Source organism: Phenylobacterium sp. (genome assembly GCF_041916435.1).
Taxonomy (GTDB): domain Bacteria; phylum Pseudomonadota; class Alphaproteobacteria; order Caulobacterales; family Caulobacteraceae; genus Phenylobacterium.
Window position 1 is genome coordinate 160,078 of the sequence record NZ_JAYRZM010000003.1, and the last position, 51,004, is coordinate 211,081.

The 51,004-nt window shown below is 69.6% G+C and carries 67 protein-coding genes (1 of these 67 cut by a window edge); 29 read left to right on the forward strand and 38 right to left on the reverse strand.

The window, feature by feature from the left end:
• Nucleotides 1-41 precede the first annotated feature (41 nt).
• From ACE3TA_RS09100 to ACE3TA_RS09200, 21 genes are all read right to left on the reverse strand, one after another.
• On the reverse strand, nucleotides 42-245 hold the full coding sequence (locus ACE3TA_RS09100) for a hypothetical protein (RefSeq protein ID WP_374572774.1): 204 nt from the start codon (nucleotides 243-245) through the stop codon (nucleotides 42-44).
• Nucleotides 246-334: 89 nt separating this feature from the next.
• The gene (locus ACE3TA_RS09105; protein WP_374572776.1) at nucleotides 335-1,009 is read right to left on the reverse strand and encodes a hypothetical protein; all 675 of its coding nucleotides are present in this window, start codon (nucleotides 1,007-1,009) and stop codon (nucleotides 335-337) included.
• Nucleotides 1,006-1,293 (reverse strand): hypothetical protein, encoded by a 288-nt coding sequence (locus tag ACE3TA_RS09110; protein ID WP_374572777.1) that lies wholly within the window; start codon nucleotides 1,291-1,293, stop codon nucleotides 1,006-1,008. Before ACE3TA_RS09110 ends, ACE3TA_RS09105 begins: the two co-directional genes overlap by 4 nt.
• A 356-nt stretch (nucleotides 1,294-1,649) precedes the next feature.
• Nucleotides 1,650-2,120: a hypothetical protein gene (locus tag ACE3TA_RS09115; RefSeq protein WP_374572779.1), complete on the reverse strand. Its 471-nt coding sequence runs from the start codon at nucleotides 2,118-2,120 to the stop codon at nucleotides 1,650-1,652.
• A 52-nt stretch (nucleotides 2,121-2,172) separates the two neighbouring features.
• Nucleotides 2,173-2,667: a hypothetical protein gene (locus tag ACE3TA_RS09120; RefSeq protein ID WP_374572781.1), complete on the reverse strand. Its 495-nt coding sequence runs from the start codon at nucleotides 2,665-2,667 to the stop codon at nucleotides 2,173-2,175.
• Nucleotides 2,668-2,908: 241 nt separating this feature from the next.
• Nucleotides 2,909-3,844, reverse strand: a complete 936-nt coding sequence (locus tag ACE3TA_RS09125; protein ID WP_374572783.1) for a hypothetical protein — start codon at nucleotides 3,842-3,844, stop codon at nucleotides 2,909-2,911.
• Entirely contained in the window at nucleotides 3,841-5,691 is a 1,851-nt protein-coding gene (locus ACE3TA_RS09130) for a hypothetical protein (protein ID WP_374572785.1), read from the reverse strand. Before ACE3TA_RS09130 ends, ACE3TA_RS09125 begins: the two co-directional genes overlap by 4 nt.
• Complete coding sequence (locus tag ACE3TA_RS09135) at nucleotides 5,688-5,852, reverse strand: hypothetical protein (RefSeq protein ID WP_374572787.1); 165 nt, start codon at nucleotides 5,850-5,852, stop codon at nucleotides 5,688-5,690. Before ACE3TA_RS09135 ends, ACE3TA_RS09130 begins: the two co-directional genes overlap by 4 nt.
• A gap of 11 nt (nucleotides 5,853-5,863) precedes the next feature.
• Nucleotides 5,864-6,280, reverse strand: a complete 417-nt coding sequence (locus ACE3TA_RS09140; RefSeq protein ID WP_374572789.1) for a phage tail assembly chaperone — start codon at nucleotides 6,278-6,280, stop codon at nucleotides 5,864-5,866.
• Nucleotides 6,267-6,533 (reverse strand): hypothetical protein, encoded by a 267-nt coding sequence (locus tag ACE3TA_RS09145; RefSeq protein WP_374572791.1) that lies wholly within the window; start codon nucleotides 6,531-6,533, stop codon nucleotides 6,267-6,269. Before ACE3TA_RS09145 ends, ACE3TA_RS09140 begins: the two co-directional genes overlap by 14 nt.
• The gene (locus tag ACE3TA_RS09150; RefSeq protein ID WP_374572793.1) at nucleotides 6,517-6,786 is read right to left on the reverse strand and encodes a hypothetical protein; all 270 of its coding nucleotides are present in this window, start codon (nucleotides 6,784-6,786) and stop codon (nucleotides 6,517-6,519) included. The genes ACE3TA_RS09145 and ACE3TA_RS09150 overlap by 17 nt, the downstream gene beginning before the upstream one ends.
• Nucleotides 6,783-7,226, reverse strand: coding sequence for a hypothetical protein (locus tag ACE3TA_RS09155; protein ID WP_374572795.1), 444 nt, complete (start codon nucleotides 7,224-7,226; stop codon nucleotides 6,783-6,785). Before ACE3TA_RS09155 ends, ACE3TA_RS09150 begins: the two co-directional genes overlap by 4 nt.
• A 281-nt stretch (nucleotides 7,227-7,507) precedes the next feature.
• Entirely contained in the window at nucleotides 7,508-8,260 is a 753-nt protein-coding gene (locus ACE3TA_RS09160) for a hypothetical protein (protein ID WP_374572797.1), read from the reverse strand.
• Nucleotides 8,260-8,667, reverse strand: a complete 408-nt coding sequence (locus tag ACE3TA_RS09165; protein ID WP_374572799.1) for a hypothetical protein — start codon at nucleotides 8,665-8,667, stop codon at nucleotides 8,260-8,262. Before ACE3TA_RS09165 ends, ACE3TA_RS09160 begins: the two co-directional genes overlap by 1 nt.
• A gap of 1 nt (nucleotide 8,668) precedes the next feature.
• Nucleotides 8,669-9,229, reverse strand: coding sequence for a hypothetical protein (locus ACE3TA_RS09170; RefSeq protein ID WP_374572801.1), 561 nt, complete (start codon nucleotides 9,227-9,229; stop codon nucleotides 8,669-8,671).
• A gap of 154 nt (nucleotides 9,230-9,383) precedes the next feature.
• Nucleotides 9,384-10,148: a helix-turn-helix domain-containing protein gene (locus ACE3TA_RS09175; protein ID WP_374572803.1), complete on the reverse strand. Its 765-nt coding sequence runs from the start codon at nucleotides 10,146-10,148 to the stop codon at nucleotides 9,384-9,386.
• Nucleotides 10,149-10,288: 140 nt separating this feature from the next.
• Nucleotides 10,289-10,618, reverse strand: coding sequence for a hypothetical protein (locus ACE3TA_RS09180; protein WP_374572805.1), 330 nt, complete (start codon nucleotides 10,616-10,618; stop codon nucleotides 10,289-10,291).
• A 2-nt stretch (nucleotides 10,619-10,620) separates the two neighbouring features.
• Complete coding sequence (locus ACE3TA_RS09185; protein WP_374572808.1) at nucleotides 10,621-10,851, reverse strand: helix-turn-helix domain-containing protein; 231 nt, start codon at nucleotides 10,849-10,851, stop codon at nucleotides 10,621-10,623.
• A 129-nt stretch (nucleotides 10,852-10,980) separates the two neighbouring features.
• Nucleotides 10,981-11,580, reverse strand: coding sequence for a hypothetical protein (locus ACE3TA_RS09190; protein WP_374572810.1), 600 nt, complete (start codon nucleotides 11,578-11,580; stop codon nucleotides 10,981-10,983).
• The gene (locus ACE3TA_RS09195; protein ID WP_374572812.1) at nucleotides 11,577-12,884 is read right to left on the reverse strand and encodes a tyrosine-type recombinase/integrase; all 1,308 of its coding nucleotides are present in this window, start codon (nucleotides 12,882-12,884) and stop codon (nucleotides 11,577-11,579) included. Before ACE3TA_RS09195 ends, ACE3TA_RS09190 begins: the two co-directional genes overlap by 4 nt.
• Before the next feature lie 140 nt (nucleotides 12,885-13,024).
• On the reverse strand, nucleotides 13,025-13,585 hold the full coding sequence (locus ACE3TA_RS09200) for an HNH endonuclease (protein WP_374572814.1): 561 nt from the start codon (nucleotides 13,583-13,585) through the stop codon (nucleotides 13,025-13,027).
• Nucleotides 13,586-14,519: 934 nt separating this feature from the next.
• Here ACE3TA_RS09200 and ACE3TA_RS09205 point away from each other — a divergent pair.
• Genes ACE3TA_RS09205 through ACE3TA_RS09215 form a run of 3 tightly spaced genes read left to right on the forward strand, consistent with a single transcriptional unit; the run spans nucleotide 14,520 to nucleotide 16,906 of the window.
• Nucleotides 14,520-15,149: a TetR/AcrR family transcriptional regulator gene (locus ACE3TA_RS09205; protein ID WP_374572816.1), complete on the forward strand. Its 630-nt coding sequence runs from the start codon at nucleotides 14,520-14,522 to the stop codon at nucleotides 15,147-15,149.
• Between the two features lie 10 nt (nucleotides 15,150-15,159).
• Complete coding sequence (gene gluQRS / locus ACE3TA_RS09210) at nucleotides 15,160-16,014, forward strand: tRNA glutamyl-Q(34) synthetase GluQRS (RefSeq protein ID WP_374572818.1); 855 nt, start codon at nucleotides 15,160-15,162, stop codon at nucleotides 16,012-16,014.
• A complete protein-coding gene (locus ACE3TA_RS09215; RefSeq protein WP_374572820.1) occupies nucleotides 16,007-16,906 on the forward strand; it encodes a DMT family transporter in 900 nt (299 codons plus the stop codon). Before gluQRS ends, ACE3TA_RS09215 begins: the two co-directional genes overlap by 8 nt.
• Here the strand turns inward: ACE3TA_RS09215 and ACE3TA_RS09220 are convergent.
• The 7 genes from ACE3TA_RS09220 to ACE3TA_RS09250 all read right to left on the reverse strand — a co-directional run bounded on the left by ACE3TA_RS09220 (nucleotide 16,894) and on the right by ACE3TA_RS09250 (nucleotide 24,580).
• Complete coding sequence (locus tag ACE3TA_RS09220; protein ID WP_374572822.1) at nucleotides 16,894-18,312, reverse strand: protein adenylyltransferase SelO; 1,419 nt, start codon at nucleotides 18,310-18,312, stop codon at nucleotides 16,894-16,896. The genes ACE3TA_RS09215 and ACE3TA_RS09220 overlap by 13 nt on opposite strands.
• A 69-nt stretch (nucleotides 18,313-18,381) precedes the next feature.
• Nucleotides 18,382-18,669 carry a YciI family protein gene (locus ACE3TA_RS09225; RefSeq protein WP_374572824.1) on the reverse strand — a complete coding sequence of 96 codons (288 nt, stop codon included), beginning with the start codon at nucleotides 18,667-18,669 and terminating at the stop codon, nucleotides 18,382-18,384.
• A gap of 38 nt (nucleotides 18,670-18,707) precedes the next feature.
• The gene (locus tag ACE3TA_RS09230) at nucleotides 18,708-19,283 is read right to left on the reverse strand and encodes a TetR/AcrR family transcriptional regulator (RefSeq protein WP_374572826.1); all 576 of its coding nucleotides are present in this window, start codon (nucleotides 19,281-19,283) and stop codon (nucleotides 18,708-18,710) included.
• 134 nt (nucleotides 19,284-19,417) lie between these two features.
• Nucleotides 19,418-20,353 carry an alpha/beta hydrolase gene (locus tag ACE3TA_RS09235; RefSeq protein ID WP_374572828.1) on the reverse strand — a complete coding sequence of 312 codons (936 nt, stop codon included), beginning with the start codon at nucleotides 20,351-20,353 and terminating at the stop codon, nucleotides 19,418-19,420.
• A gap of 30 nt (nucleotides 20,354-20,383) precedes the next feature.
• Nucleotides 20,384-21,943, reverse strand: coding sequence for a long-chain-fatty-acid--CoA ligase (locus ACE3TA_RS09240; RefSeq protein WP_374572830.1), 1,560 nt, complete (start codon nucleotides 21,941-21,943; stop codon nucleotides 20,384-20,386).
• Between the two features lie 150 nt (nucleotides 21,944-22,093).
• Nucleotides 22,094-23,530 (reverse strand): aldehyde dehydrogenase family protein, encoded by a 1,437-nt coding sequence (locus ACE3TA_RS09245; protein WP_374572832.1) that lies wholly within the window; start codon nucleotides 23,528-23,530, stop codon nucleotides 22,094-22,096.
• Nucleotides 23,531-23,647: 117 nt separating this feature from the next.
• Complete coding sequence (locus ACE3TA_RS09250; protein WP_374572834.1) at nucleotides 23,648-24,580, reverse strand: SMP-30/gluconolactonase/LRE family protein; 933 nt, start codon at nucleotides 24,578-24,580, stop codon at nucleotides 23,648-23,650.
• A 75-nt stretch (nucleotides 24,581-24,655) separates the two neighbouring features.
• On the opposite strand from ACE3TA_RS09250, the gene ACE3TA_RS09255 reads away from it, so the two are divergent.
• The 5 genes from ACE3TA_RS09255 (at nucleotide 24,656) to ACE3TA_RS09275 (ending at nucleotide 27,083) form a co-directional block, all read left to right on the forward strand.
• Nucleotides 24,656-24,793, forward strand: a complete 138-nt coding sequence (locus tag ACE3TA_RS09255; protein ID WP_374572836.1) for a hypothetical protein — start codon at nucleotides 24,656-24,658, stop codon at nucleotides 24,791-24,793.
• Nucleotides 24,794-24,834: 41 nt separating this feature from the next.
• Nucleotides 24,835-25,578: an SDR family oxidoreductase gene (locus ACE3TA_RS09260; protein ID WP_374572838.1), complete on the forward strand. Its 744-nt coding sequence runs from the start codon at nucleotides 24,835-24,837 to the stop codon at nucleotides 25,576-25,578.
• A gap of 52 nt (nucleotides 25,579-25,630) precedes the next feature.
• On the forward strand, nucleotides 25,631-26,182 hold the full coding sequence (locus ACE3TA_RS09265) for a 6-pyruvoyl tetrahydropterin synthase family protein (protein ID WP_374572840.1): 552 nt from the start codon (nucleotides 25,631-25,633) through the stop codon (nucleotides 26,180-26,182).
• A 59-nt stretch (nucleotides 26,183-26,241) separates the two neighbouring features.
• Entirely contained in the window at nucleotides 26,242-26,589 is a 348-nt protein-coding gene (gene folB, locus ACE3TA_RS09270; protein WP_374573667.1) for a dihydroneopterin aldolase, read from the forward strand.
• A gap of 83 nt (nucleotides 26,590-26,672) precedes the next feature.
• Nucleotides 26,673-27,083: a DUF4870 family protein gene (locus ACE3TA_RS09275; RefSeq protein WP_374572842.1), complete on the forward strand. Its 411-nt coding sequence runs from the start codon at nucleotides 26,673-26,675 to the stop codon at nucleotides 27,081-27,083.
• An 80-nt stretch (nucleotides 27,084-27,163) separates the two neighbouring features.
• Here the strand turns inward: ACE3TA_RS09275 and ACE3TA_RS09280 are convergent, their stop codons facing one another.
• Complete coding sequence (locus ACE3TA_RS09280) at nucleotides 27,164-28,051, reverse strand: branched-chain amino acid aminotransferase (protein ID WP_374572844.1); 888 nt, start codon at nucleotides 28,049-28,051, stop codon at nucleotides 27,164-27,166.
• 77 nt (nucleotides 28,052-28,128) lie between these two features.
• Between ACE3TA_RS09280 and ACE3TA_RS09285 the strand changes: the two genes are divergently transcribed.
• The 4 genes from ACE3TA_RS09285 to ACE3TA_RS09300 are packed head-to-tail and all read left to right on the forward strand — an operon-like array spanning nucleotide 28,129 to nucleotide 31,109.
• A complete protein-coding gene (locus ACE3TA_RS09285; RefSeq protein WP_374572846.1) occupies nucleotides 28,129-28,605 on the forward strand; it encodes a MarR family winged helix-turn-helix transcriptional regulator in 477 nt (158 codons plus the stop codon).
• Between the two features lie 4 nt (nucleotides 28,606-28,609).
• Nucleotides 28,610-29,311 (forward strand): response regulator, encoded by a 702-nt coding sequence (locus tag ACE3TA_RS09290; protein ID WP_374572848.1) that lies wholly within the window; start codon nucleotides 28,610-28,612, stop codon nucleotides 29,309-29,311.
• Nucleotides 29,311-30,657, forward strand: a complete 1,347-nt coding sequence (locus ACE3TA_RS09295) for an ATP-binding protein (RefSeq protein WP_374572850.1) — start codon at nucleotides 29,311-29,313, stop codon at nucleotides 30,655-30,657. Before ACE3TA_RS09290 ends, ACE3TA_RS09295 begins: the two co-directional genes overlap by 1 nt.
• Before the next feature lie 23 nt (nucleotides 30,658-30,680).
• On the forward strand, nucleotides 30,681-31,109 hold the full coding sequence (locus tag ACE3TA_RS09300) for a DUF2147 domain-containing protein (protein ID WP_374572852.1): 429 nt from the start codon (nucleotides 30,681-30,683) through the stop codon (nucleotides 31,107-31,109).
• A gap of 4 nt (nucleotides 31,110-31,113) precedes the next feature.
• On the opposite strand, the gene proC is transcribed toward ACE3TA_RS09300, so the two are convergent.
• The 3 genes from proC to ACE3TA_RS09315 form a co-directional block, all read right to left on the reverse strand.
• The gene (gene proC / locus ACE3TA_RS09305) at nucleotides 31,114-31,908 is read right to left on the reverse strand and encodes a pyrroline-5-carboxylate reductase (RefSeq protein ID WP_374572854.1); all 795 of its coding nucleotides are present in this window, start codon (nucleotides 31,906-31,908) and stop codon (nucleotides 31,114-31,116) included.
• A gap of 7 nt (nucleotides 31,909-31,915) precedes the next feature.
• The gene (locus ACE3TA_RS09310; RefSeq protein ID WP_374572856.1) at nucleotides 31,916-32,419 is read right to left on the reverse strand and encodes a YbjN domain-containing protein; all 504 of its coding nucleotides are present in this window, start codon (nucleotides 32,417-32,419) and stop codon (nucleotides 31,916-31,918) included.
• A 146-nt stretch (nucleotides 32,420-32,565) separates the two neighbouring features.
• Nucleotides 32,566-32,799, reverse strand: coding sequence for an accessory factor UbiK family protein (locus tag ACE3TA_RS09315; protein ID WP_374572858.1), 234 nt, complete (start codon nucleotides 32,797-32,799; stop codon nucleotides 32,566-32,568).
• Between the two features lie 118 nt (nucleotides 32,800-32,917).
• Here ACE3TA_RS09315 and lgt point away from each other — a divergent pair, with 118 nt between their 5' ends.
• The 11 genes from lgt to ACE3TA_RS09370 all read left to right on the forward strand — a co-directional run bounded on the left by lgt (nucleotide 32,918) and on the right by ACE3TA_RS09370 (nucleotide 42,623).
• Nucleotides 32,918-33,802 (forward strand): prolipoprotein diacylglyceryl transferase, encoded by an 885-nt coding sequence (lgt, locus tag ACE3TA_RS09320; RefSeq protein ID WP_374572860.1) that lies wholly within the window; start codon nucleotides 32,918-32,920, stop codon nucleotides 33,800-33,802.
• Nucleotides 33,789-34,877, forward strand: a complete 1,089-nt coding sequence (locus ACE3TA_RS09325; RefSeq protein WP_374572862.1) for a class I SAM-dependent methyltransferase — start codon at nucleotides 33,789-33,791, stop codon at nucleotides 34,875-34,877. Before lgt ends, ACE3TA_RS09325 begins: the two co-directional genes overlap by 14 nt.
• Complete coding sequence (gene pgeF, locus ACE3TA_RS09330; protein WP_374572864.1) at nucleotides 34,874-35,644, forward strand: peptidoglycan editing factor PgeF; 771 nt, start codon at nucleotides 34,874-34,876, stop codon at nucleotides 35,642-35,644. The genes ACE3TA_RS09325 and pgeF overlap by 4 nt, the downstream gene beginning before the upstream one ends.
• Before the next feature lie 96 nt (nucleotides 35,645-35,740).
• The gene (locus ACE3TA_RS09335) at nucleotides 35,741-36,676 is read left to right on the forward strand and encodes a ribose-phosphate pyrophosphokinase (protein WP_374572866.1); all 936 of its coding nucleotides are present in this window, start codon (nucleotides 35,741-35,743) and stop codon (nucleotides 36,674-36,676) included.
• A gap of 141 nt (nucleotides 36,677-36,817) precedes the next feature.
• A complete protein-coding gene (locus tag ACE3TA_RS09340) occupies nucleotides 36,818-37,840 on the forward strand; it encodes a hypothetical protein (protein ID WP_374572868.1) in 1,023 nt (340 codons plus the stop codon).
• Nucleotides 37,841-38,013: 173 nt separating this feature from the next.
• A complete protein-coding gene (locus tag ACE3TA_RS09345) occupies nucleotides 38,014-38,625 on the forward strand; it encodes a 50S ribosomal protein L25/general stress protein Ctc (RefSeq protein ID WP_374572870.1) in 612 nt (203 codons plus the stop codon).
• Nucleotides 38,626-38,660: 35 nt separating this feature from the next.
• A complete protein-coding gene (gene pth, locus ACE3TA_RS09350; RefSeq protein WP_374572872.1) occupies nucleotides 38,661-39,281 on the forward strand; it encodes an aminoacyl-tRNA hydrolase in 621 nt (206 codons plus the stop codon).
• 48 nt (nucleotides 39,282-39,329) lie between these two features.
• Nucleotides 39,330-40,064: a hypothetical protein gene (locus ACE3TA_RS09355; RefSeq protein WP_374572874.1), complete on the forward strand. Its 735-nt coding sequence runs from the start codon at nucleotides 39,330-39,332 to the stop codon at nucleotides 40,062-40,064.
• Between the two features lie 72 nt (nucleotides 40,065-40,136).
• A complete protein-coding gene (gene ychF / locus ACE3TA_RS09360) occupies nucleotides 40,137-41,234 on the forward strand; it encodes a redox-regulated ATPase YchF (RefSeq protein ID WP_374572876.1) in 1,098 nt (365 codons plus the stop codon).
• A 30-nt stretch (nucleotides 41,235-41,264) separates the two neighbouring features.
• Nucleotides 41,265-41,933 carry a dienelactone hydrolase family protein gene (locus ACE3TA_RS09365; RefSeq protein WP_374572878.1) on the forward strand — a complete coding sequence of 223 codons (669 nt, stop codon included), beginning with the start codon at nucleotides 41,265-41,267 and terminating at the stop codon, nucleotides 41,931-41,933.
• A 3-nt stretch (nucleotides 41,934-41,936) separates the two neighbouring features.
• A complete protein-coding gene (locus ACE3TA_RS09370; RefSeq protein WP_374572880.1) occupies nucleotides 41,937-42,623 on the forward strand; it encodes a dienelactone hydrolase family protein in 687 nt (228 codons plus the stop codon).
• 6 nt (nucleotides 42,624-42,629) lie between these two features.
• Here ACE3TA_RS09370 and ACE3TA_RS09375 read toward each other — a convergent pair whose 3' ends face one another.
• Complete coding sequence (locus ACE3TA_RS09375) at nucleotides 42,630-43,103, reverse strand: hypothetical protein (protein ID WP_374572882.1); 474 nt, start codon at nucleotides 43,101-43,103, stop codon at nucleotides 42,630-42,632.
• A gap of 41 nt (nucleotides 43,104-43,144) precedes the next feature.
• Nucleotides 43,145-43,672 carry an adenine phosphoribosyltransferase gene (locus ACE3TA_RS09380; RefSeq protein ID WP_374572885.1) on the reverse strand — a complete coding sequence of 176 codons (528 nt, stop codon included), beginning with the start codon at nucleotides 43,670-43,672 and terminating at the stop codon, nucleotides 43,145-43,147.
• Nucleotides 43,673-43,792: 120 nt separating this feature from the next.
• Between ACE3TA_RS09380 and ACE3TA_RS09385 the strand changes: the two genes are divergently transcribed.
• Nucleotides 43,793-44,587, forward strand: a complete 795-nt coding sequence (locus ACE3TA_RS09385; RefSeq protein ID WP_374572888.1) for a hypothetical protein — start codon at nucleotides 43,793-43,795, stop codon at nucleotides 44,585-44,587.
• On the opposite strand, the gene ACE3TA_RS09390 is transcribed toward ACE3TA_RS09385, so the two are convergent.
• From ACE3TA_RS09390 to petA, 4 genes are all read right to left on the reverse strand, one after another.
• Complete coding sequence (locus tag ACE3TA_RS09390) at nucleotides 44,584-45,501, reverse strand: CPBP family intramembrane glutamic endopeptidase (RefSeq protein ID WP_374572890.1); 918 nt, start codon at nucleotides 45,499-45,501, stop codon at nucleotides 44,584-44,586. The genes ACE3TA_RS09385 and ACE3TA_RS09390 overlap by 4 nt on opposite strands.
• Nucleotides 45,502-45,653: 152 nt before the next feature.
• Entirely contained in the window at nucleotides 45,654-46,499 is an 846-nt protein-coding gene (locus tag ACE3TA_RS09395) for a cytochrome c1 (protein WP_374572892.1), read from the reverse strand.
• 7 nt (nucleotides 46,500-46,506) lie between these two features.
• Nucleotides 46,507-47,826: a cytochrome bc complex cytochrome b subunit gene (locus ACE3TA_RS09400; protein WP_374572894.1), complete on the reverse strand. Its 1,320-nt coding sequence runs from the start codon at nucleotides 47,824-47,826 to the stop codon at nucleotides 46,507-46,509.
• Nucleotides 47,827-47,831: 5 nt separating this feature from the next.
• On the reverse strand, nucleotides 47,832-48,386 hold the full coding sequence (gene petA / locus ACE3TA_RS09405) for a ubiquinol-cytochrome c reductase iron-sulfur subunit (RefSeq protein WP_374572896.1): 555 nt from the start codon (nucleotides 48,384-48,386) through the stop codon (nucleotides 47,832-47,834).
• Nucleotides 48,387-48,619: 233 nt separating this feature from the next.
• On the opposite strand from petA, the gene ACE3TA_RS09410 reads away from it, so the two are divergent.
• The 5 genes from ACE3TA_RS09410 to ACE3TA_RS09430 all read left to right on the forward strand — a co-directional run.
• Complete coding sequence (locus ACE3TA_RS09410) at nucleotides 48,620-49,090, forward strand: tRNA (cytidine(34)-2'-O)-methyltransferase (protein ID WP_374572898.1); 471 nt, start codon at nucleotides 48,620-48,622, stop codon at nucleotides 49,088-49,090.
• Nucleotides 49,087-49,959, forward strand: coding sequence for an oxygen-dependent coproporphyrinogen oxidase (gene hemF / locus ACE3TA_RS09415; protein ID WP_374572900.1), 873 nt, complete (start codon nucleotides 49,087-49,089; stop codon nucleotides 49,957-49,959). Before ACE3TA_RS09410 ends, hemF begins: the two co-directional genes overlap by 4 nt.
• Nucleotides 49,960-50,124: 165 nt before the next feature.
• Nucleotides 50,125-50,355: an AbrB/MazE/SpoVT family DNA-binding domain-containing protein gene (locus ACE3TA_RS09420; RefSeq protein ID WP_374572902.1), complete on the forward strand. Its 231-nt coding sequence runs from the start codon at nucleotides 50,125-50,127 to the stop codon at nucleotides 50,353-50,355.
• Entirely contained in the window at nucleotides 50,345-50,752 is a 408-nt protein-coding gene (locus ACE3TA_RS09425; RefSeq protein WP_374572904.1) for a PIN domain-containing protein, read from the forward strand. The genes ACE3TA_RS09420 and ACE3TA_RS09425 overlap by 11 nt, the downstream gene beginning before the upstream one ends.
• A gap of 206 nt (nucleotides 50,753-50,958) precedes the next feature.
• Nucleotides 50,959-51,004 carry the 5' portion of a phosphotransferase family protein gene (locus tag ACE3TA_RS09430; RefSeq protein ID WP_374572906.1) on the forward strand. Its footprint extends 944 nt past the window's final position, so the window shows 46 of its 990 coding nt (coding positions 1-46); the start codon lies at nucleotides 50,959-50,961; its stop codon lies off the right edge, out of view.

Sequence of the window (51,004 nt, forward strand, 5' to 3'; positions counted from 1 at the left end):
GCCGCGACCATCGCGGCGCCAGCATTCGCCCCTAGCCGCCATCACCTGGTGCCAGCCACATCCTCTGCATAGCGGCGGGCCGCCGCATCAAGCTTGAACATCGTCTTGGTCCAGCGGTTCAGCGCCGCGGCGAGGGCCGGGGTATCGCGCGCCGCGTGGTGCGCCTCTACCGCCGCCTTGGCCCTAGCGTAGGCGACCGCCGCCGCCTCCAATTTCGACACCGGCCGCTTCGTCCTATCGCTCATGTCATGCTCCCCGCAGCGCCTTCGGCCGGTGATACTACGCCGCCGGCCGAAGGCGCTGCGGCACCGTTCTGGTTCTGCCGGCAGCGACCTCAGGCCGAAGCCGCCGCCCTCTCCATGTCGTCGAGCAACGACCGCAGCGACATGGAGGCGTGCGAGTCCGCGTCGTCGAGGTTGTAGCGCCGGACGAGCGAGGCCTTGAAGGCCAGGCCAGCGGGGGTCGTGGCCCGCATCACGAACGCCCTGCGCTCGAGCGCGTCTTCTTCCTCGACCAGAACGTCCAGGCGCGCCGTGAGCGCCGTGACGCCCGCTGCCCGCCTGGCGGCCTCGGCAGCGGCTTCCCAGCGGTCCCGGGCGGCGATGACCTCCTCGATTCGCGCCGCGAGCTGCCGACGGCGAGCCTCGGTCATGCCGAGCTGGTACACCCCTCGGATCGCCTCGAGCCGCGCGATCGCGTCCGTCGACATCACCGCGCCAATCTTCTCACGGCTCGGGCTGCGGAAGTAGTCGTCGGCGCGCCAGCGCAGGGCGTCAGGCGCGGGCGGCTCAGCCACGCACGCCATGGCGCTCAGCCACTTCGCGTCGAGATCCTCGATCTCGCCCCTCAAAGCCGCCAGGCGGTCACGTAGGACCAGAAGGGGGCCGTCTGCGTCGGTCCTTGTGGTCGCGGACGCTGCGAGCGCCGGCGCGGTCAGGGCGGCGAAGGCTGGGGTTGCGCCGAGCACGTGCCGGCGGGACGGGCGCATGGGGGACACGAACCTGCTCATCGCGCGCTCTCCTGCATCGGATAGTGCTGGACCAGGTGCAGCGGGACACGGCTTGCCTCGTCGACGTCCGGCTCGGTGTCGCTGTCCCAACCCTCGTCGTCGCATTGGCCTCCCTCGTCCTCACAGACGGCCTCGAGGTCGGGATCGCCGGCGAGGAGGTCCCAGGCGTCCAGATCGGCCACGACGGCCTCCACGGCCGCCAGGAGCCGCTCCAGGGCGGCCTCCAGGTGCTTGCGCTGCTGTTGGGTGGTCTGCCGGCGCCGGCGGCGCTCTACGGCAGGCATAGGTGTGCTATTGCGGGCGACAGCCTGCATCGCGATCTCCTCAGTAGATCGTGGTCGGTTAGGCCCGGCGCGGGAGCTGCAACCTTCCCGCCGGGCCGTATTGGTGATATCACCATCGCATGAACGCCGCAAGTCGCGATATCACGAAACGGAAGAGGGCGCCGGCGACCGGCACACCTGTCCTAGTCCGCCTTCAGGCCGATCAGCTTGCGCTTCTGGATCGGTGGATCGCTGGCCAGAGCGAGCCGATCAGCCGCCCCGAGGCGCTCCGCCAGTTGATGATCCGCGGGTTGCAGGTCGAAGGCGTCGGCTGACGCCGACGACGCCTTGATCCCTATCGGCCGTCTGACGGCGCTCTACTTCCTGGGACGGGGCCGCCCCTTCCCAGCCCCCGATTCGCGGCGCCACTCATCGCGGACCTGCTCCAAGGCGATCGCGCCCTCGAACAACTCCGTGCCGCCGGCGCGCTCCTGCGTCAGCTGGCCGGCCAGATTGGACGCCGCCTTCTGAAGGGCGCCCCGCACCATCTGCTTGACGGCCAGGTGCTCCCTCAGGTTCCGGCCGTTGAGCCCTCTGATCACGTCCCGATCCTCCTCGAGTTCGAGCATCCCGCTGAACTCCGCCGTCGGGGGAAGGCCCGTCACGCCCTGGAACGCGCTGATGGCCAGCTGCAGCTCGTCGAGCTGATCGGCTAGCTCCGCCGGCTTCCCGGCGCCCCGAACGATCCGCAGGATGTTGGCCGCCACGGCACGAAGGGCGCGCCGCAGTTCCTGCCTGGCCCGCCCGGCGGCCAGGTCCGCGTCCGAGTTGTCACTGACCAGCCGCATGGCCCACTCCTGTCCCGCCCGGCGGCCATAGCAGCGCAATCAGAAGCCCACGTCACTCCTTCGGCGCGACCACATAGGTGATCGCGTTCCTCATCTGCCCGGTGTCGGTCAGGGGCTTCTCGCTGGTTCGGCCACGGGCCCGGCGCTTCGCGATCGTAGCCGGCGCCAGAGGGGCGAAGGCGCCGTCCGTGATCTTGGCCTTGATCGAATTCGCCGCGGCCATGCCGACGGCGTGGAGGCCCCGGTCCGCGGCATCAGGTGCGCCGGCGAGCACCGCCTTCGCCGTGGCCTTCATCCGACCGGCGATCTCCTCCTTGGCATCCTCAATCCCGGGCCGCATGAACGGTCGGGCCGGAATGTTGGCCGCGGGCGAGCCGTTGTCGTGGATGTAGGCCAAGGCCGCGTTCGTGATGGGCTCTGGGGCGTCAGGATCCGGCTGACGCTCCGTGGTGTCGGCCGGCACGCCGACCAGGACCCGCTTCCGGACCAACTCCTCCAGACCGCGCTTGAACGCCGCCATCCCGTCCTTGGTGACCTTCACTGACATGCATTCCTCATGAGCTGGTCGAAGACCTGCACGCCGGGCCGAGGCGCGTCGTGCAGGCCCCCGAAGAGGTCGCCAGGCCATGCTCAAACCTGGCGATGTGCCGGCCGCGGAGACATTGGAGTTCGCTCCCGCCGGCTGTCGGTGTTGGATTTTCGAGACACTTGCCGACTTGCCTCGCCTGGGCATGATCGAACCCAGGACATGGCCGCACCGACAGCGAGGCGCGGCCAATCTCATCGAGCTACGCCCTCCCTCGATCGATTTGGGCCTGCGGCGCCGGGTCTGTCGCGGCGACGCAGATCATGTCCGTGTAGAAGTCGTTGCCCCGGGTGTCGCCGAAGTGCTCTGCGCACAGGACGCGATAGAAGCCGTCCTCGGTGACGCGAACCCTGGCGCGGAGATTCTCGAATTCGAGCCGCCCTTGGGCCGATTGATCGATCGGCGCGAGCAGGATCGAGGAGTTGTTGATGTGGACCCGCGCGCCCATCCGGATGTCGGAGCGGAGCAGTGAGCGGACCGTGATGCCGCCCTCGGTCTGCTCGGGCCGCCCTATCATGCCCGTCTCGCTGGTCAACACGACCGCCTCGCCGGGCAAGTAGCTCTCCCGAGGCACGAGCTGCAGCACGCCATGCTGGATGCTCCAGTTCGTGTCCGTGGCGTCGGCCAGATCCATGAGCAGGTCCCTGGCCATGCCGTGCATCACGACGCCCCGAGGCAACGCGTCGTCCTTTAGGTTGGCCGGCACCGAGCCTGGCCGAACGCCGTATGGCTTCATGGCCTGAGCAATGGCGTCGAACTGATCGAGCCGGGTCGCACCAGCGGCGAGGCAGGTGTTGACCACGGCAAAGGCGTACGCTTCGTCGCCGTCACCACCGAAGATGTCGAGGTAGGTGTCGACGCCGCTGTCGCGGCCCCGCTTGGTCTGCACGATCGTCCCGTCGAAGATCTTTTCGAACGGACCATCCTCATAGCCCGCCTGGAGCACGACCCGCGTGAACTCCTTCTGGATACGGCCGGCTGTGGCTTCGGAGAGGTTGTAGACCCTGGCCTGCAGCGTGTTCGGGGTCTGGATGTCCCACTGGCGGACCCGGAAGACGATCTTCAGCTCGGACAGGTCCAGCCCTTCCTCGTCATCGGCGACGATGAGCGAGACCTTGCGGAGGTAGAGGTTGCTCATCCGAGCCTCCGCTTGGTGTATCGGATGAGATCGGCATTGACCCTTGCCTGGCCGTCCAGCACTGCACGGCCGGCCGCGACCGGATCCGAGACCCCGTTCACCGTGATCTCCGTCTTCTGGTTCAGTGAGACTTGTGTCCCGCCGGGGCCAGCGCCCGCCCCCAGGGTCGCCTTGGGCATCCCGAGCGCCATGTTCGCCGCGGCGCGGTACAGCGCCGGGCTATAGAACTCCCCGCCCGCCTCCTGACGGGAAATGGCCTGCATCAGCTTGGTAAGCGTGGCCGGGTCCTTGAGGTTCAGCACCTTGTCGGCCGAGACGCCCAAAGCCTTGGCCACCGTCCTGATGTAGGCGCCGGTGTCGTTCTCGCTCGAGGGGGCCCACTTGGAGATGATCTCCCTGATCGTGTCGTCGCCTCGCTTGGCGTAGCCCAGGAGGTTGCGGGCCATGGCGAGCATGCCCGCCTCGACCGTGTCGAACACGGCGAAGCCGTCTTGCGTCGGACGAGATCCCCAGCGTCGCAGGTTGCCCGGGTTGTTGTTGCGGATCGACACCGGGCGTCGACCCCGGCCGCTCGGCATGGGATCGCCTGTCGCGCCTGCAGCGGCGCCAGGGCTTGGCGCCGCCGTGGCCCCAGGGGCTGACGACCGATCCGATGGCGCCGCATTTTCGGCCGCGGCTTCGGCCGGATGGGCCAGAGCCCATCCCGCCTTCTTGGCGTGGCGCCAGGCGCCGGCCCAGTCCTTGCGGAGGAGCGCCGCCACCGCCTTCAGGGCTTCCCCGAGCGCGACGAGGTCGCCGATCGCGCCTTGGACAAAGAGGTGCATGGCGTGGGTGATTTCCGGGCCCCAAGCGGTCCAGAACGCCTGGGCGACATCGCCGATCGCGTCCGTCAGGCCCTTGAAGCCGTCCTGCAGCACCTTGATCGCGCCACGCGCCTGATCGATCTCGGTCTGCCACTTCGACCAGTCGATCAGGCTCTGGCCGCCCTCCCGCCAGGTCATGAAGTCGTCGATCAGCAGGCCTAGCGCGGCGACGAGGCCGAGGATGCCAGTCGCAGACCCGCCGATGACACTGCCCAAGATCCCGACCAGCACGCTGGCGCCTACGCCGAACGCCGCGGTCCGGTTGTTGGCGTCTTGGAGCCAAGTGATGATCCGGTCCGCCGGCCCCTCAAGGATCAAGAGCAGGCGGTCCTTGACCAGGTTCAGGTAGAACAGCAGGTCGCGAAGCCGGACCATCCACCGCTGCGACGCCTCGGCCGCCGCCTCCTGATCGACGCCCGCTTTGGCGGCCATTTCCGCGGCACGCTTCATCTGAGCCGCGAGATCGCCGCGCCTCAGCGCCTGGAGCGTGATCGGATCAATGCCGAGCGAAGTCGCGATCTGCTTGGCGTACCAGTACTGCATGCGACCGAAAGCCTGGCCCAGGTCGCCGACGATGGCGGTCATGTCGCGCAGCCGCCCGTTCGCGTCGCGCGTTTCCACGCCGATGCGGGCCAGGAAGCTTTCGCCGCCGGGGTTGCTCCGCAGGAACTCCGCCACGCTCTCAAGGGCGCCACGCGCACCCTGGGCCGTACCGCCGAGGTTGCTGATCGCCAGATCGAAGCCGCGGATGTTCTCGACTGACGCCCCGATGCGCTGCGAGGCGTAGTAGAGGCTCTCGAACTTGGACGCGACCTGGGTCACGGCGGCCGTCGCCGCAACGCCCATCGCCGCGGCGGTCGCCGCGAACGACTCGATCGCCTTGTACGTGGCGTGGAGCTGGGCGTTGAGCCGCTTCAGGCCGGCCTCGTCGACCTTGAAGCCGACGGAAACGAGGTATTCCCTCAGCACATTGGCGTCGCTCATTTCGCCGCCTCCGCGATCCTGCGCTCGTTCTCATCCTGGACGTCGAGCGCTTGGTTCAGTGTCGCGATGAACTCCAGGTCCACCGAGCCATCGATCAGGCTTTCCGCCCGCAGCACGCCGCGCAGCACGGGCCGGAACAGCCAATCCTCTTTGGTCGCCATGTCGAGCAACGCTACGCCGTGGCTCCCGGCGCCTCCTGCCCCGACATCGAGGCGAGGCCTGAGAAAAAATCGCCGAGGTTCTCCCGGATCACGGCGGCGACGAGCCGCAGCATCGTGGCGAGGTCGATGTCGTCGTACATCAGGCCGCCGTTCGAGGCCTGCACCGGCCCCCAGCCCGCCCCGCCGGGGATCTGGCGCTCCACCGTGCTGAGGCAGGCCGACACGACGTAGTCGGCGTCCGTATCCGGCATGGCGGCCATGGCGTCGCCGATCGGTCCGAGCGCTTCCAAGAGGTTCGCCGTGGCGTCCTGCAGCGCGCCGGCCAGGGCGCCCATGATGGGCACCAGGCGGCGCGCGACGTGGAATTGGCGGCGGGCGTCGAGGCGGCCGATCTTGTAGGTGTGACCGGCGATTTCAATGGCTTCCATGGGTAGATCCCTTTGTCGGTAGGTTGTTGAGATGGGCTGCGCCGCAGTCGTCGGTGGCCCGTTCAGAGATCACGTTGGCCAGGAGACGGCCGACGCTGCCTTGCGGCCGGCGCGGCTCCGCGCCTTCGAAGGTCTTCGCCTGGTCGCCAAGCGCGGCCAGCAGGCCCGACACGCCCGGGCCGGGCGTGAACTCGCCCTGCGCGGCGGCGCGGCGCTCGAGGCGTGCGAGACGGCTTTCAATGGCGCGCGCCATGGTCGTCTCCCCTTTGCGTGGTGTTGAAGATGGCGCCGGCGGCCTCCGCCATTGCGATGGCTTCGCTGATCCGCTGGACTTGTTCGTCGGAGAGGTCGTCGGCCAGAAGCATCTCTTCCGTCACGGCGGCATGCTGGATCACGCGCTCCAGATCGGCGTCCGAAAGCGCGCTGAAGTCGGCAAGCGGCTTCTTGGGTTTCCTCCTGGACAGCGCTTCAAGGCGCGTCAGGCGCTGCATCGTGCTGCGCATCATCGTGCCTCCCCCTTCTCCTCGAGGGCGGCGAGACGCCGATCGATCTCAGCCAACTCGAGCGCGCCGCGCGTCTTCTCAACGATCGCTGCGAGGGCCTGACCTTCCTGCGGCGTCACCTCGCCAGCCGCGACGGCCTTGAACACGGCGGCCAGCGCCGCGGGCACGTCCGCCGGGCCCGAGATCTTGGGCGCCCTGAACCGCACGGCACGATCGCGCCGCGCCGGCGCCAGGCGGTCGATGCACATCTTCAGAGCCACGACGTCGCCGGCCAGGGCCATATCGATCGCCTTGCGGGTCAGCTTCTCCGCCTCGCCATCGAGCAGCTCCTCGACAGCCAGCGTCACCTTGTGGCGGGCGCCCTTGGGCTTGCCTGGATTGCCCAGTGCGAAGGGCTTTCCCCGCGTATTCGCCGCGCTATTTCGCGATCCCGCGTCGCTCATCGCGCCCCCCCGGTTGATGTCCCAGATCCGGGGCCGTGGTGACCGGGCGGTGACCCAAGCCGGCCGCCTGCCGGTCGGCGCCGGCAACAGCGACTGGAATTCCTTGTGTTCCGCCACGGGAGCCGGGGGCCGTCGACGTCCTAGATGAGGACATCGAGGCCCGACCAACGCGCCCGAGCACACACACGCTCGATGGGTGAATCCCAAGCCCGATCATAGTGGCCACCCTCGCGTGCGCGTGCACGTGCGCGCGTACTGTGCCCAAAGACCTCCCATGACGCTCATGCCGCCTCGTCTCCGTCCGGCTCGCTTACTGGAGCGGGCCTGGGGAACGTGACGACGGGTGTGGCCTTCAACTCGTCGCCGTCTTCAGGCGCGGCGGCGTCGGGATCGGTCACCAGGGCTTTGCGGAACGCTCCCCACATCTCCACGCGCTGCTGGCGATGCCATGGCGTCTCAACCCGATCGGCACCGAACTTCATCAGCTCCCGTTGTTCCGGGGTGAAGGGGAAGCTGCGCATCCCCTTGCCGTCAAAGAAGGGGAGGTAAGAGGCGCTACCGATGCCCCGCAACAGGCGCGAGACACGGTGAATCGTCTCTAGAGCGGTCCGGCCTTCTTCAGTCAGCCGGGCGATCTGCCTGCCTAAGACGAGATTGACGATGACGCGTTGGACATCCACACCGGCCTCATCCACCTCCTGCTTCGCGGCCTTGAGTTCCTCCTCGAGGACGCCGATCGCGGTGCGGGCGATTGCGAGAGAGGCTTCGGCCTCGGCCCGGGCCCGGCCCGCCTCCGCCGTCTCGATCTTCACCGTGTCGACGGAACGGCCGGCGGCAAGGGCAGCCTTGATCAGCTCGGCCATGGTTGCGCCCGAGTTACGCTCCGCTTCCTGGGCCGCCTGGAGGCGGACCTGCGCCGACGCCTCGGCCTCACGCGCCCCCTCGAGCACCGCCTCGGCCTTTTCGACCGCGGCGATCGCAGCGTCGCGGCGGGCGTGCGCCGCGACGAGGGCCTCCCGAGCCTCCGGCGACATCAGGCCGCCCCCTTGCCGGGGGAGCGAGGCCAGAACGCCCGATTGCGTGCGTTGATCTCCCGGAGCTGCGCTGCCGCGGCGTCGTGCTGTCGGCGAGCGGCGCGGTCCTTGGTGGCCTGGTCGCCGTTCTCGGGTGCGGCTGCCTCAGTGCGCTCCAGGCCATCATAGACCTGGCCCGTGTCCACCCCGGCCATCGTCACCGACACGACGAGATCATTGCCGTCTTGTTCGGCGCGATAGGTGATTCCGGGCGAGGCGCGGAACCGGGCCACCTCCACTCTCACCGTCGGCGCCTCGTCGCGGGCCGCGCGGCGCGCGGGCAGCCGCGGAGCGGCGTCGCGGGTCTGGACGCGAGTGAGCGGATCCCTGCTGCGGAATCCTCGGACGATCTTGGGCTTCATGGCCATGTCAGGCCTCCTTCACAGATTGAGGGGGAGTGGTTCGGTGGGGCGAGCCTGCCTGGAGATCGATGCGACGCAGGATCTCGACGGCGGTTGCTCGCGCCGCCATGGCCTGCTCGGCGGCTCTGGCGATGCGCTGCAGCTCGGCAAACGCGCCCCGACACGCGGCGAGCCATTCGCCCGGCGCCGGGGCGAACTTGGTGTCGGATCTCAGGATCCGCTCGCGCGCCTCGGCGACCACGGCCGGCGGAAAGCCGTCACGGTATGCGAGGTCGATCAGCGTCTCTGCGTAGACAACCGGTGCTCCGGCGCGTCCGGGTAGGTAAGCTTCGACCAGAGCGCCGACGGCCTGGCTGATGGCCGTCTCGCTGGCCGCGGCGCCCAGGGCGCACTTCGCCAGCTCAACCACCTGCCCCAGCCGCAAGTCGCTCGGCAGCCGCGCCAAGCCATGGCGGATCAGCTCAGGATCGTCCTCCGGCTCGCGCCAGCGGCTCAGCGCTGCTTCGGTGCGGCGCTTCAGCAGGTCCTCGAGCGGTTGCGACGGCCACGGCGTCATGCGACGGGCCAAGGCCTCCCATGAGCCATCTGGACTTGCGATCGAGCGCCATGCTTCAAACGGCTCCCGCGCAGCCGCCATCTGCCGGATGCCGGCGCGGATCGCCTGACCTGGCCCCGCGAGCTGGGGAGCGGCCGCGGCCGCGCGCGGAGATTGAACGGCGACCCTAGTCATCTCGGGCCACCGCCATGGCTGCGAACAGGGCGCCACTCGCCGCGGAGGGGCGCCGCCGCGCGTGATCCTCGGCGGCTCGACGCGACCAGTTCCTCCAGGTCGCTTCCCAATCGAGCTTTCGGCCCTTGGCGCCGGGCTGGGCGCCCCAGTAGTCGCGGAACTTCGAGGCCTCCAGCTCGACCACAGCTGCGGTCAGGCCAAGCGAGGCGCCGAACTCGTAAGCGTCATCCGGAGGTGTCCAGTCGGTCGGGAGGCGCGTACCGCGCGGCTCGGCGCGCGCGGGCCCTCTCCCGGTTCCAATATCGGTTCTATTTGACCTCTTAGGGTGCAGCACATGCACGGGGGCAAGTGCAGATGCTGCACCTGCGTCCGACGAAATCTGCACCTGCCCCCGTGCAGCATCTGCACCTTGGGGGGGTGCAGCATCTGCACCTGCGTCCGGCCGGACCTCCAGCTTGAGCGCGATTTCGTCGCTGGTGCGTCCCCCGTCGCTGGTGCGGAACCGGCGCTCGCGGGAGATCACGCCAGCCCACTCGAGGAGCTTCAGCGCACCGATCACCGCGCGCCGGCTCAACTGCGTCCGAGACGCGATCGTGTCCACGCTGAGCGTGACGCCCGTGCCGTCTGGGCGCGCAGCCTCGGCCAAGACCATGAGCACCGCCTTCGCCGCGGCGGGGCTGGAAAAGCCCTCGGCGCCCGCCTGGGGATGCTGGGGAATGTGGTGGAGCGCGGCGGCGCGCGAGGCCTGCCAGCTCATCGTCCGCGCCCTCCGCAGAGAGTTGCGCCCGACGCGTCGATTGCATAGGCTTCTGTGGTCAACCGCCAAGCTGACACGACCGCAAGGTCTTGGGAGGCCGCTCTGTCCTGGGGCGGCCTTTCGTCGTTGGGAGTCAAACATCACCCCCCCATCGCGCGGTCGAAGTAGTAGTCGGCCCGGGCCCGGTAGATGTCGGCCAGCCCACGATACGCGGAGGTGTCCAGCACGCCGGCGCGGCGCTGATAGCGAAGCGCCTCGTCCCAAGCGTCGTGCCGGGACATCGAGGCTGCACGGGCCAGGTGGTCGATCCCAGACAGATCACCGCGGGGACGGTGCGCCATGGTCCGCAGGTCCACGACCGCGGCCGACACCAGCTCGGGATAGCCTATGGGGCTCAGGCATTCTCGCTCGCGCCGGATGTTCGGCGGGAGCGGGCGGCCTTCTGCGGCCGTCGCACGGTGCGGCGCCATGGTCAGGCCGCCGCGCGTTCAGAAGTCGAGACGAGACACCTGTTCTCAGCCCATTCGAAGACACCGCTCTTGCGGTACCGGATTGCACGGCCGACCCTCACAAACTGAGGACCGCCGCCCCTTACCCGCAGATTCCGTAGGTGGCGCTCCGACACGTTCAGGAGACGCGCGGTCTCCAGAGTGTCGAGATAGCAATCTTCCGCCCCACCGAGAGCCGCCGTTGCTTCTCGCATTCTTGCACTCCCTCCAACTCAACCGGCCCATCCGGTTGAAGCAATGGAGCGCAAGCGTGCCGCTCTATGCCGCTCGACGTAATGACGACCGTCCAGGCGTCACGAACGTCATGGCGACCGTGACGAATGTCAGGCGCCAGGTTTCAATTTGCGAATGGACCGAAAGATCGAGCTGACGTCGCCTCCGATCCGATCGGCCACCGTTCGTGCGACCCGATGCGGGGCCCAATCGGGGTTCTGACGCCAGATCTCCTCGGCAACGGCCAGCCTCTCCCAGTTCGTTCTTGCTCGCGACGCCGCTTCGGTACGCCTGCGGCCGTTCTGAGATGGGCCATTCTCTGGACGGTCTTCAGGTGCACGCCTCGCTTGTATGCCCAACCAAAAGCCGGCCCCCGCAGCTCCGTTTGCTAGTTCAAGGACGAGGCGCAGACGGGGCCAATCGTCCTGAAGGCTATCCACCAACTGATTAAGCGCGGCCGTGGCTTCAATCGCCGACTTGGCAGCAAGGCCTTCAGGTCCTTGCAGGGCAAGAAGCGGGTGCGAGACGTGGCTTGGGTGTGGAAGTTCGATCACGCTCGCCTGATGGCAAATTTTGTCCTCGACGAACGAATAGAACCCCTCACCGAGTTCGTTGAGGTCGCCAGCTTCACGGTCCTCCCATTCCTGCAATAGCTCCATGTCCAGGTCATAGAACTCATCAGGATCCTGGGATTCAGGCCGCGCGCTCATGGCTGACCGACCTTTCTAATTGGGTCGACCTCGGCCGCGGTGCCCGCGAGCGCCGCCGCTACTTGGCTGGAGATTCGATCAGCAGCAGTCTGCAAGGGGTCATCGGCAAGGTGAGCATATCTTGCTGTCGTGGCGACGTGAGAATGCCCTAGGAGCTTGCCGATCAGGGGCAGCGCTTGGCCGCCGGCAAGGCCGATGCTGGCGAAGCTGTGGCGCAGGTCGTGGATTCGAACATCGTCCAGCCCGGCTCGCTTCCGAACCCCGACCCAGGCCCAGTCCAGGTTTCTGACCGGCAGCGATGGATCGCGGGGATCCGGGAAGACGTGGGGGCTCTTCGTCCTGACAACCTGGCTCAACACCTCCAACGCTGCGGCGCCAAGCCTGACTGGCCTGGGGCCGGTCTTGCTGTCCTCGAGCCGCAACAGACCGCGCTCGGCGTCGACCTCGGACCAGCGCAGCCGTGCGATCTCATTCTTCCGGGCGCCAGTGAGGGCGAGGAGCCGGATGATCGCCACATGCGCCGGCAACGCGCCGTCGGCCTCAGCGGCCGTGAGTGCATCACCCAGCCGCCCAAGTTCGGCCGGCGATAGGAAGCGCTCGCGACGAGTGTCGGCGAACACCTTCACGCCGACACACGGGTTCTCCGCACATAGCTTCCGCCCGATCGCGAACTTGAAGACGGCGCCGAGTAACTTGACCGACTTGGTCGCTGCAGTTTGGCCACCTCTGGCTCGGCTGCCAGGCTCCTTCGTCTTGTCGCTGCAATCGCCCAAGTCGGCGACCGGCGCAGCCTTAGGTTTGACGCGACCAGCCGCGATGTCGGCCATCATCCGCTCGACCTCGCCCTTGCCCAGCTCGGTGATCTTCCGGGCGCCGATCAGCGGCTTGATGTGGCCGTTGATCCGGATCCGATCCAGCGCGATCGTGCTGGCCTTCTTCGTCGCCACGCCTTCCTTCAGGTAGAGATCGCAGAGCTCGGCCACGGTCAGCGCTTCACGCGCCTTCGCGCGCTCAGCCTGGGGGTCTTGTCCGAGCTCAACCTGCGCCAGGATCTCCTCGGCCTTCGCCCGGGCCTGGTCAGGCGTCAGCTTCCCGTAGCTGCCGATCTTGAACTGCCGCCGCGTGCCGCGACGACCGCCCCCAACGCGATAGCGAACAATGAAGGTCTTGGAGCCGCTGGGCTCGACGCGCAGGCCGAAGCCCTTGAGGTCGGCGTCCCAGATGATGAGGCGCTCGGCCTGCTTCGTCACAGCATCGACTGTGCGCTTCGTCAGGCGGGCGACCCGCCCCTGTTCTTTCGCCATGCCGCGCCACCGCCAAGTTTACCGGTCACCACGCGGTCACCACAGTCGAGGTGACCGCTGTTCCGCTACATGCCGCATGGTACCGGCGAAAGACCTTGAAGATCAACGGACACATGACGCCCGTTCCGCTCGGTGCCGCCCTAAGCCTCCAGCTCGATGTCCCAGTAGAGGTAGTCGAGCCAGCTTTCGTGCAGGTGGTTGGGCGGGAAGCGGCGGCCGCGGTCCTGCAGTTCGTGGGCGGTGGGCCGGCGGGGACGGGCGAAGGGGTGCATGCCCGCCTCGCGGGGGGTGCGCCCGCCCTTGGTCAGATTGCACGGCGCGCAGGCGGTGACGATGTTCTCCCAGGTGGTGCGCCCGCCGCGCGAGCGGGGGATCACGTGGTCGAAGGTCAGGTCCTCGCCCGCCGAGCAGTACTGGCAGGAGAAGCTGTCGCGCAGGAACAGGTTGAAGCGGGTGAAGGCCGGCGGCCGGTCCTGGGCCACGTAGTGCTTGAGGCAGACCACGCTCGGCAGGCGCATTTCGAAGGACGGCGAGTGGACGACCTGATCGTAGGTGGACACCACGTCCACGCGGTCGAGGAACACCGCCTTGATCACCTCCTGCCACGGCCATAGCGACAGGGGATAGTAGCTCAACGGGCGATAGTCGGCGTTGAGCACCAACGCGGGCCAGCCGGACGGCGGATGACTAAGCACCTGCATGGCCGGCCCCCGGAACGGGCCCTGACGGCCCTATGGGATACGCGTGAAGACTGAAGACCAGGCCCCCTTCCGCGAAACGCCCTCCGGGGTTCGCAGGCTGCGAGCCTCGGCGCACCAGGAACATAGGAGCGATTCGACGACAGCTCCATGACCCAGGCGCCACAGCGGCGCGAATGTCGCACGGTGCGCGCCGCGGCGGCGGTCAGCCGCCGACGACGGCCACGGCGCCGGCCAGGGCCAGGCTGATCAGGACGAGCGCGACGGACGAGACGGCGTCGAAGGCGCGTTCGAAGCGGGGGAGCGATTGGACGGACATGGGAGGTTCCTTGAAAGCGGGGGTTGGAGCGGGGCCGGCTCAGGCGCCGACCACGGCGACGGCGCCGCCGAGGGCCAGGCTGATGAAGACCAGCACGACCGGGGAGACCAGGTCGGCGAGGCGGCCAAGGCGGGGGCTGCGGACTTGAGACATTTTCGTTTCCTTTTTCGTCTGACGCCCGAGGGCGTCGGCTCGTCCATCTGGACAGCGTTTAGATAGCACTTATCTGAGCAGCGTAAAGATATAAATTTACGGCGTATCGATATGCAGAAATGCATGGCTGGCCGCCGGGGGACTTGGGAAAGCTGGAGGCCAAAATGAGAAGGGGGCCCCGAAGGACCCCCTTGGCGGACTTGTTCTGGAGAGATCGGGCTTAGACGCCCAGGCTCAGCACGCCAGCGGTCAGCGCGGCGCCGAGGGCCAGGAACACCGGGGCGGCGGCCCGGTCGAAGACCCGTTCGAAAACGGAGAGACGAGCGAGAGACATGACACACACCTTTCAGTCGGATCCCCCGGGGGAGCGGGGGTTTGATCATTTGAACGGTGCTAAGATAGCAATTATCTAAACGGCGTCAAGATATCTTTACGGCGCCCAGATTGAGATTTAGAGTGCCTGCCATGAGAGAAACTGCAGCCGCCGAATCCAGGCCCTATCACCACGGCGACCTTCGCCGCGCCCTGATCGACGCCGCGCGCCGGCTGCTGGAATCGGAAGGCCCCTCGGCCCTGTCGCTGCGGGCCGTGGCGCGGGAGGCCGGCGTCAGCCCGGCCGCGCCCTACCACCACTTCAAGGACAAGGCCGAGCTCTTGGACGCCGTGGCGCACGAGGGCTGGGAGATGCTGGACGACGCGCTGAAGGCGGCCGGCGGCGGCGCGCGGTCGGTGCGCGAACGCATGGCCTCGCTGGGCGTGGCCTATGTGCGCTTCGCCCGGGGCAACCCGGCGCTCTATCGGGTGATGTACGACCAGTCGCGCGACAAGGCCGCCCTGCCCGAGCACGTGCACGCCGACAACGACAGCGCCTATTGCCGGGTGCGCGACGCCCTGGTGGAGGCCGGCGCCGATCCCACCGACAAGATCGGCCTGGAGCTGGCCACCGTGGCCTCCTGGTGCGCCGCCCACGGCCTGGCCGAGATGGCCAGCTTCAAGCAATTCGAACACCTGAAGACCGAACTGGGCGGGGAGGAAGCCTTCCTGCGCGGCGTGTTCGAACACATGGGCCTGTTCGCCAGGGGCCTGGACGACTAAACCCGGCCGGGTGAGCGACCGCTTCGTCACCCGCTTCGCCCCCTCTCCCACCGGATACCCGCACCGGGGCCACGCCTTTTCGGCCCTGACGGCCCATCGCGCCGCGCATGAGGCGCGCGGGCGCTTCCTGCTGCGCATCGAGGACATCGACCGCACCCGCTGCCGGCCCGAGTTCGAGGCGGCGATCCTGGAGGACCTGGCCTGGCTGGGCCTGGACTGGGAGGAGCCGGTGCGCCGCCAGTCCGAGCATATGGACGACTACATGGCGGCGCTGGAGCGCCTGCGTGCGCAAGGTCTCGTCTACCGCTGCTTTCGCACCCGCAAGGAGATCGCCCAGGCGATAGAGAGCGCCCCGCACGGCGCCATGGAAGCCTATCGCGGCAGCCCCCTTGCCCCCGACGAGGAGGCCGAACGGCTGGTGGCCGGCGCGCCCTACGCCTGGCGGCTGTCGCTGGACGCCGCGCGCGAGCGGCTGGGCGGCTTCGAGGCGCTGAGCTTCGTCGAGGAAGGCGAGGGCCCCGGCGGCGAGCGCGGCCTGATCCGCGCCCGGCCGGAGCTTGGCGGCGACGTGGTGCTGGCGCGCAAGGACGTGGGCGTGGCCTACCACCTGGCCGTGGTGGTGGACGACGCGCTGCAAGAAGTCACCCACGTGATCCGTGGCCAGGACCTGTTCGAGGCCGCCCACGTGCAGCGGCTGTTGCAGGCCTTGCTCGACCTGCCCGCTCCGGTCTATCGCCATCACCGGCTGCTGGTCGGGCCCGACGGCAAGCGCTTCGCCAAGCGCGATCGGGCCGAGACCTTGCGCGAGCTGCGCGCGCGGGGCGTGACCGCCGCGGCGCTTCGGGGGGAGCTGGGCCTTGACTGACATCGCTGAACGGCCGGCCGACGGGCGATGGGCGGGTCTGGCCGCCCTGATCGGCGGGGCCTGCATCATCGCCTGCGCCCCGATCCTGGTGCGGCTGACCGGCGCGGGGCCGGCGGCGACCGGCTTCTGGCGCATGGCCTTCGCCCTGCCGATCCTGGCGGCGATGAACGCGCGGGCCGCCCGCGACGCCTTCGCCCCGCCGGGCCGGGCCGCCCTGATCGCCGGGGCGATGTTCGCCCTGGACCTGGTGTTCTGGCACTACGGCATCGCCCTGACCTCGGTGGCCAACGCCACGGTGCTGGCCAACCTGACCCCGCTGATCGTCACGGCCATCGCCTGGATCGTCTTCAAGCAACGGCCGGAGCGGATGTTCCTGCTGGCGGTGGTGGTGGCCGTCTCCGGCGCCTGGATCATGGCCGCGGCCAAGGGCGGCGCGCCCGGCAAGGCGCCGCTGATCGGCGACCTGTCCTCGGCGGCGACGGCCCTGTGGTACGCGCTCTACATGCTGGCGGTCGGCCGCGCGCGGCGCACGGACGGGGCGATGCGGGTGATGTTCTGGTCGACGCTGTCGGCCCTGCCGATCCTGGTGGCCGCGGCGCTGATCATGCGCGAACGCCTGCTGCCGCTGGGCCTGGGCGGCTGGGCCGCCTGCCTGGGACTGGGCGTGGTGCATGTGAGCGGCCAGGGCGCCATCGCCTGGGCGCTCGGGCGGCTGCCGGCGTCCACCGCCTCGGTGGTGGTGCTGGTGCAACCGGTGGTCGCCGCGCTGCTGGGCTGGATGCTGTTCGGCGAGATGCTGGGCCCCTGGCAGGCGGTGGGCGGGGCGGTGGCCCTGGCCGGGATCGTCCTGGCGCAATGGGCCTCACGGCCCGCCAAGGCTCAGGCCGCGTAGCCCCAGGCCAGGCGCGCAGCCTCGATGGCGGCGAGCTTGGCCTCGAAGGCGGTCCAGTCGTCGCGCTCGGCGATCTCCGCCCAGATCGCCTCGATCTCGTCGTAGAGCAGCTCCTCCGGCTCGGGCCGGGCGAAATAGGCCGCCTGGAGCCGCTCCGGCCGGTCCGGCTCGGCCTCAACCAACAGGCGGCGGAAATCGGCGAACCCCTCCTGCCGGTAGATCTCGCCGCGGAGCCCGGCCAGGGCGCGCGCCTCGTCGGCGCAGAACCAGTCGAAGAAGAAGGGCTCCCAGCGCAGCGGCTCGCCGCCGGAGGCCAGGGCGCGGAAGGCGGCATTGACCAGGGCCGCGTCGAGCTCCGGCGTGCGCGACCTGACGCCGAGGCGCGCCAGCACGGCGGCCGAAAGCGCGCGGCGATAGGCCGGCGGAAAGCGGTTCAGCGCGTCCACCAGCGGCTCGCGATCGGCGACCAGGGTGAAGGCGCCGCCGAGCTGCTGCAGGTTCCAGAACACCGCCTCGGGCTGGCGGCCGAAGGCGTAGAGGCCGGTCTGGTCGAAATAGGCCGCCGTGAAGCCCGGATCGTTGCGCGGCAGGAAGCGGTAGGGCCCGTAGTCGAAGCTCTCGCCGGTGATGTTCATGTTGTCGGTGTTGAGCACCCCGTGGACGAAGCCGGCGGCCATCCAGCGGCCGGCCAGATGCGCCGAGCGCTCCACGGCGGCCTCCAGCAGGGCCGTCGCGCGATCGGGGGCGTTGTGGCGCTCGGGGTAGAACTGGGACAGGCTGTAGTCGATCAGCGCGCCGATACGGTCGCGGGCCTCCACATAGGCGTGGCGCTGGAAGGAGCCGAAACGCACGTGGCTGTGCGACAGGCGAACCAGCACCGACGAGCGCGTGGGGCTGGGCTCGTCGCCGCGCCAGAGCGCCTCGCCCGTCTCGATCAGCGAGAAGGACCTGGAGGTGGGCACGCCCAGCGCCTCCAGCATCGCCGTGGCCAGCACCTCGCGTACGCCGCCCTTCAGGGTGAGCCGGCCGTCCCCCTGGCGCGACCAGGGCGTCTGGCCCGAGCCCTTGGTCCCCAGGTCGAGCAACCGGTCGGTCCCGGCCTCGCGCATCTGGGCGAACAGGAAGCCGCGGCCGTCGCCGAGCTCGGGGTTGTAAACGCGGAACTGGTGGCCGTGATAGCGCAGGGCCAGCGGCGGATTGATGTTGTCCGGCAGGGGCTCGAAGCGGCCGAAGTGGGCGATCCACTCCTCGTCGGTCAGGGCGTCGAGCCCGACGCTGGCGGCCGCGCGGTCGTTGCGGAAGCGCAGGAGCGTCTGAGGAAACTTCGCCGCCGCCACCGGATCGGCGAAGTCCGGACCCAGCGCGGGAAACTGCGGATCGGGACGGTAGGCGGCGGAAACAGGCATCCCTTCACATGGGGCCCGCGGGCGCGGGGGGCAAGCACGGACACCGGCGGGGTGACGGAGGCTCCCGCCCTACCCCAAGAGGAACCCCAGGCGCGGGTCGGCGCGGTTCGGGGCGATTTCGAGGATTTCAGCGCTGACCACGTCCTCCTGGACGAAGGGGTCCTCGTCGACGCGGGCCTTGAGCTCGGCGGGCGAGGCGCCGTGGGCCAGGATCGCGCCGCCGGCGGCGGGCTGCAGGCTGCCGACGACGAGGAAGACGCCGTCGTCGAGGCCCTGCTGGATCCAGGCCTTGTGGCCCTCCATCAGCGCCGGGGCGCGGGCCTTGTTCTGGGCGAACTTCAAGAGGACGACGTACATGGGCGCTCCTGGGCTTGGCGTGGCTTTAGAGATGGCGGTCAGGCCTGCGAGGCCGCGCAGGCCGCCATCCAGGCGTGCATCTGGTCCACCTCCTGGCGGATGAAGGCCTCGTCGCGGAAGGCGCTGGCGAGGGCGGCGACGCCCTGGCTGCGGGCGAGCAGGTGCATGGCGAGCCGGTCGGCCTCGGCGCCCGCGCCCATCAGCGCGAACTGGCGGGCCAGCCAAGTGCGGAACAGGGAGAAGACCTCGGCGGCCCGGCCCTGGGCGGCATGGTCCAGCTTGGCGAGCTCGCCGCAGAGCGTGCCCACCGGACAGCCGTGCAGCATGATCTGGGCGCGGTTGGCGATCAGCATCTCGATGAAGCTGGCGATGCGCTGGGCGGGGTCCTCGCCTTGCGCCTCCCAGGCGTCGAGCATGGCCTGGGTCGTCTGCAGGCGCAGGGCGATCACCTCGCCGAGGATTTCGTCCTTGGTCTTGAAATGATAGTAGAAATTGCCGCGCGACAGGCCCACCGCCTGGGCGATGTCGGCGAAGGAGGTGTGGTCGAAACCCTGCCGGTAGAACAGGTCGTCCGCCGCCTCCACGATCTGCCGCCGAGTGGCCTCCGCGCTCATCGACACACCCTTTCCGCGTTCCGGCCCGCGCGGACGCACGCCCTAGGACAATTGACCTAGAGCGGCGATTAGGACAATCGTCCTAGGGATGTCAAGGCGTGGCGTGGGTGGGACGAGCCACCCACGCAAGCCCGTCAGGCCAGGGCGGCCTTCAGGGTCGCGGCGGTCTCCTTGGCGGCGTCGACCACGGCCGGGGAGACGTCGCCCAGGATGTAGAAGTCGTGGACCATGTTCGAGTACTCGACATGGGAGACCTTCACCCCGGCGGCTTCCAGGCGGCGGGCGTAGTCGCGGCCCTCGTCCTTCAGCGGGTCGTAACCGGCGGTGACGATCAGCGCGGGCGGCAGGCCGGCGAGATCCTTGGCCTTGTCGAGGGCCACGCGGGCGATCTGCGGGTGGCCGTGGGCGCCCAGGTGCTTTTCGAACCAGGCGAGCACTTCCTTGGTGAGCAGCGGGCCGTCCAGGTCCTTGCGCGACTGGGTCTCCTCGTCGGGCCAGATGCCCGGATAGAGCAGGAGCTGGAAGGCCAGCCGGCGCTTGGGGTCGTCCTTCAGGTCGATGGAGACCGAGGCGGCGAGGTTGCCGCCCGCCGAGCAGCCGCCGACCGCGACGTGGGCCGGATCGAAGCCGATCTCGGCGGCGTGGTCGAAGACCCATTTGGTGGCGGCCAGGGCGTCGTCATGGCTGGCGGGGAACGGATGCTCCGGCGCCAGGCGGTAGTCGACGGCCAGCACCCGCACGCCGGCGAAGGCGGCCAGGCGCCGGCAATGGCCGTCGTGGGTCTCAAGGTCGCCGATGACGAAGCCGCCGCCGTGGAAATAGACGAGGCCGGGCGTCACGGCCGGGGCGCCGGCCGGGGTGTAGAGCCGCGCCGGGATCGGGCCCGCCGCGCCTTCGACGGTGATGTCCTTGGTCGCCACGTCCTTGGGCGCGCCCTGGTTCACCGCCTTGCGCTCGGTCTGGTAGTTGGCGCGGATCATCTCCGGCGGGATCATGTCGAGCGGCGGCATCTGCTGGCCGGCCGTGCGGGCCGCCTGTTCTTCGAGCATCGCCTTGATGTGGGGGTCCATGGAAGCGTCCATCCGTGAGGGTACTGAAAGTCAGGCCACCTGCCGGCCGCGGCCTTCCCAGAAGGGCGCGCGCAGCTCGCGGCGCAGCACCTTGCCGGAGGGGTTGCGCGGCAGCACGTCCGCGAAGTCCACCGACTTGGGGGCCTTGTAGCCGGCGATCTGGGTGCGGCAGTGGGCGATGATCTCGTCGGCGGACGCCTCCGCGCCCGGCCGCAGGACGACGATCGCCTTGACCGCCTCGCCCCAGCGCTCGTCGGGCACGCCGATCACGGCGGCGTCGGCCACGGCCGGATGCGAGAACAGGGCGTTCTCCACCTCGGCCGGATAGACGTTCTCGCCGCCGGACACGATCATGTCCTTCACCCGGTCGTGGATGTGCAGGAAGCCGTCGGTGTCGAAGAAGCCGGCGTCGCCGGTCTTGAACCAGCCCTCGGCGTCGATCGCCTCGGCGGTGGCCTCCGGGCGGTTCCAGTAGCCCTTCATCACCCCGGCCGAGCGGATCTGGATCTCGCCCACCTCGAGCGGCTCGGCGTCGCGGCCGGCCGCGCGCACGCGCACCTCGTAGCCCGGCGCGGCGACCCCGCAGGAGCGCAGCTTGCCGCGGGCCGGATCGTGCGCCTCGGGCGACAGATAGGCGCCGCCGCCGATGGTCTCGGTCAGGCCGTAGAGCTGGGTGAAGCCGGCGCCGAACGCCTTCTGGGCGCGCAACAGCACGTCCTCGGCGATGGGCGAGGCGCCGTAGTAGACCTGCTCCAGGCTGGAGACGTCGGCGGCCGGCAGCTCAGGATGCTGCAACAGCATGTTGATCAGCGCCGGGACGAGGAAGGCGTGCTTGATCCCGTGCTCGCCGATGAGGCGCAGGATCAGCGCCGGATCGACCTCGCGCAGGATCACCGCCTTGGCGCCGTAGTAGAGGCTGAGCATGCCGAGGTTGGCGCCGGCCACGTGGAACAGGGGCATGGCCACCAGCACCACCTCGCCGGGTTCGAAATTGGCCCAGGCCTGACCCGCCGAGGCGAAGACGGCCATGTAGTTGGCCTCGGTGAGCTGCACCCCCTTGGGCAGGCCGGTGGTGCCGGAGGTGTAGAGCTGGATGGCGTCGTCGTCCGGCTGGGACGCAAGGCGCGGATCGGCGTCGGACGCCGCGCCGATCCACTCGCGGAACGACGGCCAGCTTTCGTGGCCCGGCTCGAATTGCACGACGGTCGTCAGGTCCGGGCAGGCCTCGGGCAGGCCGGCCACGACCTCGGCGTACTCGGCGCCGCAGACCATCAGCCGGCAGCCGGCGTCCTTGACGATGAAGGCGATCTCCGGCGGCGCCAGGCGCCAGTTCACCGGCGTGAGGCACGCGCGGGCCTTCAGGCAGCCGAACCAGAGCACGTAGAAGTCATCGGAGCCCTTGGCCAGCACGCCCACCCTGTCGCCGGGCCGCACGCCCGCGGCGATCAGCGCGTTGGCGCACCGGGAGGACAGCCGGTCGAATTCGGAAAAGGTGGTCGAGCGGCCCTCGAACCACATGGCCACGGCGTCCGGCCGATCCATGGCGTGACTGCGGGCCACGTCGGCGACGCAGCCGATCCCTGCACTCATGACGCCTCCTCCCCGTATGTCTTCGCCCCGCCGGGGCCCGGGCCCTCAGGGCGGGACCTCTCGATCCCGCCCAAGGCTCTTGTCGAACGGCGGCGGGCCGGACGGAGGGCCGCTTGGCTCCCCTGCCCGGAACGCCTTGGTCCGGAACGCTTACTCGGCGGCTTCCTTCGGCGCGTAGCCGATCACCGCCTTGATCTCCAGGAAGTCGTGGAAGGCGAAGTCGCCCCACTCGCGGCCGTTGCCGCTCATCTTGTAGCCGCCGAACGGCGCCATCATGTCGCTGGCGCCGTTGATGACCACCTGACCGGCGCGGATGCGCGCGGCGACGCGACGGGCTTCCTCGATATCGGCGCCGTTCACGTAGCCGGCAAGGCCGTACTCGGTGTCGTTGCCGATCTCGATGGCCTGGTCGAGGCTGTCGTAGCCGAGGATCGACAGCACGGGGCCGAAGATCTCTTCCTTAGCGATCGTCATGTCATTGGTGACGTTGGCGAACACCGTGGGCTTCACGTAGTAGCCCTTGTCCAAGCCTTCCGGACGGCCGACGCCGCCGGCGACCAGGGTGGCGCCCTCGTCGATGCCCTTCTGGATCAGGCCCTGGATCTTGTTGAACTGAACCTCGGAGACCACCGGGCCCATCATGAAGTTGCCGTTCGGATCGCCCACGGTGACCGACTCGGCCGCTTCCTTGGCCGCGGCGATCGCCTCGCCCATGCGCTTGGAGGGCACCAGCATGCGGGTGGGCGCGTTGCAGGACTGGCCGGAGTTGTTCATCACGTGGCGCACGCCGGCGGCCACGCTCTTGGCGAACACCGAGTCGTCCAGGACGATGTTCGGGCTCTTGCCGCCCAGCTCCTGGGACACGCGCTTGACGGTCGGGGCGGCGTTCTTGGCCACCTCGATGCCGGCGCGGGTCGAGCCGGTGAAGGAGACCATGTCCACGTCCGGGTGGCTGGAGAGCGGCACGCCCACGCCCAGGCCGTCGCCGTGGACCAGGTTGAACACGCCCGCCGGCACGCCGGCCGCATGCATGATCTCGGCGAAGATCTGACCGGAGAACGGCGCCACTTCCGAGGGCTTGAGCACCATGGTGCAGCCCGTGGCGATGGCCGGCGCCACCTTGCAGACGATCTGGTTCAGCGGCCAGTTCCAGGGGGTGATGAAGCCGCACACGCCGATCGGCTCCTTGCGGATCATGGTGATCCCGCGCAGCTCTTCGAACGCGAAGTCCTTCAGCACGGCCACGGCGGTGCCCAGGTGGCCCATGCCGATCGGCACCTGCGCGCGCTGGGCGAGCGAAGCCGGCGCGCCCATTTCCTCGGTGACGGCCACGGCCAGGTCGCCGAAGCGGTTCTGATACTCGGCCAGGATGCGGTTGAGCACGTCGATGCGCTCTTCGCGGGAGGTCTGCGACCAGGTGACGAACGCCTTCTTGGCGGCCTTGACGGCCTTGTCGACGTCAGCGGCGGAACCCAGGGCGATCTTGCCGGCGACTTCCTCGGTGGCCGGGTTCATCACGTCGAGCGTCTTCAGCTCGACCGGATCGACCCATTGGCCGTCGATGTAGAATTTCAGGTACTCGCGCATGACGTCCTCCTGGACCATTTCGGTTCGTGTCGTTCTTTGGATCGCCGGCGCGAGAGCCCGCCCGGCTTCAAACAAGCATTTTAGTGATCAGCGTTCAGGGGGGAAGTCCCCGCCGCGCTACAGTTGATGTACGTGCGGCTGTCCCGCAACCGGCGAGCGGGCTTTCAGCACGTAATTCGCCCGGATCGAGCCGATGTAGAGGTCCCTCAGGTCCGGCCCTCCCCAGGTGACGTTGGTGGGGTGATTGACCGTCTCGCCGCCCGGATCGTGGATCACCGTGACCACCTGGCCGCCGGGCGTGATCGCCACCACCTTGTTGGCCGCGGGCAGGCAGACCCAGAGGTTCCCCTCCGCGTCCAGGCCGACGCCGTCGGTGTAGCCGAGCTCGTTGTGGTCGACGCCCGGCTGGTCGGGAAGCTGCAGCTTGCCCAGCACCGGCCCGTAGCGCTCGCCGGGGCCGAGCCGGGCGCCGTCGAGCACCGCAAAGCGCAGCACGTCCGCGCCGCTGGTCTGGGCGCAGTAGAGGAACCGCTCGTCGGCGGACATGGCCAGGCCGTTGGGGAACTTCAGCCCCTCGGCGAGGATCTCGGACGAGCCGTCTGCGCGCAGCACGAAGAGGAAGCCGTCAGCGCGCCCGTCCAGCGCCTGGGGCCAGGTCTCCGCGTGGGTGGAGTTGGCGCACCAGATGTTCCCGGCGCGGTCGATCACCGGATAGTTGGCCGAGGTGAGCCGCTTGCCGCCGACCTCGGCGAGCAGGGTCGCGCGCGCGCCGGTCTTCGGATCGAACCGCTCGAGCGGGCCCTCCTGGCGGTCGTAGATGCCGAAGTTGGCGATCACCACCCGGCCCTGCCCATCCATGTTGATCCCGTTGGGCGCGCCGCCGGGCGGACCCAGGCGCTTGAACGAGCCGTCGGGGAAGATCTCGGCCACGGCGCACTGGTGGTCGGAGGCGAAGACGCGGCCGTCCGGGCCGACGACCACGTCCTCGGGACGGTCTATGCCCACGGCGATCTTCTCGAACGCAGAGGCGGAAATGGGGCTGAGCGGCATGGACGTCTTCCTCCGGGCGCGCCTTGTCGGCGTCTGGCGGCGAACCTTGGCCCGGCCTGCGACGGTTCGACAAGCTTGCCGCGAACGGAAAGCATCGCTAAAGCCCGTCAAAAGCTTTCCCGGGAGCCGCCCATGTCCGCGATCCTCGTCATCCTCGCCTTCGTCGTCGTGATCGGCGCGCTGAACCTCTATGAGTTCGGCCGGATTGACTGACGCCGCGCGCCCCAAGCGGGCGCAGGCGGAGCGACCGGGCCTTGGCTGACCGCGAGCGGGGAGCGGCCCTGGTGACCGGCGGCTCGCGACGGCTGGGCCGCGCCATGGTGCTGGCCTGCGCCGACGCAGGCTTCGACGTGGCCATCCATTGCCGTGCGATCGACGACGACGCCGAGACCGCCGCCGCGGAGGTGCGCGCGCGGGGCCGCAAGGCGACGCTGTTCGCCTGCGACCTGCGCCAGGAGGCGGCCACCGCCCCCCTGGTGAGCAACGCCGAAGCCGAGCTCGGCCCGGTGACCCTGCTGGTCAACTCGGCCTCGGTGTTCGACGACGATTCCTTCACGACCATGAACCGCGCCTCCTGGGACGCGCACATGGAGACCAACCTGCGCGCGCCGCTGGTGCTGGCGCAGGCCTTCGCCCGGCGGGTGCGCGAGGAGCGCGGCGGGCTGATCGTCAACATCCTGGACCAGCGGGTCTGGCGGCCGACGCCGGAGTTCTTCAGCTATTCGGTGTCCAAGGCCGCGCTGTGGGCGGCGACGCAGATGATGGCCCAGGCCCTGGCCCCCAGGGTGCGGGTGAACGCCATCGGACCGGGCCCCACCCTGCCCTCGGTGCACCAGGACGGCGAGGCCTTCGCGCGCGAAGCGGCCGGCACGCTGCTGCAGAAGAGCGTCTCGCCGACCGATATCGGCCATGCGCTGCGCTACCTCATTGACGCTACGTCGGTGACGGGCCAGATGATCGCCGTCGACGCCGGCCAGCACCTGGCCTGGCGTCCGTAGGAGCCCGGTTTGTCCCGCGCCGTTCAATCCTTCGAGGCCGCCTGAGGGCGACATGGTCGTACGCCTGGAGTTCTCGCGGCGCTATTCGATGGCGCACCGCCTGCTCGCCGATCCTTCGTCGAAGTGCCTGACGCCGCACGGCCACGACGAGGTGGTGACGGCGCGGCTGAAGCCCACGCGCCCGCTGGACCTGGGCGGGTCGAACATGGCCGCCTCGTTCGAGCGGGCCAAGGGCCGCTGGCACCGCTGGATCGACAACCAGGTCGACCACGCCTTCCAGCTCAACGCGGCCGACCCGCTGGCCGCCTATTTCCGCGAGCACGAGCCGGAGCGGCTGACCCGGCTGATGCTGTTCGAGGGCGATCCGACCACCGAGGCCCTGGCCGTGGCCTTCCTCTTGAAACTGACGGCCTTCCTGGAGGCGGACGGCGGGGTCTTCGCCGCCGAGCGGGTGGCGATCCAGGAGACGCCCACCAACCGGGTGGTGCTGAGCGCCGACGACTGGGCCGCCCACGGCGGCGGCTGGGCGCCGGGCGCCTGGGCGCGGCGGGCCGATCCCAGCCTGAACGACCTGCTCTCGCCGACGGCCTGGGAGGACCAATGAGCGCGCCCCAGCCCCGGAGCGACGACGAAGCGCCGGCCGCGCCGGACTATCGCACCGTCATGACCAAGGTCTTCGTCACCAACCTGAAGATCGAGGCGCAGATCGGCGTCTACGACCGCGAGCACGGCCGCACCCAGCCGCTGATCATCGACGCCGAGCTGGACGTGCCCACCGCCGGCGCCAAGCGGCTGGCCGACACGATCAACTACGAGGTCATCGCCGAGGCCGCCCGCGAGATCGCCGCCCACGGCCATTTCCTGCTGGTGGAGACCTTCGCCGAGCGGCTGGCCCACGCCTGCCTGGCCGACCCCAGGGTGACGCGCGCGCGCATCCGCGTGGACAAGCCCCTGGCGCTGGCGCCAGACGCGGGCGGCGCGGGCGTGGAGATCACCGTCGTCCGCAGCTAGGCCGTAAACATGGACGCGAATTAAACTGGCGCCGGCCCGAAAACGCGCCACATCATGGGTCAAGCTCTGAAACGGAGGTCCCCATGAGCGACCCTGTGACTGTCGAACCCGCCGCCACCGCCGCCAGCGAGGACAAGGTCCTGCCGGCCGTGACCTATGCGCTCTATCTCGTGGGCCTGGCCAACGGGCTCACCGTCATCCTGGGTCTGATCCTGGCCTACGTCAGCAAGGACAACGCCGGCCCGAAGATGCGCACCCACTACGAGTTCCTGATCCGGACCTTCTGGATGGGGCTGGCGTGGTGCCTGATCGGCGGCCTTCTGGTGGGCGTGGGCGCGATCCTGTCGATCATCCTGATCGGCATCCCGCCGTTCCTCTTGGGCGTGATGATCCTGAGCCTGCTGGGCGTCTGGTTCGTGGTGCGCTGCATCATCGGCCTGATCTACCTGGCCCGCGACGAGGCCCATCCGCGGCCCTACACCTGGCTCGTCTAGGGGCCGGACCGCTTTCGCGGGCAAAGAAAAAGGGCCGCCGTCGCCGGCGGCCCTTGTGTTTTGTCGAGACCCGCCCGGCCCTAGGCCGAGACGAGCTGGCGGCGGACCATCTTGGCGTAGTCGTCCATCAGGCTGAGCGAGATGTTGCCCGGCGTGAAGGTGTACTCGCCGATCTGGGCGACCGGGGTGACCTCGGCCGCCGAGCCGACCACGAAGCACTCGGTGAAGCCGGTCAGCTCCTCGGGCTTGATGTGGCGCTCGATCACCTCGAAGCCCTTGGAGCGGGCCAGCTCGATGACCGTCTGACGGGTGAGCCCGTTCAGGAAGCAGTCCGGGATCGGCGTGTGCAGCACCCCGTCCTTGATGAAGAACACGTTGGAGCCGGTGCTCTCGGCCACGTAGCCGCGATAATCGAGCATCATCGCGTCGGTGTAGCCCTGCTTCTCCGCAGCGTGCTTGGAGATGGTGCAGATCATGTACAGGCCCGTGGCCTTGGCGTGGACCGGCTCGGTCTCGGCCGAAGGGCGCTTGTACTTGGCCCAGCACATGCGGATGCCCTTGGCCTTTTCCTCCGGGCTGAAGTAGCTCGGCCAATCCCACACGGCGATGGCCACGTGGATCTTGGTGTTCTGAGCGGACACGCCGATCATCTCAGAGCCGCGCCAGGCGATGGGGCGGATGTAGGCGTCGGTGAGGCCGTTCTTGGCGCAGGCGTCCTTGCAGGCCTGATCGATCTCGGCCACCGTGAACGGGATTTCGAAGTCGAGGATCTCGGCCGACTTGAACAGACGCTTGGTATGCTCCGTCAGCTTGAAGATCTCGCCGCCGTACATCCGCTCGCCCTCGAACACCGCCGAGGCGTAGTGGAGGCCGTGGGTCAATACGTGCACCTTCGCCTCGCGCCAGGGCACGAACTGGCCGTCCAGCCAGATCCAACCGTCGCGATCGTCGAAGGGAACAAGAGACATAGGCGAAAAGCCTCCTTTCAATGCGCCCCCCTTACAGACCCGCGCGGGCGCGACGTCAAACAAAATGGATATGGAACGTGAGCGTCGGTCCCGACCCCCGGCTGATCCTGCACGAGGACGAGCTCGACGCCGGCCTGGAGACGCTGCTCCTGGCCGAGGCGGCGATCTGGTCGGCGGTGGACACGGCGCTGGAGGCCGAGGGCCTGGGCCTTGGCCGCTCGCACTGGCGCGCGGCGTTCCTGCTGAAGCGCCGGCCGGGCGTCGGCGTGCAGGAGCTGGCGCACCTGACCAGCCTGTCGAAACAGGCCGCCAGCCGCATCCTGGTGGACCTGGAGGCCAAGGGGCTGGCGGCGAAATCCGCTGGCGACCTGGACGGGCGGCGCCGCGCCGCGCGGCTGACCGAGGCCGGCGCGGCCTTCGAAGAGCGGGTCGCCGAGCGCTTGCGCGGCCTGTTGGGACGGGCCTATCGCACGGGCGGCCTTGACGGCGTGGCCGGCGCGCGGCGGATTCTGTCCGCCCTGGCCGGTTCGCGCCTGCGGGGACCTGGAAGGTGACGGAATGGACGAGGCGCGCGAGGCACGCCACCTGCTGATCGTCGACGACGACGACCGCATCCGCGGGCTCCTGAAGGAATACCTGGCCCGGGCGGGCTTCCGCGTGACCACCGCGCCGGGAGGCGCGGCCGCGCGCAAGCTGATGGAGACCCTGGACTTCGACCTGGCGGTGTTCGACGTGATGATGCCCGGCGAGGACGGCTTCTCGCTGACCCGCTGGCTGCGCGAGCGCTCGGGCGCGCCGGGACGCACGCCGGTGCTGATGCTCACGGCCCGGGGCCTGGCCGAGGACCGGATCGAGGGGCTGAAGCTGGGGGCCGACGACTACCTGGCCAAGCCGTTCGAGCCGGAGGAGCTCTTGCTGCGCATCGAGGCGATCCTGCGCCGCTCCAACGGCCGGCCGGCCGCGGCCAACGGGCCGATCCAGCTCGGCCGCTGCCGATTCGACGCCGAGCGCGGCGAGCTGACCAGCGAGGACGGGCCGGTGCGCCTGACCGAGGGCGAGGTGGCCCTGCTCAAGCGCCTGGCGCGCAGCCCGCACGAGCCGGTAGACCGGCTGGAACTGGCCAAGGAGACGGTCGATCCCTCCGGCCGGGCGGTGGACGTGCAGGTGACCCGCCTGCGCCGCAAGATCGAGGACGACCCCAAGGCGCCGCGCTACCTGCAGACCGTGCGGGGCGTGGGCTATCTGCTGGCGCCCGACTGATGCGCCTGCGCTTTTCGAGCAAGATCGTCGGGCGCTGGATCAAGCGGCAGACGCCCAAGTCGCTGTTCGGCCGCTCGCTGCTGATCATCGTGCTGCCGGTCGCCCTGATGCAGATCGCGGTGACGTGGGTGTTCTTCGACGCCCACTGGGAGACGGTGACCAGCCGCCTGTCCGACGGCCTGGCCGGCGAGGTCGCCTGGGCCGTGGAGAGCTATCAGGACGATCCGAGCCCGGCGGCCTTCGAGACCCTGACCAAGCGGGCCGAGGAATCGCTCAGCTTGTCCATCGCCTTCCAGCCGGGCCGCACCCTGCCCGTGAACCGCCGGCCCTCGCTGTTCGCGCCCATCGACCGGTCCATGCAGCGGGCGCTGTCGGAGCGGCTGGACGCGCCCTTCTGGTTCGACACCACCCGCTATCCCGCCTACGTGGACATCCGCGTGCTGCTGCCGGGCGGGGTGATGCGCATCCTGGCGCCGCGAGACCGGGCCTTCGCCACCCAGGGCCACATCTTCATCCTGTGGATGACGGTGGCCACCATCCTTCTGACCACCATCGCCATCCTGTTCATCCGCAACCAGGTGCGGGCCATCGAGCGGCTGGCCGACGCGGCCGAGGCCTTCGGCCGGGGCGCCGACGCGCCGAGCTTCAAGCCGCACGGCGCCAAGGAGGTGAGGAAGGCCGCCCACGCGTTCCTGGCCATGAAGTCGCGCATCCAGCGCCACATCGAACAGCGCACCGCGCTCCTGGCCTCGGTGAGCCACGACCTGCGCACGCCGCTCACCCGGCTGAAGCTGGAGCTGGCGCTGGCCGAACCGGGCCGGCGCACGGCCGAGATGAAGCGCGACCTGGCCGAGATGGAGCACATGATCGACGAGTACCTGGCCTTCGCCCGCGGCGAGGGCGGCGAGGCCGTCGAGACCATCCGCCTGCGCGGCCTGATCGACGAGGTGGGGGCCGGCGCCGAACGGGCCGGGGCGAAGGTGACGGTGGCCGCCGACCCGGAGCTGACCGCGGCGGTGCGGCCGGTGGCCTTCAAGCGGGCGCTGTCCAACCTGGTGATGAACGCCGCCGACCATGGCCACACCGTGGAGGTGGCCGCCCACGCCCGGCCCGCCGGCGGGGTGGAGATCATCGTCGACGACGACGGCCCCGGCATTCCCGAGGACCGCTACGAGGACGCCTTCAAGGCGTTCAGCCGCCTGGACGAGGCGCGCAACCAGAACGCCAAGGGCGTGGGCCTGGGCCTGGCCATCGCCCGCGACGTGGCGCGCGGCCACGGCGGCGACGTGACCCTGGACCGTTCGCCACTTGGCGGCCTCAGAGCCGTGGTCCGATTGCCCGGATAAGCCCCCGACGGAGAGCCGGCCCCATGAAACCCCTCGCCTTCCTGCCCCTCGCCGCCGCCCTGGCCGCCGCGGGCGCCGCCCACGCCGCCGATCCGGCGCAGGGCGTCTGGCTGACCCCCGACGGGGCGGCCAAGGTCAAGGTCGCCCCCTGCGCCGCCTCCCTGTGCGGCACGGTGGTGTGGCTGAAGGCGCCGCTGGACAAGGCGGGCAAGCCCCTCACCGACCAGGCCAACCCCGACCCGGCGCTGCGCTCGCGCCCGATCGTCGGCCTGGTGATGATCAGCGACTTCAAGGCCGCCACGGCGGGCCGCTGGACCGGCGGCAAGATCTACGATCCGAAGACCGGCCGGACCTACGCCTCCAAGCTGAGCGCCAATCCGGACGGCACGCTGAAGGTGGAAGGCTGCGTGTCGGTGGCCTGCAAGGCGCAGACCTGGACCCGGGCCGACTAGGGGATCAGCCGCCCAGCTCCCGCGAGCGCCGGGCCGCGGCGGCCACCGCATGGCGCAGCAGCGGGCCCAGGCCGTCCTCGCCCATCAGCACGTCCAAAGCGGCCTGGGTGGTGCCGCCCGGCGAGGTGACCTGGCGGCGAAGATCGGCCGGCGGCTGGCCGCTTTCGGCCAGGAGGGCGGCGGCGCCGACCATGGTCGAGCGGGCGAGCTCGGCCGAGGCCGCCTCGGTGAGGCCGGCCGCATGGCCGGCGGCCTCCAGGGCCTCGACGAAGGCGTAGAAGTAGGCCGGCGCCGAACCGGAGACGGCCGTGGCCGCGTGCATCAGCTCCTCGTCGGCCAGGCGCACCACCGCGCCGACGGGCGAGAGCAGGGCCGCGGCGCGCTCGGCGGCGGCGGGATCGGCCGAATAGATCGAGGCGGTGCCCTTGCGCACCGCCGCGGCGGTGGTGGGCATGACGCGCGCCACGGGCCGGCCGCCGAACGCCTCGGCGATGTCGGCGGCCCTGACGCCCGCGGCGATGGAGACGATCACCGCGTCAGGAGCGAGCTTGCCCGCCACCTCGGCGGCGACCTCGCGCCAGACCTGCGGCTTGACGGCCAGGAGCACGGTCCTGGCCGCGCCGAGCTCGGCGTCCGGCGGATTGAGCCGCGCGCCGGCCGCGGCGGCGGCCTGGGCCTCGGGCCCGGGATGGGGATCGCGGATGATCAGCTCGGCCGGCGCGAAGGCCGACGCCGCGCGCCAGCCGGCGACAAGGGCGCCGCCCATGCGGCCAGCGCCCAGCATCAGGATCGGCGTCATGGTCGGCTCAGGCTTCGCCGACCGTCTCGAACATGCAGGCGGCGATGGCGTCCGCCGGCGTGCGCGCGCCCCGCGCCAGGAAGTCGAACGCCGGGTAGAACCGGTCGGCCGCCTCCACGGCGATGTCGATCATCGCCGCGGCCTGGGCCAGGGTCGGCCGCTCGCCCGTGGTCAGGGCCATGGCGTTCCGGAAGATGATCTCGCCGTCGTCCCAGACTTCGAAGTGTCCGAGCCACAGGCGCTGATTGACCACGGCGATCAACTCATGGGCCGCCGGCCGCTGCTCGGCCGTGATCTTCTGATCGATGGACAGGCAAAGTTGCAGGCAGTCGGCTTCCGGCCGCCAAGCGAACCACAGCTCGTAGTCCTTCCAGTCGCCGGCCAGGGTGAAGGCCAAGTCGCCGTCCTCGGTCCGGTCGAACTGCAGGTTCTCGGCCGTCAGGACGTGTTCGACGACATCGAGCGGGTCGAGGCCGAGGACGACGTCTTCGTCAGGCTGGGAAATGTCCATAAGACCTAGGGTCCTTTCGCGTGCAGCCCCGGCGCGCCGCAGTCGGGACCGCGAATCGCCTGCGCTTTCAAAGGTAATCTGCTTCGCGCCCCGGCTGTCATCGGCTTCTTGCGGAGCGCGAGCCACATTCGTGTGTTGTGATGCGTCTAGGCTTTCTTGCCCTTGGCCGCCTTGAGGGCCTCGACCTCTTCGCGCAAGGCCGCGATCTCGGCCTTCAACGCATCGAACTCTTCCCGGCGGATCAGGTCCATCTCGGCGGCGAACCGGTCGGCCTGGGCGCGGAAGGCGGCCTTGGCTTCCTCGCCGGCGCTCTGGGCCAGGCCCATGGCCGCCGTGGTCAGCTTGGCCATTTCGTCGAGAAACGGGTTCTGTGTCTGCATGAACTGCTCTTTCGGCGCAGCCTTCCGGCCGCATTGGCCCCTTATATCGGAGGCCAGGGGGTGAAAGCGAACGACTTCTCGTCTAAATCCACGGCCTGACCGCTGGAGACGCCGCCCCGTGCCCTTTCCGGATTTCGACCCCGTTCTCGTCAAGATCGGGCCTTTCGCCATCCGCTGGTACGCCCTGGCCTATGTGGCGGGCATCCTTCTGGGGTGGCGCTATGTCACAGGGCTGATCCGCCGCCAGAGCCTGTGGGCGCACCGGCCGGCCCCCGCCACCGTCGAGCAGATCGACGACCTGATCCTGTGGATCACGCTCGGCATCATCGTCGGCGGGCGGCTGGGCCACGTCTTCTTCTACACGCCCTCGATCGTCTGGACCGACCCGGTGGAGATCATCCGGGTCTGGCACGGGGGCATGAGCTTCCACGGGGGCGCGATCGGCGTCTTCCTGGCGATCATCCTGTTCTGCCGCGCCAACAAGCTGGACGTGCTGCGGATCGGCGACCTGGTGACCGCCTGCGCGCCCATCGGCCTGTTCTTCGGGCGCATCGCCAACTTCATCAACGGCGAGCTGTGGGGCCGGCCCACCAGCCTGCCCTGGGGCATGGTGTTCCCCGGCGCGGGGCCGCTGCCGCGCCATCCCAGCCAGCTCTACGAAGCGGCCCTGGAGGGGATCGTCCTGTTCCTGGTGCTGCGCTGGGCGACCCACGGCGCCAAGCTCCTGAACCGCCGCGGCGTGGTCGGCGGGATCTTCCTCGTGGGCTATGCGCTCGCCCGCATCTCGCTGGAGAACGTGCGCGAGCCGGACAGCTACATGCCGATCTTCCCGTTCGGCCTGACCATGGGGATGATGCTCAGCGCGCCCATGGCGCTGGTCGGCGCCTGGCTGATCTGGCGGGGCATGAAGGAGCCCTTGCCGCCGGCCCCGGCCCTGCCCGCCGCCAAGACCGAAGCCTCCGATCCCAAGGCCGCCGATCCCAGGACCAATGAGCCTGCGTAATCGGCTGATCGCCCAGATCCGCGCGGGCGGACCGATCAGCGTGGCCCAGTACATGACCGCCTGCCTGCACGATCCGAAGGCGGGCTACTACGCCACGCGCCCGGCGCTGGGCGAGGCCGGCGACTTCATCACCGCGCCGATGGTCAGCCAGATGTTCGGCGAACTGATCGGCCTGTGGCTGGCGCAGACCTGGATCGACATGGGCCGGCCGGCCCGCGTGCGCCTGGTGGAGCTGGGCCCCGGCGACGGCACGCTGATGAGCGACGCCCTGCGCGCCGCGCGGGCCGCGCCCGGCTTCCTCGAGGCGGCGGACCTGTGGCTGGTGGAGACCTCCGCCCCCCTGCAGGCGGCGCAGGCGCGCAGGCTGGCGGAGGCGCCGGCCGCGCCGCGATGGGCCGGATCGCTGCAGGAGGTTCCCGAGGGCGCGCCGCTGCTGCTGGTCGCCAACGAGCTCCTGGACTGCCTGCCGGCGCGCCAGTACGTGCGCACCGAAAAGGGCTGGGCCGAACGGCTGGTGGGCCTGGACGAGGCCGGCGAACTCAGCTTCGGCCTGGGCGCGCTGTCGGCCACGGCCGACAGGCGCCCCGACATGGGGGGCGCCGAGGACGCGCCACCCGGCGCGGTGCTGGAGCAGTCGCCGGCCCAGGCCGCTTTCGGCTCGGAGATCGGCGCGCGGGTGGCCCAGGACGGCGGCGCGGCGCTGCTGATCGACTACGGCCGCATCGAGACCGAGTTCGGCGACACCCTGCAGGCCCTGCGCGGGCACCGGAAGGAAAGCCCGCTGGCCTCGCCGGGGGAGGCCGACCTGACCATCCACGTGGACTTTCCCGCCGTGCTGGCCGCGGCGCGGGCCGAAGGGGCGGCCGCCGCGATCCTGACCCAGGGCGCGTTCCTGTTCAGGCTGGGGATCGCGCAGAGGGCGCAGGCCCTGGCCGCCGCGCGTCCCGACCAGGCCGAACGCATCGGCCGGCAACTGGAACGGCTTGTGGCCGAGGACCAGATGGGCCAGCTCTTCAAGGCCGCCTGCATCCATTCGCCGGGACTCGTCCCGCCCGCCTTCGAGGACGACGCATGACCGACCTGCCGGTGCTGACCTCGCCGCTGCTCGACCTGCCGGGCGTGCGCCACGCCTTCTTCACGCGCAAGGGCGGCGTTTCCGAAGGGATCTACGCCAGCCTGAACGTGGGCCGCGGCTCGAAGGACGAGCCCGCCGACGTGGCCGAGAACCGCCGCCGGGCCGCCGCCCATTTCGGCCAGGCGCCCGAGGCGCTGCAGACCTGCTACCAGGTCCATTCGCCGGACGTGCACGTGATCGACGATCCGTGGGAGACCCCGCCAGAGGCCGACGGCGTGGCCACCGCAACGGCCGGGCTGATCTGCGGCGCCCTGGCCGCCGACTGCGCGCCGATCCTGTTCGCCGATCCGCAGGCCCGCGTCGTGGCCGCCGCCCACGCCGGCTGGAAGGGCGCGCTCTACGGCGTGGTCGACAGCGCCGTGGCGCGGATGACGGAGCTGGGCGCGCGGCCCGAGCGCATCCGCGCGGCGGTGGGCCCCTGCATCGGCCCGCAGTCCTACGAGGTGGGGCCCGAGTACGTGGCGCGCTTCACCGAGGCGGATGCGGCGAACGCGCGGTTCTTCGCCGCCGGCGAGACGGCGGACAAGCGGCTGTTCGACCTGCCCGGCTACGTGCTGTCGCGGCTGAAGGCCGCAGGCGTGGGCGCCTGCGAATGGATCGGCCGCGACACCTGCGCCGAGGGCGAGCTGTTCTATTCCAACCGCCGGGCCTTCAAGCTGGGCGAACCGGACTACGGGCGGCTGCTTTCGGCGATCGCTCTGGTTTAGGCCGGCGCCGGACGAAGCGGACTGGAATCGGCTTGCCCCCACCGTCTTCGCTGCTACAAGCCCGCGCCATAGGTTCCTGACAGCCGAGAGGCCCTGATGAAGCTGCTGGCCGGCAACTCCAATCCCGTCCTCTCACAGGACGTCGCCTCGCATCTCGACGTGCCCCTGTGCCGGGCCCAGGTGAAGCGGTTCGCCGACAACGAAGTGTGGGTCACCATCGACGAGAACGTCCGCGGCGAGGACGTGTTCGTGCTGCAGTCGACCAGCTATCCGGCCAACGACAACCTGATGGAACTGCTGATCTGCATCGACGCGCTGAAGCGCGCGTCGGCCAAGCGGATCACCGCGGTGATGCCCTACTTCGGCTACGCCCGCCAGGACCGCAAGACCGGCGGGCGCACGCCGATCTCGGCCAAGCTGGTGGCCAACCTGATCACCCGCGCCGGCGCCGACCGGGTGCTGACGATGGATCTGCACTCCGGCCAGATCCAGGGCTTCTTCGACATCCCGACGGACAATCTCCTGGCCGCCCCGATCCTGGGGCAGAACATCAAGGAGAACTACGACAACCCCTCGGACCTGCTGATCGTTTCGCCCGACGTGGGCGGGGTGGTGCGCGCCCTGCAGCTCGCCAGCCGGCTGAACGCCGACCTGGCGATCATCGACAAGCGCCGCTCGGGCCCCGGCAAGAGCGAGGTGGCCAACATCATCGGCGACGTGAACGGGCGCCGCTGCATCCTGTTCGACGACCTGATCGACGGCGGCGGCACCCTGTGCAACGCCGCCCAAGCCCTGATCGACGGCGGCGCCACGGAGGTCTCGGCCTATGTGACCCACGGCGTCCTGTCGGGCGCGGCGGTGGAACGTGTGCAGGCCTCGGTGCTGAAGGAGCTGGTGATGACCGACTCCATCGACGTGCGCGAGCGCACCGAAGGCTGGGCCAAGATCCGCTACGTGACCTGCGCGCCCCTGATCGGCGAGGCGATCCGCCGCATCGCCAACGAAGAATCCGTCTCCAAGCTGTTCGACTGACCGATTTCAGCCTATCTTCGCCCGTGGCGCGAGCGCCGAAACTGCGTGGCTTGGTGAATATCGGTTAAGAACCAGCCGCCATAATCTTGCCCGAGCGGCCAAGATACGGTTGCGCTTGAGTATACGTGGGGAAGGGTTGAGATGAGTTCCGCGCATCAACTCCGCACCGCCCTGGCGGGCGCCGCGATCGTCGTGACGGCCCTGCTCGCCGGCTGCGCCCAGGAGCCACCCCCGGCCCCGCCCAAGCCCACGGCGCCGCCCATGGCCCTCTCCTCCAGCCTGATCGAACAGGCCAGCGCCTACCGCGGCTATGTGCGGCGCGCGGCGGCCATCAACCCGGCTTTCAAGAGCGGCGCGGACGTGGCCCAGTCGCTGAAGACCGGCGAAGCCTACGAGCCCAAGCAGTTCCTTCGCGGGGCGATCGCCTATGGCGCGGTCGCCGCCCTGCAGGACCAGACGTTCGTGAGCGGCCTGCGCACGGCCGCCGCCGACCCGCAGCAGCGCCAGGCTATGACCGCGCAGATCATGCGCAACCCCAACTACGTGACCACCCTGCCCGGCGCCGACCGCGCCGCCGGCCTGGTGGTGGCCGCCCTCGGCGAGGAAGGCCGCGAGCTCTACGGCGTGGGCAAGGCTGTGAAGCAGGCCGCCTACGACGTGCAGCACCAGAAGTGGTCCAAGGCCGACGTGGCCAACCGTCCCGGCCGCCTGGCCGAGGCCAAGAGCCTGTCAGCCTCGCCGCTGACGGGCGACCTGGACGAATCCAACCGCCTGCAGCAGGCCGCGCTGGGCGCCGCGCCGCTGGGAATCACCGGCCAGCCGAAGGCCCCGCCCGTCTCGCCGGTGGTGGCCCGCGCCATGTCGGTGGCCGCGCTGGCGGCCCTGGGCCAGGCGGGCGACGCCAATGTCGAGCAGGTCTCCGGCCTGATGGTCGATCCGGCCTCGGCGAGCTGCCTGAACATGTCCAAGCTGAACCTGTTCCAGTGCCTGGCCGTCTCCAAGCCGCACTATGAGGACGTGTTCTGCCTGGGCCAGCACGTGTTGATGGACACCGGCCAGTGCCTGGCCAAGAGCGCGGGCCTGGCCACGGCGGAAGGCTACAAGCCGGTCGAGGTGGCCGAGACCACGCCGGCCGAGCCCTCCAAGAGCGCCCGGGCGCGCTGAACGCGGGGCCGCCGGGCCCCGCCGCGCACGGCGAAAACGGCGCTCGCAGGAAAGACCCGGGCGACCGTTGCAAGGCCGGTTCGTTTTGTGTATCTACGCGCACCCTTTCGATCCATGAGGGATCGTCCGTCGCCGCGCGGGTTCGCGCGGCGGTTTCGTTTTGAGGCGAGGCCATGGCCGAGATCGTATTGAATGTCGAAGTGCGCGAGCGGACCGGGACCGGCGGCGCGCGTGAAACCCGTCGCGCGGGCAAGGTGCCCGGCGTCCTGTACGGCGGCGACAAAGACCCCGTGGCCATCAGCGTGCGCGCCAACGAGTTCCGCAAGGCGCTCTACACCGGCAAGCTGCTCGGCCACCTGGTGACCCTGAAGCACGGCGACGAGACCCAGCCGGTCATCGCCAAGGCCATCGACATGCACCCGGTCACCGACGAGCCGTGGCATTTCGACCTGTACCGCGTGGACGAGCACCAGGCGGTGAAGATCTCCGTGCCGGTGCACTTCAAGAATCAGGAAGCCTCGCCGGGCCTGAAGCGCGGCGGCACGCTGAACATCGTGCGCCACGAAGTGGAAGTGATGGCTCCGGCCGACGCCATTCCGGAAGAGCTGGTCTGCGACCTGAGCGGCCTGGAGATCGGCGACACCATCCGCATCTCGGCCTTCACCCTGCCCAAGGGCGTCGAGCCGTCGATGGACCGCGACTTCGTGGTGGCCACGGTGGCCGGCAGCTCGGCCCAGGCCGCCGAAGAGGCCGCCGAGGCCGCTGAAGAGGGCCAGGCCGAGTAAGGCTTGCGCCCCTCCGGCCCATCCGGAGGGATCTGATGCTCATCCTGACCGGACTGGGCAACCCCGGCGCGCGCTACGCCGGCAACCGGCACAATGTCGGCTTCATGGCCGTCGACGAGATCGCGAGACGCTGGGGTTTCGGCCCGGAGCGCTCGCGCTTCTCGGCCCTGGCGCGGGAAGGCTCGATCGACACGGCCGGCGGGCCGGTGAAGGCCCTGATCCTGAAGCCGCAGACCTACTACAACGAAAGCGGCCAGGCCGTTGGCGCGGCCATGAAATTCTACAAGGTCAAGCCCGCCGACGTGGTCGTCTTCTATGACGAGATCGACCTGGCGCCGGGCCGCTTCCGCATGAAGACGGGCGGCGGGGCGGCGGGCAACAACGGCGTACGCTCGATCACCGCCCACATCGGCCCCGATTTCCGCCGCGCGCGGCTGGGCACCGGCCATCCGGGACACAAGGACCGGGTGCAGGGCCACGTGCTGAGCGACTTCCACAAGGTCGAGCAGGGCTGGCTCGCCGATCTCCTGCGCGCCTGCGCCGACGCCGCCCCCCTGCTGGCCGCCGGCGAGGACGAGAAGTACCAGGCCGAGGTGATGCGCCTGGCCCCGGCCGAGAAGGCCGACCCGCGCAAGGCCGCCCGCGAGGCCGATTAACGCCCGCCCAGCCTGGACTTGGGGGCCTCTTCGGCCCATCTGAAATCCATGATCCTTCTTGGCCTGTCGCTCATTTTCTCCATCGCCATGGCGGTGCACGTGGTGCGCTCCGGGCGGGAGTGGTTCTGGATCTGGATTATCCTGATCCTGCAGCCCCTGGGCGGAATCATCTATTTCGCCGCCGTCGTCCTGCCCGAGCTGATGGGCGGGCCCACCGCGCGCAAGATCGGCCAGAGCGCCCGCAGCGCCCTCGACCCGCATCGGGAGTACCGCGAGGCCAAGGCGGCCTGCGAGGAGACGCCCACCGCCGGCGCCATGTCGCGGCTGGCCGCCGCGGCCATGCACCTGGGCCATTACGCCGAAGCCGAGGGGCTCTACGCCCGCGCCGCCCAGGGCCCGCACGCCGACGACCCGGTGCTGCTGCTCGGCCGGGCCAAGGTGCTGATCGAGCTGAACAAGCCGGCCGAGGCCCATGAGGTGCTGCAGCGCCTGGCGGCGGCGGGCGGGGCCCTGGACGAGGGCGAGGAGGCCCTGGCGATCGCCCGCGCCCTGGAGGGCATGGGCCGCAACGACGAGGCCGAGATCGCCTATCAGCGGGCCGTGGAGCGCCTGCCCGGCCTGGAGAGCCTAGCCCGCCACGCCGCCTTCATGGCGCGCACCGGACGGCGCGCCGAGGCCCAGGAGATCGTCGCCGAGCTGGACCGCCGCGTCGCCAGGACCCACCCCCAGTTCCGCAAGGAAGGCCGCGCCTGGCGCGACCTGGCCGCCCAGGCCCTGTCGTAGCGCCGGACGGGTTTGTTCGGCGCGCGCTCGCGTGCTAGTCCGCCCGGCCAACCGAGATTTCCGAAAGACCCCATGGCCCTGAAAGTCGCCATCGTCGGCCTGCCCAACGTCGGCAAGTCGACCCTGTTCAACGCGCTGACGCAGACCGCCGCCGCCCAGGCGGCGAACTATCCCTTCTGCACCATCGAGCCCAACACCGGGGACGTGGCGGTGCCCGAGCCGCGCCTGACGGCGCTGGCCGCGGTCATTCCGTCCAAGGAGATCATCCCCGCGCGGATCAACTTCGTGGACATCGCCGGGCTGGTGCGCGGCGCCTCCAAGGGCGAGGGCCTGGGCAACCAGTTCCTGGCCAACATCCGCGACTGCGACGCGGTGGCCTTCGTCGCCCGCTGCTTCCTGGACGACGACATCACCCACGTGGAAGGCAAGATCGATCCCCTGGCGGACCTGGACACGATCGAGACCGAGCTGATGCTGGCCGACCTGGAGAGCCTGGAGAAGCGGGTCGTCAACCTGGAGAAGCGGGCCAAGACCGGCGACAAGGACAGCGCCCAGACCCTGCGCCTGGTCCAGCTCGCCCTGGCGGAGCTGAACGCCGGCCGTCCGGCCCGCAAGGCCAAGATCTCCGCCGAGGACGAGAAGGCCTGGCGGATGCTGCAGCTTCTGACCTCCAAGCCGGCGCTCTACGTCTCCAACGTGGACGAAGCCTCCGCCGCCGACGGCAACGAGATGTCGGCCAAGGTGGCCGAGCGCGCCAAGCGCGACGGCGCCGACCACGTCCACATCTCCGCCCAGATCGAGAGCGAGATCGCCCTCCTGGACGCCGAGGAGCGCGGCGAGTTCCTGGAGACCCTGGGCCTGGCCGAACCGGGCCTGAACCGGCTGATCCGCGAGGCCTACCACCTGCTCGGCCTGCAGACCTATTTCACCGTCGGGCCGAAAGAGGCTCGCGCCTGGACGATCCACAAGGGCGACACCGCCCCGCAGGCGGCCGGCGTGATCCACACCGACTTCGAAAAGGGCTTCATCCGGGCTGAAACCATCGCCTTCGATGACTATGTGCGGCTCAATGGCGAGGCTGGGGCCCGCGAGGCCGGCCGCATGCGGTCGGAAGGCAAGGACTACGTGGTTCAGGACGGCGACGTCATGAACTTCCGCTTCAACGTATAGGCAGGCGCTGAGCGCCGCAGGGAGGGCGCGATGGGCGAGACGATCAAGATCAAGGGCGCGGACGGCTTCGAGTTCTCCGCCTACCACGAGCCGGCGTTTACGCCGCGCAAGGGCGGGGTGATCGTGGTCCAGGAGATCTTCGGCATCGACCAGTACGTGCGGGCCGACGTGAGCCGCTGGGCCAAGGCCGGCTACGAGGCGATCGCGCCCTCGCTGTTCGACCGCCGCGAATGGAGCTTCACCTCCGAGCATACGCCGGAAGGCATCGCCGAGGGCGTGGCGCACGCCCGCTCGACGCCGCTGGAGCAGGCCCTGCAGGACATCGGCGCCTGCCGCGATTTCCTGAGCGCCCGGGGCAAGGTCTGCGTGGTGGGCTACTGCTACGGCGGCTCGCTGGCCTGGCTGGCGGCGGCCAAGGTGGAGGGGCTGGCGGCGGCCTCGAGCTATTACGGCAGTCTGGTGCAGGGCAACGCCGAGATGAAACCCCTGTGCCCGGTGATCATCCACCTGGGCCGCAACGACCCGGGCATCCCCGCCGACGACGTGGAGGCGGCGGTGAGGGCCCAGCACCCCGACGTGCCGGTCTACATCTACGAAGGCGCCGGCCACGGCTTCAACAACGAGAGCCCCGAGCGCTACTCGGCCGAGGCGGCGGACCTGGCCCGCAAGCGCACCCGCGACCTGTTCGAGAGCGCCTGAGCCATGGGCGAGACCATCCGCCTGACGAGCCGCTTCGACGGCTTCGAGCTGCCCGCCTATCACGTCAAGCCCGACGACGCGCGGCGCGGCGGGCTGGTGCTGATCCAGGAGATCTTCGGCGTCACCGACCACATCCGCGAGCTCTGCGACGGCTTCGCCGAGGACGGCTACGAGGTGATCGCCCCGGCATTCTACGAGCGGCTGGAGCCTGGCTTCGCCACCGGCTACGACCCCGACGGGATCGCCAAGGGGGTGAAGTACTCGCAGGAGACACCCTGGGACCAGGTGGCCGGGGACATCCAGGCGGCGGTCGACGCCCTGGCGCCGCCGGTGTTCGTGACCGGCTTCTGCTGGGGCGGGGCGGCGACCTGGCTGGCGGCTTGCCGCTGCACGGGCGTGGCGGCGGCCTCGTGCTTCTACGGCCGGCGCATCTCCGAGCTGGTGGACGAGACGCCGAAGTGTCCCACCATCCTGCACTTCGGCCGCAAGGACGCCTCCATCCCCATGGAGAAGATCGACGAGATCGCGGCCAGGCGCCCGGAGCTGCCGATCCACCTCTACGACGCCGGCCACGGCTTCGTCTCCGACCGGCGCCAGGACTACGAGCCGGACAGCGCGCGGCTGGCGCGGCTGCGCACCCTGCAGCTCTTCGCGCGCAACGGCGGCGGATCGGGCGGCGGGGAAGCCTGAAGGGGGCTAGCCCTTCTCCTCGATGATCTGGCGCACCTCGGGCAGGCGCTCGAGGACGCGCACCAGGACCGCCTGGGCCGCCAGGATGCCGATGCCGGCGGCGTAGCCGGAGAAGACGCCGGCCGGATAGCGCCCGCCGTGGGCGACGCCGGCCACCTGCCAGTAGATGAACAGCGCCGCGGCGGCCAGGAGGCCCACCCCGGTCATCACCGAGATCGGCGTCTGGCCGAAACCGGCCTGGAAGCTCAGCCAGACATAGCGCGCCAGCAGCCGCCTGAGCGGCGGCACCAGCAGCGGCACGAACAGCGACAGGGTGAGGAACGCGCCCGGCCAGATCAGCGTGCGCTGGGTGACCAGGCCCATGCCGCCGGGCAGCACCTGATAGGCGTGGAGCACCGCCCCCGCATAGATCAGGCTCGCGGCGCCCACGGCCACGTTCTGCATACGCCGAAAGTCGCGCCAGGCGCGGATGAAGGTCATGACCCTAAGCTAGGGCCTCGCGAGGGCGCGCGTAAGGCGCCTCAATGTCCGGGAAAGGCCACGAGCGTGGAGACGGGCACGCCCGCCTCCCGAAGGCGCTCGGCGCCTCCCAAATCGGGCAGATCGACCACGAAGGCGGCGGCCAGGATGTCGGCGCCGCCGCGCTTCAAGAGCTCCACGGCGGCGAGCGCCGTGCCGCCGGTGGCGATCAGGTCGTCCACCAGCATCACCTTCTCGCCCCAGGCCAGGGCGTCGGCGTGCATCTCCATGGAATCGACGCCGTACTCCAGGGCGTACTCCACCCCGATGGTGGCGTGGGGCAGCTTGCCCTTCTTGCGCAGGGGAATGAAGCCGGCCGAGAGCTGGTGGGCCACGGCGCCGCCGAGGATGAAGCCGCGCGCCTCGACGCCGGCCACCTTGTCGATCTTCATGCCGGCGAAGGGCTGGACCAGCTCGTCCACCGCCTTGCGGAACGCGCGCGCGTTTCCGAGCAGGGTGGTGATGTCGCGGAACATGATCCCCGGCGCGGGGTGGTCCGGAATGGTGCGGATGATCTCGGCCAGGTCCATGACGCGCAATCCCTCATCACTCGGCGCGGCCCTCCGCTCGTGCGGGCGGACCGGGCGCGATGTCGCTTATCGCCGAGGGCGCGAGGCTTGGCTATGCTTGAGCATCGTCTGAGGTGCTTCGTGCCGCGCCGCGCTCTTCGCCTGATCGCCATACTGGCGTTCGCCCCCTCCGGCGCGCACGCGGCCGGCGCGGCCTGCTGGTTCGAGCACGGGGTGGTGGTGGTTCCCGCCTCCGTCGCCGGGATCGACGGCGACTACATCCTGGACACCGGCGCGCCGCAGACCCAGGTGCACGAGACGCGCGCCGAGGGCGCCGGCTTCGAGGGCGAGGCCATCACCGGCGAGGTGCGCATGGCCGGGCTTTCCCTGAAGGCGCTGCCGGTCGCCGTGGCGGACCTGGACGCGCGCACCTGGGACTTCGACACCCCGATCGCCGGCGTGATCGGCATGGACGTGCTGGGCGGGCGGGTGGTCGACGTGAGCTTCGCCCCCTGCCGGGTGACGATCCGCCCGGCGCGACGGCCAGGCCCGTTCCGCGCCGTCGAGACCCTGCCGCTGATCGGGGCCAAGGACGGCCCGCCGGTGGTGACCGCCGCGGTCTCCGACGGCGAGAGCGCCCGGCGCGCCGGCTTCGTGGCCGCCACCGGCTCTGACACGGCCGTGCGGCTGTCGGACCAGGTCGCCGAGGTGAAGGGCCAGGTGAAGGCCGAGGCGGTCTATCCCTACGGCGGGACGCGGCCGGTGCTGCGGGCCCTGTCGTTCGCCGGCGGGCTCGACCAGTTCGCGCCCTCGGGCCTGGAGGCGGCCGCCAGCCTGCCGCCGGAGGCGATCGGCGTGATCGGCGCGCCGGTGCTGAGCCGCTACCGCCTGCGCTTCGACTTCCCGCGCCGGCGGCTGCTGCTGGGCGCGCCCTAGGCCCAGGTGCGCAGGAACTCGGCCAGGTTCGGCAGGAGGTCGGCGGCCGCGTGCAGCAGGACCACGAGCAGCAGGCTGCGCGTGCGGGCCCAGAGCACGCCGAACAGGATGGCGATGGGCGAAAGGGTGGCCACGGTGAAGGCGGCCACCTGCATGGGATCTGTGGAATAGCCGTCGACGCTCGGATCCCCGCGCAGGTAGAGGCCGGGCGCGTGGGCCAGGGCGAACAGCACCGCGCCGATCACCACCGCCCCGGTCTGGCTGCGCAGGGCGGCGGCCAGGCGCGTCTGCAGCACGGCGCGGAACAGGAACTCCTCGCAAAGCCCCGCCTCCAGGGCGAGCCAGAGGAAGCAGGCCGGCGTCGCCCAGGCCAGGGCGAGCGCGGTGACGTGCGTCTCGCCGATCTCCTTCAGGGCCGGGCTGACGACGGCCATCAGGCCCATGAGCGCCGCGCCCAGCACGACCAGCGGCGGCCAGAAGCCCGGCCGGTTCGCCCCCGCGCCGAACAGGGGGCGAAGCTGGGCGCCGAGAGCCGCCAGCAGGGTCGCCGGGAGGGCCACATGGACGAACAGCTTCAGGACCAGCACGGCGACCTCCTGGCCCCGGCCCACGGCCACGCCCTCGCGCACCGCGCTCATGCCCCAGCCGAGGAAGGCCACCGCGTAGATCGCCAGGAAGACCAGCACCGCGCCCAGCTCCAGGCCGGGCCGCTCGACCCTGATCGGCTGCGGGCGGGCGTTGCGCGTGAGCCCCCAGGCCGCGGCCGTGAGGACGGCGCCGAAGACGGCCAGGGAGGCGATGGGAAAGGTCCAGTCCGCGCCCTTGGCGGCGAGATAGGCGGTCGCGGCCGCCCACAGGCCGAGATAGGCGACGGCGTAGGCCGCGGCGCGGCCGTCGAGACGTCTGGCGAACATGGCTCCTCCCCGCACCCGATGGCGCACGATCAGGAACACCACCGACGAACGCGCGACAACTTATGGATTCGTCATGACTTTTTTGTCAGGTGCAAAAGGAAAGGGCCCCGGATCGCTCCGGGGCCCCGAACCTTTCGGCGTTGCGCGCCGCCCTAGTGGGCGACGTTGCGCCAGATCCGGCGGTAGCTCGCATAGAGCAGGCCGGCGAAGATGAAGAGGTAGATCATCGCGGCCAGGCCGAACTCTTTGCGCTCTTCCATCTTGGGCTCGGCGGCCCAGGCGAGGAAGGCGGCCACGTCCTTGGCTTCCTGGTCGAGAGTCGACTTGGTGCCGTCGTCGAAGGAGACCTTGTCGGCTTCCAGCGGCGGGGGCATGGCGATCAGGCCGCCCACCGGCACCTTGTCGTGCGGGCCCGACCACGAGGTGGACAGGTCGCCGGAGAAGTAGGGGTTGTAGTGCTTGCCGGGCGGCACATCGAGGCCCTTGGGGGCGTCCTTGTAGCCGGTCAGCAGCGAGTAGATGTAGTGGGCGCCGTGGTGGCGCGCCATGGCGATGACCGACAGGTCCGGCGGCAGGGCGCCGCCGTTGGACGCGCGGGCCGCCGGCTCGTTCGGGAACGGCGCCGGGAAGTGGTCGGCCGGGGTGCCGGGACGCTGGATCACGTCGCCGGTGTCGCCGTCGATATCATTGATCTGATAGTCGGCGGCGATGGCCTTCACATAGGGGTTGTCGTTCGGCTTCGGGTACTTCGGGTCGAAGAACGGCCCGCCCTTCTGGCCGAGGTTGCGGAACGCCATCAGGTTCATCGAGTGGCAGGCCGAGCAGACCTCCCGATAGACCTTGTAGCCCCGCTGGAGCTGGGCCTGGTCGAACTTGCCGAACGGGCCTTCGAAGCTGAACTCCGTCGGCCGCATCTCGGCCTGGGTGTTTTCGGCGAACGCCGGCCCCGAGACCAGGGCGAGCCCGAGCGCCGCCAGAGCGATACCTTTGCGCAGCATCTGAGGCTCAACCCTTCTTTTCAGGCGACGCCGCAGCGCCGGCCGGCGTCGCGGCCGGATGCGACAGGACAGGTTCCGAGATCGATTCAGGCTGCGGCAGCGGGGTTTCCGTGAGCCCCAGCACCGGCATGACGACCAGGAAGTAGGCGAAGTAGTAGAGGGTGGCGATCCGCGACAGCCACACGATGCTGTTCAGGTCGGCGTCCAGCAGCGTGAAGGTCGACAGGCCCGGGATCACGTGGTCGTCGGGCAGCTTGCCGCCGCAGTAGCCGAGGATCAGGCAGGCCAGCACGAAGATGCCGAAGTAGAGCTTGGCGGCCGGGCGGTAGCGCATGGAGCGCACCTTGGAGGTGTCCAGCCAGGGCAGCACGAACAGCATGGCGATGGCGCCGAACATGGTCAGCACGCCGCCCAGCTTGTTCGGCACGGCCCGCAGCATCGCGTAGAACGGCAGGAAGTACCATTCGGGCACGATGTGCGCCGGCGTCACCAGCGGGTTGGCCGGCACGTAGTTGTCGGTGTGGCCGAGCGCCTCGGGCATGTAGAACACGAACACGCCGAACATCAGCAGGAAGACCACGATCGCGAAGCCGTCCTTCACCGTGTAGTACGGGTGGAACGGCACCGTGTCGGCCTTGGACTTCACGTTGACGCCGGTCGGGTTGTTGTTGCCCGGCACGTGCAGCGCCCAGATGTGCAGCATCACCAGGCCGGCGATGACGAACGGCAGGAGGTAGTGCAGCGAGAAGAAGCGGTTGAGCGTCGGGTTGTCGACGCTGAAGCCGCCCCACAGGAGCGTGGTGATCGCGTTGCCCACCAGCGGGAAGGCGCCCAGGAGGTTGGTGATCACGACCGCGCCGTAATAGCTCATCTGACCCCAGGGCAGGACGTAGCCCATGAAGGCCGTCGCCATCATCGCCAGGTAGATCAGGCAGCCGATGATCCAGAGCACCTCGCGCGGCGCCTTGTAGGAGCCGTAGTAGAGGCCGCGGAACATGTGGATGTAGACCGCCAGGAAGAACATGGACGCGCCGTTGGCGTGCATGTAGCGGATCAGCCACCCGTAGTTCACGTCGCGCATGATGTGCTGGATGGAATTGAAGGCGTAGTCGACGTGCGGGACGTAGTGCATGGCCAGCACGACGCCGCTGGCGATCTGGATGCCCAGGCAGACGGCCAGGATGCCGCCGAAGGTCCACCAGTAGTTCAGGTTCTTCGGGGTCGGGAAGTCGACCATGCTGTCCCAGGCCAGCCGCACGATGGGCAGGCGGGTGTCGAGCCAACGCTCGAAGCCGGTTTTCGGCTCGTAGGTGGAGTGTCCGCTCATCAGTGTCAGCCGATCTTGACCTTGGTGTCGCTGAGGAAGGCGTAGTCCGGAACCACGAGGTTCTTGGGCGCGGGGCCCTTACGGATACGTCCGGAGGTGTCGTAGACCGAGCCGTGGCACGGGCAGAACCAGCCGCCGTACTCGCCGCCGCCGAAGGTGGGCACGCAGCCGAGGTGCGTGCACACGCCCACGACCACCAGCCACTCGGGCTTGCCGGCCTTGTGCCGGGCCGCGTCCTTCTCGGGATCGCGCAGCTCGGCGGTGTCGCCCGCCACCGCCTCGGCGATCTCCTTTTCGGTCCGGTAGCGGACGAACAGCGGCTTGCCCCGCCACTTCACCACCACCTGCTGACCCTTGGTCACCTTGGTCAGGTCGAACTCGATCGACGCCAGCGCCAAGGTGTCGGCCGAGGGGTTCATCTGGTCGATGAACGGCCAGGCGATGGCCCCGACTGCGCCCGCGGCTGCGGCGATGGCGGCGATGTGAATGAAGTCGCGACGGCTCGGGTCGTCGCCAGAGGCGTGCAGGTCCGAAGCTGCGCCCGTTACGGTGTCGGCCACCTTGAAGCTACCCTTCGCTTAGGGCCCTCGGCGGAAATCCGCCTCAGGCCCGACGGACCCCCCCGACATGCAAGGGCGCCCTGCCTTCGGCCCGACCAGCGTATCTGGTATGGGCCATTCGAATTTCGTCCGGGGCAGGAATGGAAGCCGGAAAGTCCTTGCGAAACGTTCGCACGGCGCAGTCCGACGATTCTCTCTCTCGCCCCAGCCTAACCCGTGGCGGATCGCTTAGAATGCGTTTGGCGCTTTTTCAACCGGACATTCCGCAAAACCTGGGCGCGGCCCTTCGTCTCGGCGCCTGTTTGGGCGTTTCCGTGGATGTCATCGAGCCCTGCGGCTTCCCGTTATCCGATCCCGCGATACGCCGCGCAGCCCTGGATTACGGCGTAAAGGCCGATGTGGAGCGCCATTCGGGGTGGAAAGCCTTCCTTGAGCGCCCGGAAAGGCGCGCCGGGCGGCTGATCCTGTTCACCACACGGGGCTCGACGCCGCTGCACGATTTTTCTTTCGGCGCGGACGACACCCTGCTGTTCGGCCGCGAGAGCGCCGGCGCCCCGGATGAGGTGCACGAGGCGGCCCAGGCGCGCCTGATCGTGCCGCTGGCCGCCGGGGCGCGCTCGCTGAACATCGTCGCCGCCGCCGCGATCGCCCTTGGCGAGGCGTTGCGCCAGACCGGCGGATTTCCTAAGCCGACGCCATCATGACCGACCCCGCCCTGCTCGAGAGCTACAACACCCGCGCCCGCGCCTGGTTCGACGCCCTGCGCGACCGCATCGTCGCCGAGTTCGAGCGCCTGGAGGACGAGGCGCCGGCCGAGCTCTATCCGGGCGAGCCGGGCCGCTTCGAGCTGAAGCCGTGGACGCGGCCGGCCGGCGGCGGCGGCGTGATGGGCTTCATGCGCGGGCGCTTCTTCGAGAAGGTCGGCGTGCACATCAGCCTGGTGCACGGCAAGTTCACCCCGGAGATGGCCGCGACCATGCCCGGCGCCGACAAGGACCCGAGCTTCACGGCCACCGGCATCAGCCTGATCGCGCACATGGTCAGCCCGCGGGTGCCGGCGGTGCACATGAACACCCGCTTCCTGGCCACCAGCCAGAGCTGGTTCGGCGGCGGGGCGGACCTGACGCCGCTGCTGGACGAACAGCGCAGCCAGGAGGCCGACGACGCGGTGCTGTTCCACGCGGCGATGAAGGGCGCCTGCGACAAGCACGATCCAGACTGGTATCCGGCCTACAAGGCGCGCTGCGACGAGTATTTCTTCCTGCCGCACCGCAACGAGCCGCGCGGGATCGGCGGGATCTTCTACGACCACCACGATTCCGGCGACTGGGAGCGCGACTTCGCCTTCACCAAGGACGTGGGCGAAGCGTTCCTGGACGTCTATCCGAAGATCGCCCGCCACCGGATGGACGAGCCCTGGACCGACGAGGACCGCGCCGAGCAGCTCGTGCGACGCGGCCGCTACGTGGAGTTCAACCTGCTCTACGACCGCGGAACGATGTTCGGTCTGAAGACCGGCGGGAACATCGAATCGATCCTGAGCTCGATGCCGCCGATGGTGGCCTGGCCGTAGGCCTTGTGAACCTCGCCTCCTGATGCGTCTTCGCCCGGCTTGTCCGGGCGATCCAAGCGGCGCCTCAGCTTGGGTCCCCCGGCTCGGCCTTCGGCCGACCGGGGGATGACGGCGTGAGGACTCGCGTGATATACACTGCGATGGAGTATATCCGGAGGATCTAGCATGCGTGTCGCCAAGTGGGGCAACGCCCTGGCCGTGCGGCTGCCGGCGGCCGTCGTGGAGGCGCTGAAGTTGAAGGAAGGCGACGAGATCGAGATCGACGTGGCGGCGGAGCGCCGCTTCGAGGTCGCCCGCGCGCCGACGATCGCCGAGCGCCTGGAGCGCCTGCGCCGGCATCGCGGTTTGATGCCCAAGGACTTCCGCTTCGACCGGCTGGAGGCCAATGAGCGCTGAGCGCGCTTTCCTGGACACCAACGTCCTGCTCTATCTCTTGTCGGAAGACGCGGAGAAGGCCGGCAGGGCCGAGGCCCTGATCCAGGCCGGCGGCGTGATCAGCGTCCAGGTGCTGAACGAGTTCGCCAATGTGGCGCGCCGCAAGTTCGCCGCCTCCTGGGACGCCGTGCACGAGACGCTCGACCTTCTGAAGGACGCCCTGGCGGTCGAGCCCCTGACGCTGGAGACCCACGAGGTCGCCCTGGCCCTCGCCGAGCGCTACCGCTTCAGCATCTACGACAGCCTGATTTTGAGCGCCGCGCTGCAAGCAGGGTGCGGCGTCGTCTATTCCGAAGACCTGCAAGACGGACAGGCCACTGGGGAGTTGCAGATCCGGAACCCCTTTGCGGGCGTCTAGCGGCCGTCCGCGCGCGCAGTTCCAGGAGCGTGTGAAAGCCTGGCTTCTGCCCGTCTCGGATAGCCGTTCGAGGGGCGGCCAAGTCTTCAGCAAGACGACACCTGCGCCAATTGACGCGCTCGCCGACAGCGGAGCTTCACATAGTTGAGGTGAGCAAGCGGCTATCAAGGCGGCCTTGCCTGCACCCGTGTCGCGAGGTGACGAACATGGCCCCGCCCCGACGCCTGACGCTCGATGTCGATCTGGCAACCG

What these genes read in the sequence shown, in the direction of transcription:
- ACE3TA_RS09250 (WP_374572834.1), bottom strand. Translation starts at nt 24,580, where the DNA reads ATGCCGCTCAGCCCCATTTCCGCCTCTGCGTTCGAGAAGATCGCCGTG.
- ACE3TA_RS09265 (WP_374572840.1), top strand. Translation starts at nt 25,631, where the DNA reads ATGGTCGTACGCCTGGAGTTCTCGCGGCGCTATTCGATGGCGCACCGC.
- ACE3TA_RS09185 (WP_374572808.1), bottom strand. Translation starts at nt 10,851, where the DNA reads ATGCGAGAAGCAACGGCGGCTCTCGGTGGGGCGGAAGATTGCTATCTC.
- ACE3TA_RS09310 (WP_374572856.1), bottom strand. Translation starts at nt 32,419, where the DNA reads ATGGACATTTCCCAGCCTGACGAAGACGTCGTCCTCGGCCTCGACCCG.
- ACE3TA_RS09125 (WP_374572783.1), bottom strand. Translation starts at nt 3,844, where the DNA reads ATGAGCAACCTCTACCTCCGCAAGGTCTCGCTCATCGTCGCCGATGAC.
- ACE3TA_RS09290 (WP_374572848.1), top strand. Translation starts at nt 28,610, where the DNA reads ATGGACGAGGCGCGCGAGGCACGCCACCTGCTGATCGTCGACGACGAC.
- ACE3TA_RS09295 (WP_374572850.1), top strand. Translation starts at nt 29,311, where the DNA reads ATGCGCCTGCGCTTTTCGAGCAAGATCGTCGGGCGCTGGATCAAGCGG.
- ACE3TA_RS09315 (WP_374572858.1), bottom strand. Translation starts at nt 32,799, where the DNA reads ATGCAGACACAGAACCCGTTTCTCGACGAAATGGCCAAGCTGACCACG.
- ACE3TA_RS09275 (WP_374572842.1), top strand. Translation starts at nt 26,673, where the DNA reads ATGAGCGACCCTGTGACTGTCGAACCCGCCGCCACCGCCGCCAGCGAG.
- ACE3TA_RS09165 (WP_374572799.1), bottom strand. Translation starts at nt 8,667, where the DNA reads ATGGCCATGAAGCCCAAGATCGTCCGAGGATTCCGCAGCAGGGATCCG.
- ACE3TA_RS09370 (WP_374572880.1), top strand. Translation starts at nt 41,937, where the DNA reads ATGGGCGAGACCATCCGCCTGACGAGCCGCTTCGACGGCTTCGAGCTG.
- ACE3TA_RS09120 (WP_374572781.1), bottom strand. Translation starts at nt 2,667, where the DNA reads ATGTCAGTGAAGGTCACCAAGGACGGGATGGCGGCGTTCAAGCGCGGT.
- ACE3TA_RS09390 (WP_374572890.1), bottom strand. Translation starts at nt 45,501, where the DNA reads ATGTTCGCCAGACGTCTCGACGGCCGCGCCGCGGCCTACGCCGTCGCC.
- ACE3TA_RS09190 (WP_374572810.1), bottom strand. Translation starts at nt 11,580, where the DNA reads ATGAGCGCGCGGCCTGAATCCCAGGATCCTGATGAGTTCTATGACCTG.
- ACE3TA_RS09220 (WP_374572822.1), bottom strand. Translation starts at nt 18,312, where the DNA reads ATGCCTGTTTCCGCCGCCTACCGTCCCGATCCGCAGTTTCCCGCGCTG.
- ACE3TA_RS09180 (WP_374572805.1), bottom strand. Translation starts at nt 10,618, where the DNA reads ATGGCGCCGCACCGTGCGACGGCCGCAGAAGGCCGCCCGCTCCCGCCG.
- ACE3TA_RS09300 (WP_374572852.1), top strand. Translation starts at nt 30,681, where the DNA reads ATGAAACCCCTCGCCTTCCTGCCCCTCGCCGCCGCCCTGGCCGCCGCG.
- ACE3TA_RS09240 (WP_374572830.1), bottom strand. Translation starts at nt 21,943, where the DNA reads ATGAGTGCAGGGATCGGCTGCGTCGCCGACGTGGCCCGCAGTCACGCC.
- ACE3TA_RS09235 (WP_374572828.1), bottom strand. Translation starts at nt 20,353, where the DNA reads ATGGACCCCCACATCAAGGCGATGCTCGAAGAACAGGCGGCCCGCACG.
- ACE3TA_RS09280 (WP_374572844.1), bottom strand. Translation starts at nt 28,051, where the DNA reads ATGTCTCTTGTTCCCTTCGACGATCGCGACGGTTGGATCTGGCTGGAC.
- ACE3TA_RS09205 (WP_374572816.1), top strand. Translation starts at nt 14,520, where the DNA reads ATGAGAGAAACTGCAGCCGCCGAATCCAGGCCCTATCACCACGGCGAC.
- ACE3TA_RS09410 (WP_374572898.1), top strand. Translation starts at nt 48,620, where the DNA reads ATGCGTTTGGCGCTTTTTCAACCGGACATTCCGCAAAACCTGGGCGCG.
- ACE3TA_RS09135 (WP_374572787.1), bottom strand. Translation starts at nt 5,852, where the DNA reads ATGGCGACCAAAGAGGATTGGCTGTTCCGGCCCGTGCTGCGCGGCGTG.
- ACE3TA_RS09100 (WP_374572774.1), bottom strand. Translation starts at nt 245, where the DNA reads ATGAGCGATAGGACGAAGCGGCCGGTGTCGAAATTGGAGGCGGCGGCG.
- ACE3TA_RS09130 (WP_374572785.1), bottom strand. Translation starts at nt 5,691, where the DNA reads ATGAGCGACGCCAATGTGCTGAGGGAATACCTCGTTTCCGTCGGCTTC.
- ACE3TA_RS09150 (WP_374572793.1), bottom strand. Translation starts at nt 6,786, where the DNA reads ATGATGCGCAGCACGATGCAGCGCCTGACGCGCCTTGAAGCGCTGTCC.
- ACE3TA_RS09355 (WP_374572874.1), top strand. Translation starts at nt 39,330, where the DNA reads ATGATCCTTCTTGGCCTGTCGCTCATTTTCTCCATCGCCATGGCGGTG.
- ACE3TA_RS09155 (WP_374572795.1), bottom strand. Translation starts at nt 7,226, where the DNA reads ATGAGCGACGCGGGATCGCGAAATAGCGCGGCGAATACGCGGGGAAAG.
- ACE3TA_RS09195 (WP_374572812.1), bottom strand. Translation starts at nt 12,884, where the DNA reads ATGGCGAAAGAACAGGGGCGGGTCGCCCGCCTGACGAAGCGCACAGTC.
- folB (WP_374573667.1), top strand. Translation starts at nt 26,242, where the DNA reads ATGACCAAGGTCTTCGTCACCAACCTGAAGATCGAGGCGCAGATCGGC.
- ACE3TA_RS09200 (WP_374572814.1), bottom strand. Translation starts at nt 13,585, where the DNA reads ATGCAGGTGCTTAGTCATCCGCCGTCCGGCTGGCCCGCGTTGGTGCTC.
- ychF (WP_374572876.1), top strand. Translation starts at nt 40,137, where the DNA reads ATGGCCCTGAAAGTCGCCATCGTCGGCCTGCCCAACGTCGGCAAGTCG.
- ACE3TA_RS09335 (WP_374572866.1), top strand. Translation starts at nt 35,741, where the DNA reads ATGAAGCTGCTGGCCGGCAACTCCAATCCCGTCCTCTCACAGGACGTC.
- ACE3TA_RS09230 (WP_374572826.1), bottom strand. Translation starts at nt 19,283, where the DNA reads ATGAGCGCGGAGGCCACTCGGCGGCAGATCGTGGAGGCGGCGGACGAC.
- ACE3TA_RS09175 (WP_374572803.1), bottom strand. Translation starts at nt 10,148, where the DNA reads ATGAGCTGGCAGGCCTCGCGCGCCGCCGCGCTCCACCACATTCCCCAG.
- ACE3TA_RS09345 (WP_374572870.1), top strand. Translation starts at nt 38,014, where the DNA reads ATGGCCGAGATCGTATTGAATGTCGAAGTGCGCGAGCGGACCGGGACC.
- ACE3TA_RS09365 (WP_374572878.1), top strand. Translation starts at nt 41,265, where the DNA reads ATGGGCGAGACGATCAAGATCAAGGGCGCGGACGGCTTCGAGTTCTCC.
- pth (WP_374572872.1), top strand. Translation starts at nt 38,661, where the DNA reads ATGCTCATCCTGACCGGACTGGGCAACCCCGGCGCGCGCTACGCCGGC.
- ACE3TA_RS09420 (WP_374572902.1), top strand. Translation starts at nt 50,125, where the DNA reads ATGCGTGTCGCCAAGTGGGGCAACGCCCTGGCCGTGCGGCTGCCGGCG.
- ACE3TA_RS09160 (WP_374572797.1), bottom strand. Translation starts at nt 8,260, where the DNA reads ATGTCGCCGGAGGCTCGGGAGGCCCTCGTCGCGGCGCACGCCCGCCGC.
- proC (WP_374572854.1), bottom strand. Translation starts at nt 31,908, where the DNA reads ATGACGCCGATCCTGATGCTGGGCGCTGGCCGCATGGGCGGCGCCCTT.
- ACE3TA_RS09340 (WP_374572868.1), top strand. Translation starts at nt 36,818, where the DNA reads ATGAGTTCCGCGCATCAACTCCGCACCGCCCTGGCGGGCGCCGCGATC.
- ACE3TA_RS09115 (WP_374572779.1), bottom strand. Translation starts at nt 2,120, where the DNA reads ATGCGGCTGGTCAGTGACAACTCGGACGCGGACCTGGCCGCCGGGCGG.
- hemF (WP_374572900.1), top strand. Translation starts at nt 49,087, where the DNA reads ATGACCGACCCCGCCCTGCTCGAGAGCTACAACACCCGCGCCCGCGCC.
- ACE3TA_RS09380 (WP_374572885.1), bottom strand. Translation starts at nt 43,672, where the DNA reads ATGGACCTGGCCGAGATCATCCGCACCATTCCGGACCACCCCGCGCCG.
- ACE3TA_RS09110 (WP_374572777.1), bottom strand. Translation starts at nt 1,293, where the DNA reads ATGCCTGCCGTAGAGCGCCGCCGGCGCCGGCAGACCACCCAACAGCAG.
- ACE3TA_RS09140 (WP_374572789.1), bottom strand. Translation starts at nt 6,280, where the DNA reads ATGGAAGCCATTGAAATCGCCGGTCACACCTACAAGATCGGCCGCCTC.
- ACE3TA_RS09145 (WP_374572791.1), bottom strand. Translation starts at nt 6,533, where the DNA reads ATGGCGCGCGCCATTGAAAGCCGTCTCGCACGCCTCGAGCGCCGCGCC.
- ACE3TA_RS09425 (WP_374572904.1), top strand. Translation starts at nt 50,345, where the DNA reads ATGAGCGCTGAGCGCGCTTTCCTGGACACCAACGTCCTGCTCTATCTC.
- ACE3TA_RS09105 (WP_374572776.1), bottom strand. Translation starts at nt 1,009, where the DNA reads ATGAGCAGGTTCGTGTCCCCCATGCGCCCGTCCCGCCGGCACGTGCTC.
- pgeF (WP_374572864.1), top strand. Translation starts at nt 34,874, where the DNA reads ATGACCGACCTGCCGGTGCTGACCTCGCCGCTGCTCGACCTGCCGGGC.
- ACE3TA_RS09400 (WP_374572894.1), bottom strand. Translation starts at nt 47,826, where the DNA reads ATGAGCGGACACTCCACCTACGAGCCGAAAACCGGCTTCGAGCGTTGG.
- ACE3TA_RS09225 (WP_374572824.1), bottom strand. Translation starts at nt 18,669, where the DNA reads ATGTACGTCGTCCTCTTGAAGTTCGCCCAGAACAAGGCCCGCGCCCCG.
- ACE3TA_RS09325 (WP_374572862.1), top strand. Translation starts at nt 33,789, where the DNA reads ATGAGCCTGCGTAATCGGCTGATCGCCCAGATCCGCGCGGGCGGACCG.
- ACE3TA_RS09375 (WP_374572882.1), bottom strand. Translation starts at nt 43,103, where the DNA reads ATGACCTTCATCCGCGCCTGGCGCGACTTTCGGCGTATGCAGAACGTG.
- ACE3TA_RS09245 (WP_374572832.1), bottom strand. Translation starts at nt 23,530, where the DNA reads ATGCGCGAGTACCTGAAATTCTACATCGACGGCCAATGGGTCGATCCG.
- ACE3TA_RS09395 (WP_374572892.1), bottom strand. Translation starts at nt 46,499, where the DNA reads ATGCTGCGCAAAGGTATCGCTCTGGCGGCGCTCGGGCTCGCCCTGGTC.